At 39.6% G+C, this 57,671-nt stretch carries 55 protein-coding genes and 2 tRNA genes (2 of these 57 cut by a window edge); 12 read left to right on the top strand and 45 right to left on the bottom strand.

Translation table 11 applies throughout. The annotated features are described in order from the left end of the window. Window positions 1-571: the 5' end (the start) of a glycoside hydrolase family 3 protein gene (locus BLP54_RS08290; protein ID WP_090168752.1), read on the bottom strand. Its footprint begins 2,288 nt before the window's first position; 571 of the gene's 2,859 nt are visible here — the first part of the coding sequence; it begins with the start codon at window positions 569-571; its stop codon lies beyond the left edge, outside the window. Window positions 572-754: 183 nt separating this feature from the next. Here BLP54_RS08290 and BLP54_RS08285 point away from each other — a divergent pair, with 183 nt between their 5' ends. Both BLP54_RS08285 and BLP54_RS08280 read left to right on the top strand, forming a co-directional pair. Beyond that, window positions 755-1,462 carry a LytR/AlgR family response regulator transcription factor gene (locus BLP54_RS08285; RefSeq protein WP_176754512.1) on the top strand — a complete coding sequence of 236 codons (708 nt, stop codon included), beginning with the start codon at window positions 755-757 and terminating at the stop codon, window positions 1,460-1,462. Then, window positions 1,459-2,703, top strand: a complete 1,245-nt coding sequence (locus BLP54_RS08280) for an ATP-binding protein (RefSeq protein WP_090168686.1) — start codon at window positions 1,459-1,461, stop codon at window positions 2,701-2,703. Before BLP54_RS08285 ends, BLP54_RS08280 begins: the two co-directional genes overlap by 4 nt. 54 nt (window positions 2,704-2,757) lie before the next feature. Here BLP54_RS08280 and BLP54_RS08275 read toward each other — a convergent pair whose 3' ends face one another. After that, window positions 2,758-3,270: a hypothetical protein gene (locus BLP54_RS08275; RefSeq protein WP_090168683.1), complete on the bottom strand. Its 513-nt coding sequence runs from the start codon at window positions 3,268-3,270 to the stop codon at window positions 2,758-2,760. 236 nt (window positions 3,271-3,506) lie between these two features. Between BLP54_RS08275 and BLP54_RS08270 the strand changes: the two genes are divergently transcribed. Further along, window positions 3,507-4,151, top strand: coding sequence for a DUF4867 family protein (locus BLP54_RS08270; RefSeq protein ID WP_090168681.1), 645 nt, complete (start codon window positions 3,507-3,509; stop codon window positions 4,149-4,151). A 75-nt stretch (window positions 4,152-4,226) separates the two neighbouring features. Here BLP54_RS08270 and BLP54_RS08265 read toward each other — a convergent pair whose 3' ends face one another. The 25 genes from BLP54_RS08265 to BLP54_RS08145 form a co-directional block, all read right to left on the bottom strand. Continuing rightward, window positions 4,227-6,278, bottom strand: a complete 2,052-nt coding sequence (locus tag BLP54_RS08265) for an FtsX-like permease family protein (RefSeq protein ID WP_090168678.1) — start codon at window positions 6,276-6,278, stop codon at window positions 4,227-4,229. Continuing rightward, window positions 6,271-7,038, bottom strand: a complete 768-nt coding sequence (locus BLP54_RS08260; RefSeq protein WP_090168674.1) for an ABC transporter ATP-binding protein — start codon at window positions 7,036-7,038, stop codon at window positions 6,271-6,273. Before BLP54_RS08260 ends, BLP54_RS08265 begins: the two co-directional genes overlap by 8 nt. Window positions 7,039-7,151: 113 nt before the next feature. Next, window positions 7,152-8,063: a sensor histidine kinase gene (locus tag BLP54_RS08255; protein ID WP_242870666.1), complete on the bottom strand. Its 912-nt coding sequence runs from the start codon at window positions 8,061-8,063 to the stop codon at window positions 7,152-7,154. Further along, window positions 8,050-8,724, bottom strand: coding sequence for a response regulator transcription factor (locus tag BLP54_RS08250; protein ID WP_090168673.1), 675 nt, complete (start codon window positions 8,722-8,724; stop codon window positions 8,050-8,052). Before BLP54_RS08250 ends, BLP54_RS08255 begins: the two co-directional genes overlap by 14 nt. Before the next feature lie 18 nt (window positions 8,725-8,742). After that, window positions 8,743-9,435: a MerR family transcriptional regulator gene (locus tag BLP54_RS08245; protein WP_090168669.1), complete on the bottom strand. Its 693-nt coding sequence runs from the start codon at window positions 9,433-9,435 to the stop codon at window positions 8,743-8,745. Then, window positions 9,413-10,933, bottom strand: a complete 1,521-nt coding sequence (locus BLP54_RS08240; RefSeq protein ID WP_090168666.1) for a MutS-related protein — start codon at window positions 10,931-10,933, stop codon at window positions 9,413-9,415. Before BLP54_RS08240 ends, BLP54_RS08245 begins: the two co-directional genes overlap by 23 nt. A gap of 52 nt (window positions 10,934-10,985) precedes the next feature. Next, entirely contained in the window at window positions 10,986-11,234 is a 249-nt protein-coding gene (locus tag BLP54_RS08235; RefSeq protein WP_090168662.1) for a hypothetical protein, read from the bottom strand. Next, on the bottom strand, window positions 11,231-11,989 hold the full coding sequence (locus BLP54_RS08230) for a HipA domain-containing protein (protein WP_090168659.1): 759 nt from the start codon (window positions 11,987-11,989) through the stop codon (window positions 11,231-11,233). Before BLP54_RS08230 ends, BLP54_RS08235 begins: the two co-directional genes overlap by 4 nt. Further along, window positions 11,979-12,551 carry a helix-turn-helix domain-containing protein gene (locus BLP54_RS08225; protein WP_015550163.1) on the bottom strand — a complete coding sequence of 191 codons (573 nt, stop codon included), beginning with the start codon at window positions 12,549-12,551 and terminating at the stop codon, window positions 11,979-11,981. The genes BLP54_RS08230 and BLP54_RS08225 overlap by 11 nt, the downstream gene beginning before the upstream one ends. Before the next feature lie 39 nt (window positions 12,552-12,590). Further along, window positions 12,591-13,886 carry a serpin family protein gene (locus tag BLP54_RS08220; protein WP_090168655.1) on the bottom strand — a complete coding sequence of 432 codons (1,296 nt, stop codon included), beginning with the start codon at window positions 13,884-13,886 and terminating at the stop codon, window positions 12,591-12,593. Between the two features lie 20 nt (window positions 13,887-13,906). Further along, entirely contained in the window at window positions 13,907-14,818 is a 912-nt protein-coding gene (locus BLP54_RS08215; RefSeq protein ID WP_090168653.1) for a hypothetical protein, read from the bottom strand. Then, window positions 14,815-15,378, bottom strand: a complete 564-nt coding sequence (locus BLP54_RS08210; RefSeq protein WP_090168651.1) for an RNA polymerase sigma factor — start codon at window positions 15,376-15,378, stop codon at window positions 14,815-14,817. Before BLP54_RS08210 ends, BLP54_RS08215 begins: the two co-directional genes overlap by 4 nt. A 129-nt stretch (window positions 15,379-15,507) precedes the next feature. Further along, entirely contained in the window at window positions 15,508-15,843 is a 336-nt protein-coding gene (locus BLP54_RS08205) for a PqqD family protein (protein WP_090168648.1), read from the bottom strand. Beyond that, window positions 15,833-17,713: an OPT family oligopeptide transporter gene (locus BLP54_RS08200; protein WP_090168748.1), complete on the bottom strand. Its 1,881-nt coding sequence runs from the start codon at window positions 17,711-17,713 to the stop codon at window positions 15,833-15,835. Before BLP54_RS08200 ends, BLP54_RS08205 begins: the two co-directional genes overlap by 11 nt. 148 nt (window positions 17,714-17,861) lie before the next feature. Then, window positions 17,862-18,449 carry an NADH peroxidase gene (locus BLP54_RS08195; protein WP_090168645.1) on the bottom strand — a complete coding sequence of 196 codons (588 nt, stop codon included), beginning with the start codon at window positions 18,447-18,449 and terminating at the stop codon, window positions 17,862-17,864. Window positions 18,450-18,558: 109 nt separating this feature from the next. Beyond that, window positions 18,559-20,082 carry an ASKHA domain-containing protein gene (locus BLP54_RS08190; protein WP_090168644.1) on the bottom strand — a complete coding sequence of 508 codons (1,524 nt, stop codon included), beginning with the start codon at window positions 20,080-20,082 and terminating at the stop codon, window positions 18,559-18,561. Then, entirely contained in the window at window positions 20,072-20,575 is a 504-nt protein-coding gene (locus BLP54_RS08185) for a metallophosphoesterase family protein (protein WP_090168641.1), read from the bottom strand. The genes BLP54_RS08190 and BLP54_RS08185 overlap by 11 nt, the downstream gene beginning before the upstream one ends. Further along, on the bottom strand, window positions 20,556-21,167 hold the full coding sequence (locus BLP54_RS08180; protein WP_090168639.1) for an XTP/dITP diphosphatase: 612 nt from the start codon (window positions 21,165-21,167) through the stop codon (window positions 20,556-20,558). Before BLP54_RS08180 ends, BLP54_RS08185 begins: the two co-directional genes overlap by 20 nt. Before the next feature lie 7 nt (window positions 21,168-21,174). Next, on the bottom strand, window positions 21,175-22,239 hold the full coding sequence (locus BLP54_RS08175; protein WP_090168636.1) for an N-acetylmuramoyl-L-alanine amidase family protein: 1,065 nt from the start codon (window positions 22,237-22,239) through the stop codon (window positions 21,175-21,177). Window positions 22,240-22,265: 26 nt separating this feature from the next. Continuing rightward, window positions 22,266-24,002 carry a lectin like domain-containing protein gene (locus tag BLP54_RS08170; RefSeq protein WP_090168634.1) on the bottom strand — a complete coding sequence of 579 codons (1,737 nt, stop codon included), beginning with the start codon at window positions 24,000-24,002 and terminating at the stop codon, window positions 22,266-22,268. Window positions 24,003-24,005: 3 nt separating this feature from the next. Continuing rightward, on the bottom strand, window positions 24,006-25,154 hold the full coding sequence (locus tag BLP54_RS08165) for a THUMP domain-containing class I SAM-dependent RNA methyltransferase (RefSeq protein WP_090168632.1): 1,149 nt from the start codon (window positions 25,152-25,154) through the stop codon (window positions 24,006-24,008). A 300-nt stretch (window positions 25,155-25,454) separates the two neighbouring features. Further along, window positions 25,455-25,838 (bottom strand): response regulator, encoded by a 384-nt coding sequence (locus BLP54_RS08160; RefSeq protein WP_090168747.1) that lies wholly within the window; start codon window positions 25,836-25,838, stop codon window positions 25,455-25,457. 148 nt (window positions 25,839-25,986) lie between these two features. Continuing rightward, on the bottom strand, window positions 25,987-26,988 hold the full coding sequence (gene hypE / locus BLP54_RS08155; protein ID WP_090168629.1) for a hydrogenase expression/formation protein HypE: 1,002 nt from the start codon (window positions 26,986-26,988) through the stop codon (window positions 25,987-25,989). Further along, on the bottom strand, window positions 26,976-28,013 hold the full coding sequence (hypD, locus tag BLP54_RS08150) for a hydrogenase formation protein HypD (protein WP_090168625.1): 1,038 nt from the start codon (window positions 28,011-28,013) through the stop codon (window positions 26,976-26,978). The genes hypE and hypD overlap by 13 nt, the downstream gene beginning before the upstream one ends. After that, window positions 28,013-28,222, bottom strand: coding sequence for a HypC/HybG/HupF family hydrogenase formation chaperone (locus tag BLP54_RS08145; RefSeq protein WP_090168623.1), 210 nt, complete (start codon window positions 28,220-28,222; stop codon window positions 28,013-28,015). The genes hypD and BLP54_RS08145 overlap by 1 nt, the downstream gene beginning before the upstream one ends. Before the next feature lie 70 nt (window positions 28,223-28,292). On the opposite strand from BLP54_RS08145, the gene BLP54_RS08140 reads away from it, so the two are divergent. Then, window positions 28,293-28,634 (top strand): hydrogenase maturation nickel metallochaperone HypA/HybF, encoded by a 342-nt coding sequence (locus BLP54_RS08140; RefSeq protein WP_090168620.1) that lies wholly within the window; start codon window positions 28,293-28,295, stop codon window positions 28,632-28,634. Window positions 28,635-28,648: 14 nt separating this feature from the next. Here BLP54_RS08140 and hypF read toward each other — a convergent pair whose 3' ends face one another. The 13 genes from hypF to BLP54_RS08075 form a co-directional block, all read right to left on the bottom strand. Beyond that, window positions 28,649-31,000 carry a carbamoyltransferase HypF gene (gene hypF / locus BLP54_RS08135; RefSeq protein ID WP_090168618.1) on the bottom strand — a complete coding sequence of 784 codons (2,352 nt, stop codon included), beginning with the start codon at window positions 30,998-31,000 and terminating at the stop codon, window positions 28,649-28,651. 9 nt (window positions 31,001-31,009) lie between these two features. Then, window positions 31,010-31,408, bottom strand: a complete 399-nt coding sequence (locus BLP54_RS08130) for a 4Fe-4S binding protein (protein ID WP_090168615.1) — start codon at window positions 31,406-31,408, stop codon at window positions 31,010-31,012. A gap of 10 nt (window positions 31,409-31,418) precedes the next feature. Further along, window positions 31,419-32,498, bottom strand: coding sequence for a hydrogenase large subunit (locus BLP54_RS08125; RefSeq protein WP_090168613.1), 1,080 nt, complete (start codon window positions 32,496-32,498; stop codon window positions 31,419-31,421). Between the two features lies 1 nt (window position 32,499). Beyond that, window positions 32,500-32,862, bottom strand: a complete 363-nt coding sequence (locus tag BLP54_RS08120) for an NADH-quinone oxidoreductase subunit C (protein WP_072915721.1) — start codon at window positions 32,860-32,862, stop codon at window positions 32,500-32,502. Window positions 32,863-32,872: 10 nt separating this feature from the next. Then, window positions 32,873-33,313 (bottom strand): NADH-quinone oxidoreductase subunit B family protein, encoded by a 441-nt coding sequence (locus BLP54_RS08115; protein WP_090168608.1) that lies wholly within the window; start codon window positions 33,311-33,313, stop codon window positions 32,873-32,875. A gap of 3 nt (window positions 33,314-33,316) precedes the next feature. After that, window positions 33,317-34,195 carry an NADH-quinone oxidoreductase subunit H gene (locus BLP54_RS08110; protein WP_090168607.1) on the bottom strand — a complete coding sequence of 293 codons (879 nt, stop codon included), beginning with the start codon at window positions 34,193-34,195 and terminating at the stop codon, window positions 33,317-33,319. Beyond that, complete coding sequence (locus tag BLP54_RS08105) at window positions 34,192-36,135, bottom strand: NADH-quinone oxidoreductase subunit 5 family protein (protein WP_090168602.1); 1,944 nt, start codon at window positions 36,133-36,135, stop codon at window positions 34,192-34,194. The genes BLP54_RS08110 and BLP54_RS08105 overlap by 4 nt, the downstream gene beginning before the upstream one ends. Before the next feature lie 181 nt (window positions 36,136-36,316). After that, window positions 36,317-37,795, bottom strand: coding sequence for a 4Fe-4S dicluster domain-containing protein (locus tag BLP54_RS08100; protein ID WP_090168599.1), 1,479 nt, complete (start codon window positions 37,793-37,795; stop codon window positions 36,317-36,319). A gap of 38 nt (window positions 37,796-37,833) precedes the next feature. Further along, window positions 37,834-39,018, bottom strand: coding sequence for a [FeFe] hydrogenase H-cluster maturation GTPase HydF (gene hydF / locus BLP54_RS08095; protein WP_090168596.1), 1,185 nt, complete (start codon window positions 39,016-39,018; stop codon window positions 37,834-37,836). 57 nt (window positions 39,019-39,075) lie between these two features. Next, window positions 39,076-40,518, bottom strand: a complete 1,443-nt coding sequence (gene hydG, locus BLP54_RS08090; protein WP_090168595.1) for a [FeFe] hydrogenase H-cluster radical SAM maturase HydG — start codon at window positions 40,516-40,518, stop codon at window positions 39,076-39,078. A 4-nt stretch (window positions 40,519-40,522) separates the two neighbouring features. Beyond that, window positions 40,523-41,587 carry a [FeFe] hydrogenase H-cluster radical SAM maturase HydE gene (hydE, locus tag BLP54_RS08085; protein ID WP_090168592.1) on the bottom strand — a complete coding sequence of 355 codons (1,065 nt, stop codon included), beginning with the start codon at window positions 41,585-41,587 and terminating at the stop codon, window positions 40,523-40,525. Window positions 41,588-42,143: 556 nt separating this feature from the next. Then, window positions 42,144-44,186: a hypothetical protein gene (locus tag BLP54_RS08080; protein ID WP_090168591.1), complete on the bottom strand. Its 2,043-nt coding sequence runs from the start codon at window positions 44,184-44,186 to the stop codon at window positions 42,144-42,146. A 184-nt stretch (window positions 44,187-44,370) separates the two neighbouring features. After that, window positions 44,371-45,084 carry a LytR/AlgR family response regulator transcription factor gene (locus tag BLP54_RS08075; protein ID WP_176754511.1) on the bottom strand — a complete coding sequence of 238 codons (714 nt, stop codon included), beginning with the start codon at window positions 45,082-45,084 and terminating at the stop codon, window positions 44,371-44,373. A 169-nt stretch (window positions 45,085-45,253) separates the two neighbouring features. Here BLP54_RS08075 and BLP54_RS08070 point away from each other — a divergent pair, with 169 nt between their 5' ends. After that, window positions 45,254-47,875, top strand: a complete 2,622-nt coding sequence (locus tag BLP54_RS08070; protein ID WP_090168587.1) for an ATP-binding protein — start codon at window positions 45,254-45,256, stop codon at window positions 47,873-47,875. A gap of 31 nt (window positions 47,876-47,906) precedes the next feature. Beyond that, window positions 47,907-47,990 (top strand) — tRNA-Leu (locus BLP54_RS08065). A gap of 51 nt (window positions 47,991-48,041) precedes the next feature. Here BLP54_RS08065 and BLP54_RS08060 read toward each other — a convergent pair. Together BLP54_RS08060 and BLP54_RS16235 are read right to left on the bottom strand one after the other, a co-directional pair. Beyond that, window positions 48,042-49,307 (bottom strand): diaminopimelate decarboxylase, encoded by a 1,266-nt coding sequence (locus tag BLP54_RS08060; protein ID WP_090168583.1) that lies wholly within the window; start codon window positions 49,305-49,307, stop codon window positions 48,042-48,044. Then, entirely contained in the window at window positions 49,304-49,990 is a 687-nt protein-coding gene (locus tag BLP54_RS16235; RefSeq protein WP_090168578.1) for a lytic transglycosylase domain-containing protein, read from the bottom strand. The genes BLP54_RS08060 and BLP54_RS16235 overlap by 4 nt, the downstream gene beginning before the upstream one ends. Before the next feature lie 101 nt (window positions 49,991-50,091). Between BLP54_RS16235 and BLP54_RS08050 the strand changes: the two genes are divergently transcribed. Continuing rightward, window positions 50,092-50,163: transfer RNA gene (locus BLP54_RS08050), tRNA-Thr, on the top strand. A 114-nt stretch (window positions 50,164-50,277) separates the two neighbouring features. Here the strand turns inward: BLP54_RS08050 and BLP54_RS08045 are convergent. Beyond that, window positions 50,278-51,720, bottom strand: a complete 1,443-nt coding sequence (locus BLP54_RS08045; protein ID WP_090168575.1) for a hypothetical protein — start codon at window positions 51,718-51,720, stop codon at window positions 50,278-50,280. A gap of 241 nt (window positions 51,721-51,961) precedes the next feature. Between BLP54_RS08045 and BLP54_RS08040 the strand changes: the two genes are divergently transcribed. From BLP54_RS08040 to BLP54_RS08020, 5 genes are read left to right on the top strand one after another with little or no spacing between them, the layout of a single operon-like run. Then, a complete protein-coding gene (locus BLP54_RS08040) occupies window positions 51,962-52,585 on the top strand; it encodes a ribonuclease H1 domain-containing protein (protein WP_090168574.1) in 624 nt (207 codons plus the stop codon). Between the two features lie 32 nt (window positions 52,586-52,617). After that, window positions 52,618-53,655, top strand: a complete 1,038-nt coding sequence (locus tag BLP54_RS08035) for a M42 family metallopeptidase (RefSeq protein WP_090168571.1) — start codon at window positions 52,618-52,620, stop codon at window positions 53,653-53,655. Between the two features lie 32 nt (window positions 53,656-53,687). Then, a complete protein-coding gene (locus BLP54_RS08030) occupies window positions 53,688-54,764 on the top strand; it encodes an ABC transporter substrate-binding protein (RefSeq protein WP_090168568.1) in 1,077 nt (358 codons plus the stop codon). Beyond that, window positions 54,739-55,503, top strand: coding sequence for an ABC transporter permease (locus tag BLP54_RS08025; RefSeq protein ID WP_090168564.1), 765 nt, complete (start codon window positions 54,739-54,741; stop codon window positions 55,501-55,503). Before BLP54_RS08030 ends, BLP54_RS08025 begins: the two co-directional genes overlap by 26 nt. Window position 55,504: 1 nt before the next feature. Next, window positions 55,505-56,083 carry an ATP-binding cassette domain-containing protein gene (locus BLP54_RS08020; protein ID WP_090168561.1) on the top strand — a complete coding sequence of 193 codons (579 nt, stop codon included), beginning with the start codon at window positions 55,505-55,507 and terminating at the stop codon, window positions 56,081-56,083. 9 nt (window positions 56,084-56,092) lie between these two features. On the opposite strand, the gene BLP54_RS08015 is transcribed toward BLP54_RS08020, so the two are convergent. Continuing rightward, on the bottom strand, window positions 56,093-56,578 hold the full coding sequence (locus BLP54_RS08015) for a hypothetical protein (protein ID WP_090168558.1): 486 nt from the start codon (window positions 56,576-56,578) through the stop codon (window positions 56,093-56,095). 137 nt (window positions 56,579-56,715) lie between these two features. Continuing rightward, window positions 56,716-57,671 carry the 3' portion of a hypothetical protein gene (locus tag BLP54_RS08010; RefSeq protein ID WP_090168555.1) on the bottom strand. It continues 556 nt past the right edge of the window, so only the last 956 of its 1,512 coding nucleotides appear in the window; its start codon lies beyond the right edge, outside the window — the gene reads right to left on this strand; its stop codon occupies window positions 56,716-56,718.

Raw genomic sequence — 57,671 nt, 5'->3', positions numbered from 1 at the left:
CTGGAAGTGTCCAGTCCTGACCGAAAAGTCCAATTTCAGGTCTGTCTGTTCTGTATGCTGTGTAGAACTCTGAAAGCTCATCGTTTGTTTCAAAGCCTGCTTCGTGAAGTCCATCAAGAAGTGATGTTGTCTCGAAATCAGCTGAGAAACCACCGGAACCTGTTCCACCGTAATATGGATTTGTTGAAGACCAACCAAATACATTAATCTTCTTTGTGTCTGTTAAAGGAAGAATTCCTTTGTTCTCAAGAAGAACAATTCCTTCTCCTGCAATCTTTTCTGAAAGCTCTCTTGCCTCATCGATAGTCTTGTCAGAAACCTCTCCATTTCCTGTTGCAAGTGTAATCATGTTTGACATAGGGCCAAAGCAGATTAGGTTTGCGATAACAACGACTGCAAGTAAAAATGCAATCCAAGACTGTCTACGCATCATGAAGCGTGTAGTCTTTTCTTTCTTGCCTGCAACGATTGTAATAACAATTGCTGCCACAAGAATTACTGCAAGTGCAATCAAGTGCGGAGTAATCAGTTTTACAACGTTGATTACATCCGAAATGTTGATACTTAACATATCTTTCTCCTCCATCCTTTTGATGGTTTGCATTGTAGTCTCCACAAAATCCCATTTCAATAAAATGTCCTATCCTGTCATTTAGAATCCCTGTTTTGTCAAAAATCGATTTTTCCATATGATATAATTGGTTTTAGAAAGTCACTAATGATTACTAGTAACAGCCATTTTTCAGGAGGCGTGATGCTGAATATTGCACTTGTAGAAAATGATAATACTGACGCTGAGCTATTTACCGATATCGCCAGTGCATATTTCATTGATGCAAAAGAGGAATTTCATATAGATATTTTCACAGCTGGTGAAGATTTCCTTGCTGCTTATAAAAGCCAGTACCAGATCGTATTTATGGATATTGAGCTGGATGGTATTAATGGAATGAACACTGCCAGAAAGCTTAGAGAAATTGATAACAATGTTATTTTGATTTTCCTGACTAATCTGGCTCACTATGCCATAGCAGGCTATGAGGTAAATGCTACCGACTATATCTTAAAGCCACTCCAGGAAAATGCTTTCAAACTTAAGATGCCAAAGGTTATGGCTCAGATTCATCAGCAGGATAAAAAGACCATCACTGTTCTTTCAAAGGGACAGATTCACACCTTTTCCACTGATGAGCTGTACTATGTGGAGGTGCTTTCCCACAGGCTCTACTACCACACTCTGGATGGAGTTTACGACGTAAGAGGCACCATGGCAGAAGCAGAATATAGCCTTTTCAAATATGATTTCAGACGCTGCAACAATAGCTACTTGGTCAATCTTAGATTTGTAACCGGTATTCAGGGAAATGATGTGAAGGTGGGACCACATGAGCTTTCCATCAGCAGACCCCGCAAGAAAGAATTTATCAATGAATTAACCAACTACTTAGGAGGACAACTATGATAGCTTTTCATCTGTCACCTTTCATAGTTTTAATACAACTTTTCGCCACCACTGGCATACTTCTGTTTTATCAGGAACGCAGAAGCTACTTTTGGCCAAGACTTCTTGGCACTTTGACATGTGTCATAGGACTTAATTTCCTGTGGGGATTTTTCCCTCCAGAGCTTGATACAGTAGCCTATGCTCTTCAGTTTTTCTTTATAGTTATCGGAATTACTGCCTGCTTCAAGCTTAGCTTTTTATCGGCCCTTTTCTGGGGCGCAGCAGGACTTACCATACAGCATTTAGGATATTCTGTAATGACTCTTGTAGGTGGTGTGGTTCCAAAGCTATCTTATTCACCTATAATTATGATTATCGTATTTACGATAGTATTTATTAGTGAATACTTTTTACTTACAAGAAAGTTAGGCAGAGACTTTGAATTAAAAGAGAACTATGTTTATCTGACAATCATTTCTCTTGTTGCAATGTTCACTACCACATTTTTAAATTCCTACAGAATGAACTTTGCAGAAGATAATGCACTTATAACCATTACTTCAATCTACTCTATCATTTGTTCTGTTCTTACTCTGGCACTTCAACTTGGTCTTTTTGAAAAGACAAAGATGGAGCAGGAAGTTCTTGTACTGGAGCAGATTATTGCAAACGACAGACAGCATTATGACGACTCTATGCAGAACATGGAAATGCTTAACATGTACTGCCACGACCTTAAGTATTTCCTTAGAAGAAATGCAGATGAAGTAGGCTCCTTCCAGCAGCAGGCTGAAAAATTTCTTTCTACCTTTGATGCTGAAATTGCCACCTATAACCACGCTTTAGATACAATCCTTACAGAAAAATCCTTATACTGTGCAAACAATGATATCCAGTTTACCTGCATGGCAGATGGTCAGCTTTTGGAGCACATGGACACCGTTGATATTTATTCCCTCTTTGGAAATCTTTTATCAAATGCCATCGAGGCAGTATCGTCTTTAGAAAACAAAGAGCGCCGCATGATTTCCTTAACCCTGCGACGCCGTAACGACTTTGTTCATATTTTGATTGAAAATTATTATGACAGCAAGCTGGAGTTCCACAACGGACTGCCAGCTTCAACAAAAGAAGAAGCGCACCTCCACGGCTACGGCCTAAAGAGTGTACGCTATCTTGTAGAAAAATATCACGGTAATATCACCATCTCTGCTGATGATGACATCTTCCGTGTAAATATTTTGATGCCGATAGCTTAGGAAGATTTCCTAAGCTCAGAGTGTTATATCACATTTGAAACTGAATTAAAAACCTTATTTATCAGGAACTATTGGAATGTAATTCCAATTATCATTTAACTCTGCTGGTAGTGTTTTGATTATGTCATCAAACCCAGCATATTCTTCTCCATCTTTATCATGACTAACTGGTGTACCTCTCAAATACACATTTTCTGCTTCAGGATAACTAGAAGATATGTATTCCTGTATAGAATCCTCCAACGTTGCAACATCTTCTATTTTATCTGGGTCATAAAAGTACATTACTGTTACAGATTTTTCTGCACCTTTTTCCCCTTCTAAATTCACATCCAATTTGCAGCCAAGCATGCCATAAATTTTCATAATTTCTTTGGTGTACATATTCTTTAGATATTCGTCGAAGATTTCCTTCTTTTCCTCTTCTGTAAGACCTTGGGAAGATTGAATTTCTTCTTCGCTAAAGACACCCTTAGGAATATCTTCTGTAGAAATATTTTGGGTTCCACAGGCCACACTGCATATGAAAACCATTACTATAAAGACCATCAGTATTCTGGATTTCATAAGTTCCTCCTTATGATAAATCAAAATCACCACATTCAAGTCTTACTACGACTAATACTATTTTAACACATTTCCTACACATTACTGTACAAATTGTGGCGTATTTTATTGTGTATACTTACTTAAAGCAATTTTTTAACTTGTTTTAGTTAAATATTGGGAAGAAGAAGGCGTCCCCAGAAAGGTATAATTTTATCATTGAAAATCGTATTACGATTAAAGAGGAGGTTAATGTAATGAAAATTTTAAAGGTAACAGATCCTGAATTTATCAACTACGGTAGAATCATTGAGGGATATGAAGCTGAAAAGAAGGAAATCGTGGTGGCTCTTAAGAACAGCACTCCTATTCCAGAGGGTACAGAATATGTAGCTGAGGAGAAGGCTCTTCAGAGCTTAGCTGCTGCAGATAAGATTACAAATTCTTTATTTGGTGGTTCACCTATGCAGTTCGGATGGTGCAATGGTCACAACACAAAGCTTAACTGCCTTGAGTATCACCGTTCAAGTGAAATCAACTTAGGTTCTACAGATTTCATCCTTCTTCTTGCTAAGAGAGAAGAAATCGTTGACTACAAGCTTGATTCAAGCAAGGTTAAGGCTTTCCTTTGCCCAGCAGGTACAATGATTGAAGTATACGCTACAGCACTTCACTATGCACCATGCCAGGCTAGCAAGGATTCTGGCTTCCAGGTACTTGTTGGTCTTCCAAAGGGTACAAACGTAGGCTGTCCTGATTTCGAGAGTGTTAACACAGAGGACAAGCTTCTTACAGCAACCAACAAGTGGTTACTCGCTCACGCTGAGTCATCAGAAGCTAAAGATGGTGCCTGGATTGGTATCACAGGCGAGAACATCGATATCGCAGCTGATTTAAAATAATTTCACTGTAAACTTTAAAAGGAAGATTTAGCCCTCGACTAAATCTTCCTTTTTCTTTACCAATGAATCTCATCCTTAGTACTCTGGCTCTACAGCATTTGCATTATAGAAATTAATCTTGCTATCACGTACCTCTGCCTCTGCACCGTAAACTATATTGTAATATTGCTTTGAAGTCATCTTATAAACCAATGTGTAAACCGCTACAAATATCAGGCACACCGCAAGTGTTGCCAAGAAAAATGTAAGAGTATCAACCATTACCAGCATGTTCATGAAAAGTCTTAAAATCTTGCTTGCCACAAGCATGTGGATGATTGCTGTTCCAACAGGAAGGAAGAAAATGATTCTAACCTGATTTCTAATTGTCTGCTTGACCTCTTTTTCTGTTAAACCTGCATTACTTAAAATCTTAAATCTCTTTTGATCCTCAAATCCCTCTGACATCTGCTTGTAATAGATAATCATTACTGTCTCAATAAGGAACAGGATTGCCAGGAAGATTCCTACAAAGAATGCTCCTCCAAGTATTCCATAGAAAAAGCTGCGCTCCTGCTGCTTATATTTTACTGAAATAGCATCTCCATATTCAGCATTAAGATTCTGCTTAAATGCATTGAACTGTGCATCATCTATCTTTTTACTGTCAAATCCTACGTAAAGAGTCTTACTGCTATCTGCAAATAAACCGCTATTATCTATCAATTGGGACATGACAGTTTCGTCTGGTACGATGATTACCTCCTTACCAAACAATGTCATTGTTGAGTCAAAAATGACATCTATAGCATCAGTATCAATTGCTGCTTTTTCCACATAATCCTTACCAAAAATGGAAACTACATCGCCACTTTCATCTTTTGATTTATCACTATATCTTAATATTTCCTGTGAATTTAATATTTCATCTGTACCTGCATAATGATTGTAATCCTCAAGAGTCATAATATATACAACGCTCATATGATTAAAATCATAGGAAGTTAAAGGTAAAAGCTTATTTTCTTCAGCTACACAAGTAGTTACTATGAATTCACGATAATTAATTTCTTCTGGCTGAATTCCATTTTCATCTGCTGCATTCTTGATTGCAGCTAAATATTTTTCCTCAGCTACATCTTCATTCTTCTCCCCGCGGATCATAACATCCTGTTTGATCATTGCATTAATGTTCTGCTCTCCAAGAGCCATAAGTGATCCTGAGCAAACCATCAAAAGGATAACTCCTGTTGAGAGAATACAGATAGATGCAAGACCTACTGCATTGTGCTTCATACGAAATAGCAAATTTGAAATGCTAATAAAATTCTTTGTCTGATAATAATATTTCTTATTCTGCTTTAAAAGCTTTAATACAAAGATGCTTCCAGCAACAAATAGTGCATAAGTTGCTACCATAACAAGTGGAATACTCTTCATAAGTCTTTCCATAGCATCTAATGTACTTGATGTGGAAAGAGCTAAATAATAACCAAGTGCCAGACATACCGCCCCAATAACTAGTAAAGCTACCTTTACCTTTGGCTCCTTTTCGCCTGTGTTCTCACTCTTCAGCAATTCAATAGGCTTACCTACTCTTATGGTGAAAAGATTGTAAATCAAGCATGCTGCGAATACAGCCATGAAAAATACAAATGTCTCTACGAATGCTGTTACAGGAAACTCAAGGCCCTTCACTGGCTGCTGATGTGTCAGTCTATATAAGAACATCACCATCAGCTTGTTTAAAAATGCACCACCTACAATTCCAATGCCAATGCTGGCAACTGCTTCTATAAGTGATTCAATTAAAAGTACAACTGTAACATGCTTCTTGCTAAGTCCTAAGATTCCGTATAAACCAATCTCTTTTCTACGAGACTTCATAACAAACTGATTGCCATAGAACATAAAGATTGATGAAAAGAATGCTACTGCAAAGCTTCCAATCATAAGGAAGATTACGATGTAATTGGCACCATAAAATGCGGGCTTACTGTCATTAATAATATATCTACTATGAATCATGGCTCTAAGAATTTCAAAGAGCATGACTGTAATAGCACTAACTCCGATATATGGAAAAACAGTCTTTTTATTATTCTGAATTCCGCTAATGGCGAGTTTCGACAAAAGATGATTATTCATTGTCTTCCCCTCCCCTCATGATTACTGTTACGGTATCGCAAATCTTATCAAGCATTTCGTTTCTCTTAAGGTCTCCTCTGTAAATCTGGTGGAAAACCTCACCATCTCTAATGAACATTACCCTATCTGCATAGCTTGCAGCTACGTTACTGTGAGTTACCATAAGGATAGTCTGTCCACTCTTGTGAATATCTCTAAGCTGATGCATAAGATTTGTTGCTGCCTTTGAATCAAGTGCTCCTGTTGGCTCATCTGCAAGTAAGATATGAGGATTTGTGATAAGAGCTCTTGCAACTGCTGTTCTCTGCTTCTGTCCACCTGAAACCTCATATGGATATTTCTTAAGAAGTGACTCAATTCCAAGCTCCTTTGCAAGTGGAAGAACCTTCTCATCCATAGTCTTGTAATCCTCTCCTGCAAGAACTAAAGGAAGTTTAATATTATCTTCGATAGTAAAATTATCAAGTAAGTTAAAATCCTGGAAAATGAATCCGAGATTATTGCGGCGGAAAATAGCACGCTCGCCATCTTTAAGATCTGAATAGTCTTTACCATTAATCAATACCTTTCCTGCTGTTGGTGTATCGAGGCTGGCAAGAATATTTAAAAGTGTTGTCTTACCGCTTCCTGACTCTCCCATGATTGCTACGAACTCTCCAGGTTCAACACTGAAATGCACATCCTTAAGTGCTGTTACCCCTTCACCACCAAGTCTTGTTTTGTATACTTTCTTAACATGATTTGCTTCTAAAACTGACATTATTTTCTCCTCCGTAAATACGTTATTGATTATTTGTCTCATCTGATGGTATAAGAATAACAAAAAAGGAAATGTGTTACCTTTTGATTGGCTTACATTTCCTCTCTCTAATCTTACATTTTTGTAAGGTCCGAATTTTTAAGTCCATCCTGGGAAATAGTAATTATTACGTCCGTACCCTTATCTTCCTCTGATTCTATTCTGATTTTATGACCAAGCTTGTCGCATACTCCCTTACACAAATACAAACCTAAACCGCTGGCCTTTTTATCTATTCTTCCATTGTAGCCTGTATATCCCTTTTCAAATACACGTGGTAAATCTTCCCCTCTGATTCCCATACCAGTGTCGCGAATGACTATCTCTCTGGCATCACTTAACTCTCTGGCAATAATCTTTACTCCACCCTTTTTAGTATATTTAAGTGCGTTGGATAAAATCTGCTCTAGTACAAAGCAGAACCATTTCTCATCTGTGAGAATGGAACCATCCAGATTTTCCAGCTCTACAGATAAATGCTGATGAATAAAAATTGTGGAATACTTTTTCACCACCTGCTTTACCATGCTTTCAAGCTGACAGTTTTCCAAGAGCAAATCTCCCGACATTTCTTCAAAGCGAAGATAATTAAGAGCAACCTCTACATAGGATTCAATTCTGAATAGCTCCTGACGACAATCTGCTGCATCAATCTCCTCACTCTGAAGCAGCAGTCTCAAAGCTGCTATTGGGGTCTTGATTTGATGAGCCCAAAGAGCAAAGAAATCTTCCTTTTCTCTGAGTTCTTCCCACTTCTCATCCGTATCTTCGGCTGTTGGTTGCCATGAATTCTGTATGGTTCTTATAATTTTCCTATGATTAAGAACACAGATAACTACTCCTAATAAAAATACAAAACCAATCTCATAGAAGAGAAATTCGCCATCTATGTTGTAGAGAACACCTATTATCCACAATAATATAATTAATATCGTATTTGCGATAATAAGAGTCTTGTTATTCTTCCAAAAACTATTCTCCAACAATATATCCAAGTCCTCTCTTAGTAGTAATAAAATCAGGAACTCCTGCGGCCTCTATCTTCTTTCTGATTCTGGTGACATTAACAGTCAGCGTGTTGTCATCTACAAATTCATCTGCTCCCCAAAGGCGCTCCATGATACTCTCTCGGGATACCACCTTTCCTGGGCGCTCCATAAGAGCTTTAAGGATTAGATATTCATTCTTTGTTAAATCCAGCTTGTCTCCATCAATAGTGGCTGTAGTGTCATCAAGATTCAGGGAAATATTTCCCACCTCCAGCTTATGAACACTGATGCTCTCCCCATAGCTTCTTCTAAGGATTGCCTGAAGCTTTGCTGTCAGCACCTGCAAATCAAATGGCTTAGCTATAAAATCATCTGCTCCCATATTCATGGCCATAACAATATTCATATTGTCATCAGCAGATGATAAAAATACTACTGGCACCTGAGATATCTTTCTTATCTCGCCGCACCAGTAAAAGCCGTTATAGCATGGCAGGTGAAGATCCATAAGTACAAGATCAGGCCCGCACTCATTAAAGGTCTCAATAACCTTCTGAAAATCCTCCACCACTGTACATTTCATCTGCCACAGAGATAAGTGCTTTGCAACCTCCTTAGCAATTATTTCATCATCCTCTACAATCAATACATTTTTCATATTTACACCCAACTCATTTTAATCTTGTTTCGTCTTTACGATTTTTACAGACTTTACAGCCTTAGCTATCTGGAAGAAAACTATCAGCAGCCAAACAAATAAAATAGCATATTTTGTTATTCCCGTGGAATCCTTTGGTTTAGCAATCAGACCCACAAAGGCACAGAATAATGGAAGGAAAATCAGATACATGACCCACGCAGTCTTTCCCGCCTTGTTTAATACAGGATTTGTATAAATCATATATCCCCATGGCAAAGTAGCCACCACATAATCATAGTTAAATGCAGTAGCAAGATTGTCGAGGAACTCTTCTGCAGGCGCAAACTGTACACCCTGTTTTTCCTCATCAGCTACATAATCGAAGAGACTAACCATCTCCTCCATGGATTTATTTCCATCACTTATTGCTTTCTGGCAAAGGCTTTTAGACGCATAAATTTTTGCTTCTTCCTCATCAAGTGCTTCCAATTGTTTTGTCAAAGCCTGTTCAACAGAAATGTCTCCATTTTGAATATCAGTAATTGTCTCGATGGACATGCCCATCTTTCTTAAAACAATTATCTGCTTTACCTCATCTAAATCTGCTTCAGTATAATCTCTATATTTACTTTCTTTATCTCTAACTGGATCAATAAGCCCCTTCTTTTCGTAAAAACGAATATTGCTTATTGAGATTCCAAGTCTTTCAGACGCTTCTCCTATTTTCATCTACGTAACTCCTTGCTGTCTGTACTATTTCCGTAGGATACTTTAAATATTCTAACAGCGCTATGGCATTTTTGCTACTAGAAATACCCAAATGTATCTTATAGTCGAAAAATATCTCATCAGACTCGATTTTACTGTCAAAATGATAATTGTCATATCCCTCTATTTCTGTCAGCTCCACATCATGAGTTGCAAGAAGGAGGTATACCTTCTTATCTGACAAGAATTCCAAAATAGCTTTTGATGCTGCGATTCTTTCCTTTGTGTTTGTACCCTTTAATATTTCATCTATAACAATAAGAAGTGGTTCCTCACAATCCTTGACTTCATCTATGATTCTCTTTATGTAATTTGCCTCGCGGTAATAATAACTCTCCCCAGACTGTACATCATCCCTGAGAGCCATACAGGTCATAATCTTCATTTTTGGCATAGCAAACTCCGTGGCGATACAGGTTCTGATAGCCTGTCCAAGAATAGCGTTAATTGCTACTGCCTTCATAAATGTAGATTTTCCTGCTGCATTTGGGCCTGTAATTATTACCTTGTTTTCCAGAGAAAAATCATTTCCAACAGGTGAGTCCAAAAGTGGATGTGCCATGTTTTTCATTTCAGGGTAATCAGATGTTTTCGGCTTGCACCAGTACTTACATCCTTCTCTGTACTCTGCCACTGATAAGGCAATATCGAGCCTGCCAATCAATTCCATTAATGTGGATATCTCATCCTTCTTCATAGCCAGTTTCTTAATAACTATGTTGTAAATTGCTATGTCGTAAAGCAATACACCATATAGATAATCCGTCAGAAGAGAACTTACATCTCCCGCTATGCTTGCGCGACGTCTTGAAATAACACCTACTAAAATTCTGTTTACACCTCCAAGAGCTTTTAAAGTCTCGCGTTCCTTATCAGTAACGTATTTACGAATTTCCTGATTCTTATTTAACTGGATTGCCACAGTGTAAATATCTTTGAAGGATGTAAGAGTATTTAAATAGATTTCGTATTTCTGTTTCACCATAAAATAAAAGGCAAAATTCACTGCTACATTTACACCTAAAGCTGCAAGGAAATGGCTGCTTCCTGTAATAAGTGCTAATAATCCAAATAATAAAAGCGTTGCCTGCAAAAGATAAATCACATATCCATGTTCAATAAGCATCAGCTCACTGTCCTGTAATATTTCATAAAGATAATAGCTCTCGTGACATTTTCCTATTCTATGGATTTTATCAGTAAGACTCTTTTTGAATTTTTTGTTCTGAGAGATTTCCACTGCCACATCATCTGCAAATTCATTCTGTCCACAATGTAGACTATGATATAAAAGCTGTTCACCAATAAAACTTTTTGTATGATTCACTTCAAGGAACACTTCATCCATTTCAAGATCGTTCCAGGTAATCTCATCTACCATGCCAGAATTCATTCTGTCATGCATTCTCCTAATATCTTTTAATCTGCTTTCTGCTTCGTAATATTTTCTTTCTGACATAAAAAAATCCTCCTATTTGAGGAGGATTTTAAAGTATGAACCTGGTTTAGAGTCAAGTATTTTCATTATTTTCTGTGTCAATTCCGTAAGCTTTTCTCATCCAAGGTGCGACAACGTACAGTATGATCAATATTACAAACATTTGTAAACAAGAAATCACTGTATCATTCAATGAAAACTCATGCTTTAAGATAAAATCCATTACCACAGTAAATAAACTTATACCAACTGAGACTGTAGCTGCTTTGATTATTATCTGTTTGAAGATTTTTTTATTTAGTTTAAATTTCTCAAGCTTCATAATTTAATAACTCCTATCAGTGAATAAAGCCTATCATAAACAGTATCTTCCCCGGAAATTTTTTCCTTTAAAAAGGACTCTATCCTATCATAATCAAATTCAAAAGAACGATATTTTCTCAAATAGCTATCATTCAAATCGAAGCTTCCGCTGAAAGCTTTTGCAAAGGCTTTCTTCTTATTCTCTGTCATTGCTTTCTCTTGCGAATACCGTTTATTTCCTACAAAAAGACTCTTACCATTATCAAATATGGGTGCTGGTCTAAATCTTTCCCCATCATAGATTAACCCCAAATTATTAAAATGCCTGTCCTCATTTAGGATTAACGCATCCATGGCAAAGGTATTTGCTAAATACTCTCTCAAATCAACTTTGGCGTTTTTATCCATAAACTCAAGGACATAATCTATAGCCTCATCATAATCCATCCTTGCTGTTACTGTTGCTAAATCGCCACCCTGAATATTGGAATAAAGTCTATACAGAGTAATGAAACTCTCATTAGGCTGCAAAAAATTTTCACTCATACATCCAAATTCATCGTTAATTTTGATTTGACTATATTTAACATAGTCTTTATCTGGCAAATTTGTTAGCGTCAATATGTCAGATGCAAGTTCCTCAACCTGACCTTCTCCACCATACCGATCGATTTTATACCAATTATTATCTTTGAAATATTTAATCTGAGTTCCATCACTTGTACCAGATTCCATAACAAGATATTCTGGACCAATTTCTATCTTAGGAAGCATTCTTTTTCCTCAACAAATCCGCATAGCAGATTGTCTCTCCTTCGAATTTAAACCAAGTTTTGTCTTGAACCATTTTTCCATGAGTTATCATGCAGATTTTATAGGGGTTAAACTCATCAAGACCAATCATTTTTAAAACCTCTTTAATATCTGGCCTGTGCTCATCCCAACAACGACGTCTTAATATCTCTCCAAATTCAAACCTGCTAATCTCATCCTTATAAAAAATCTGTTTTATTGGATTTACATCAAAGCGCTGAATCTTTACAGTAGTTTCACCAACGCGAATCGATGCAATAACCTCATCTTCCCACATAAGCAAGAAATCCTTTATAGGCTGCCCATTATCTTTTTGAGTAAACTGAATAAAAAGCTCGTCCATGCTTATTCCCAAAACTCTGGCAATCCTATATAAGCTTTCAGTCTTGGCATCTGTAATACTCTTTTTACCAGTAAACAAATTATAGATAGTAGAATACGCAACCCCAGAGCGCTCACTCAATGTATGTAAATTTAAATGGCAATTATTAAGTTTATCATTTAATAATATATCTTTATTCATAGGATTATTTTATCGCAGCTGCGATAAAATTTCAATATTTTACTCTACCATCTGTCCATAGAACAAAATCTCATTCTCAGAATTTTCAAGTTCCGTATATACAATAAACTTAAATGGCTCGTCAGCGTGGAACTCTTTTATCTCTGGTTCCTCCTGTTCCATAGCTGATTCCATCATCATGATAGCTGTTACCGCGGCTGCCTCGAGACCTTCTTCATCAGTCTTAATCTTTGTCTTCTGAATGATTTCATCAATCATAACATCATCATCTGTCATCTCTGAAAAATCCGCACCTGCTCCAAAGGCAGATGTAGCTCCTCGGCTATTGAGATAGCCAATCAGAGTATCACTTCCAAATTCACTATCAATATCCATCTTTGGAAGCTTTACATCTACTGTACAACGCTGGGCATTTTTCATAGCGTTGTCTAAATCAGATATATTTCCAAGAACAAATGCAGTTTTTACACCATACTTCAAAGGAAGAATTACAAGCTTTCCACCGTCTTCCTCATAGTAGTAGAACTCATTAGTCTGGTTCATGAAATCTTTCTTAACTTTGCTTCCATCAAAAGTCTTAAATTCGTCTTCTTTAGTCGAATACTCTTCAAATTCGTCCATCCATGGTGCTCTCAAATAAAGAGCATTAGCAAGAATTAATTTGTAATCATCTAATTTGTCAGCAAGCTTTTCTATCTGGCCGTTTGTGGATTCATTCACCCAAGAATTTACGGAATCTGTAAGTTTTTCACCTGGCAATGAAGCGGCAGTAGCATCATAGTTTTTTGCCACCTTATCAATATATTCTTTCTTAAATTCTCCACCACGGCTTTCATTAGCCCAGATAGAATTTACAATTTTAAAGGCTCCATCTGGAGTTCCTTCTCCATCTATATAATAATCATCATTTTTCTTGGCTTCCTCTACTTCCTTCTGATCCCCGGCGAGCCACTCATTGAAATCTACAGTTGAATTATAAACAAGTGAATACCAGTTATTCATCTGCTCCTCATTTTCAAAACCTGCGGCCTTAAGCAACTCTTCTTTTGTGTCGCCATTAGCTCCCGCAATTGCAAGGCAAAGGGCTGCCTTATATGAGGTTGGTGAAATCATGTAATTCTGATTTGCATAATCCTTTGTTTCAAGGAACTTAATTAATTCCGAATCAAAATCTCCCATCCCACCAATTACTTCTACATTCGTATTTACGTTTTTATGCTCTGTTGGGTCTTTTACAGGAGTTGTATTTCCTCCTGCACCAGAGTTGCCACAGCCTACAAACATTCCTGTCATAATCAATCCAATTAACAAAGCACTTATTAATCTCTTTTTCATTGCGGTTTCCTCCGTTATTTCTACTTTAATTCGAAGGTCATAATGATAGTTCCGTCTTTATAAATTCCAGTCTTATCACTATCCCAAAATACATCGTCCAATTCATCATAAGTATGATACTCAGCTGAAAGAGCAATATCTGCTTCCTCTGTGGTACCATCCTTGTATGTAACTGTGCAGTTTACCTTAACACCATCTAATATCTGATTAATTGCTGCCAGCTTATCCTGTATTGTATCTGGCTCAAAAATATCATGGTAAATTTTCTCATCAGAATCCACATCACCTCTGACAACTATCTGGAAGTATTTATCTAACTGATCTTCATAGGCTACAGTATATTGCTTTCCAAACTCGCTGGTGCCACTCTTCTTATCCACCTTTCCATCAACTCCATAGTTGTAGTTATAAACAGTCATTTCATACTTATCTACTGAATAAGTAATATTTGCGATGTTATCGCCTTCTACTATCAGCTTTGGAAGATAAAACTGGAATCCTATTCCATTATTATCTGTTCCACTAAAACCATAGGTTGTATATGAATCTCCAAGCTTTAATGGTATGGTCTTTCCAGATTCCAATAGAGTCTTATCATTCTCAGATGCACAGGCTGTTATAGTAAAGCTTCTTGCTGGCGCAGCACTTTCCAAAAGTGCATCTGAATCTTCACCCTTTTCCTCTGAGCTTGATTCTGCTGTATATGTTTCAGCTGCAGTCTCTGGCATAGCACTTTCTATTGCTATATCATCGGATGTATTATTCATTATTTTTATAACACTTCCAGCAACAACTACCAGGCAAATGCTTGCGGCAATAACTGCAGCTTTCCTGAAATATATAATCTTTTTTGCTGGCTTGTATTTGTAATACTTCAGGAGAACTTCGTCATCAATTCCATCCATGCTTTTATATAGTTCTTCTTTATTCATGATGCTAAATATCCCTCCTTCAAAAGTCTTTTTTGTAGCTTTGCTCTGATACGATTTAAAGTAACTGACACATTATTATTTGTCATCCCAAGTCGCTTTCCAATAGCACTTATGTCTTCAGTATAAAAATATCTGCCTACAAAAATGAGGGCTTCTTTCTCTGGAAGATTTTTTACGAAATCGTTGATGATATAAGACAGTTCATTTGCTAAAATTGACTGCTCCACGTTGTGATTCGCTGGAATACATTCCTGTAATTCATCCAAGACCTCTTCTATATTTCCGCCGCCACGCTTTTTGGCATGAAATTTCTCATATCTGTCAAAGGCAAGATTTCTAGTTATCTTACCAATGAATATGCGGAAAATTTCTGGTCTTGTTGGTGGAATAACATTCCAAACTCTTAGATATGTATCATCCAGACATTCTTCCACATCCAACTCATTCTTCAAAATCTTATCAGCGATTGATGCACAGTAATCGCCATATTTTTCGTCGGTCTCCCCTATTGCACGCTCATCTCTTTTGAAATAGAGCTCAATGATTTCTTCGTCTTTCATAGATTCCCCCTTTGTTGAATTTGTAAGCCTTACATCTATATAGACGGAAAAACATCTGGTATATTACAAAGATTATAAAAAAATTTTCAAAAAAAATCGACCACCCAATTTCTGGATGATCGATAATAATTAAACTCTTTTCACAAACCCTACCTGCTCAAGGTGCTTCATGTAAACGCTGAGGCGCTCGTAGAGGGGCTCGGCTTCATCACCATACTTGTCATGAACAAGCAATCCGATATCAAACACACTACGCGACCCATCAATACAGGTCCAGATAAATGAACCCATGCCCTCGAGGGTAATCTTGCTGACTGCAGGTTTCTTAAAGAACTTCTGAGCCACACGGTTTGTGAATCCTTTATTTTCCATTTCAACAATGACCTCTCCGGACTCAGTTTGAGTCCAGATGAGGTCAGAATATATCGCATATACGAAATCTAAATAGTTTTCTTTATTTGCCATTCTTCTTTCCCATAGCTGACTTGTAAACAGCTGCAGCTACTAAAATAATAAGTACAAGTGCTGGAGCATTTCCTGTTGGAATTACTGAGCTGAGATTCATCTTATCAGCAAGACCAGCTACTGTAAGGATAGCGAGGAGTACACCTACGATACCTTCACCAGCGATAAGTCCTGAGCAGAAGAGGATACCCTTTCCTGACTCGTCTTCCTTGTTACCATACTTAGCATCAGCAAACTTTCTGATAAGACCACCAACCATGATTGTAGCTGAAAGCTCAAGTGGAAGGTAAAGTCCGATAGAAACTGGAAGTGCTGCAATACCAAGAATCTCGATTGTGATTGAGATGAATGCACCGATGAAAATAAGTGTCCAAGGAAGATTTCCATCCATAACACCTTCGATAACCATCTTCATCATTGTAGCCTGTGGAGCTGCAAGCTTGTCTGAACCAAATCCATAAGCTGAATCAAGAAGAACCATAACGCCACCAATTGCAAGAGCTGCTGCAACAGTACCGATGATTTCACCAATCTGCTGCTTAACTGGTGTAGCGCCAAGGATGTAACCTGTCTTTAAATCCTGTGAAGTATCACCAGCCATACAAGCTGCGATACAAATAACTGAACCGATTGCGATAGCACCTGTCATTCCGTGTACGCCTGTATCACCCATAGCCTTAAGGCAGATTGTTGCGATAAGGATAGTAGCGATTGTCATACCTGAAACAGGGTTGTTTGAGCTACCTACAAGACCAACCATACGTGAAGAAACGGCACTAAAGAAGAAACCGAATACAACGATGATGATTGCGCCAAGAAGTGTAACAGGTACTGCTGGTACAAGCCAAATTGCAAGAATAAGAACTACGATAGAGCCAAGTACAAAACGAATGTCCATATCACGTGCTGTACGCTCTGTAGATGTAGAGCCAGCAGTCTTGATGCTCTTGATTGAATCCACAAATGTTCTAACGATAAGTGGAAGTGTCTTAATAAGTGAAATGATACCAGCTGAAGCTACGGCACCTGCACCAATGTACTTGATGTAGTTTGACCAGATAGCTGATGCACCATGTGCTGCATAAAGCTCTGCAACAGAAGCGCTAGCTGGGTACATAACGATATCGCCACCAAAAGCAACAATAGCTGGAATAAGTACGAACCATCCAAGCACACCACCTGCAAACATATATGCAGAAATACGTGGGCCACAGATGTAACCAACAGAAACGAGTGCTGGATATACCTGAGCAGAAAACTCTGTCTTAAGAGACTGAAGCTTAATTGTGAATACGCCCTGGATTGCGCAAAGACCATCAACGATGAACTTTACAGCTGCACCAATACCCATACCAACAAATACTGACTTAGCAGATGAACCACCTTCCTCACCAGCAAGAAGAACCTCTGCACAAGCTGTTCCCTCTGGATATGGAAGCACGCCGTGCTCCTGAACGATAAGTGCACTACGAAGTGGAACCATGAAGAATACTCCAAGTAAACCACCGAAAAGTGCGATTACTGTAATAGTAATGAGTGAAGGCTTGTCCATAACACCTTCCTTAGCCCAGATAAAAAGTGCTGGCATTGTAAAGATAGCACCTGCTGCAAGGCTTTCACCTGCAGAACCAATTGTCTGAACCATATTGCTTTCAAGGATAGAATCCTTTTTCATAATAACGCGAATAACAGCCATAGAAATAACTGCGGCTGGAATAGATGCAGATACAGTCATACCTACTCTGAGACCAAGATATGCGTTAGCAGCGCCAAAGATTACAGCAAGAAGAAGACCCATAATAATAGATGTAGGAGTCATCTCTGGAGTAACCTTATCCGCTGGAATGTAAGGTTTGAATTGTTCTTTCATAATATACATTACTCTCCTTATAAATATACAACTTGGTCTATTATATATTCACTTTAAAGTGGATGCAAATCGAAGCGATAAAGAGATAAAGAGATAAAGCAAAATACACCCCACCGTTTTCGGCGGGGTGTATTTTTATACTAAATAATTATTTAAAATATCGATTGAGGAAGCCTTCCAACGCCTTTCCGTGGCGGGCTTCGTCGCGAGCCATCTCATGAACTGTGTCGTGGATGGCATCAAGGTTATTCTTCTTAGCGCAGGTTGCCAAATCAACCTTACCCTGTGTAGCTCCAAACTCACAATCAACTCGCCATGCCAGATTCTTCTTTGTAGAATCAGTCATGTTTGTCTCTAAGTCAGAGCCAAGGAGCTCTGCAAACTTGCAAGCATGCTCAGCCTCTTCCCAGGCTGCCTTTTCCCAATAGAGACCAATCTCTGGGTAGCCCTCTCTGTGTGCCACGCGAGCCATACAAAGATACATTCCAACTTCTGAGCACTCACCTTCAAAATTAGCCTTGAGCTGCTCGAAGATGTACTTTTTATCTTCGTCAGTAATATCAGGATTGTTCTTTACTGTAGCGCCATAAACGCCAAATACATGCTCAGCCGCAAGGGTAATCTCACCCTCAACCTTTTTGAACTTATCACCACTCACATGACATACTGGACACTCATCAGGTGGATTGTCACCTTCATGAATGTAACCACAAACAGGACATACATACTTTGCCATAACTAGACTCCTTTCTATATTCACCTAATTTACAGGTGTATAAGGTCATCTTAACATACATACGTCGTCCCCTGTGTAAATACACTAATTGTTCTCAATTAATTCACAGTTATGATAAATTCAAGTTTTCAAGGAAAAGCTTCTCGAATTTTGGGTCCGTTGCAAGTATTACAATTTGCGAATTTTCCTTTATTTCTTTCAAGGCATCTTCATCTGGATTCATGATAAATGCGATATCACCATGAAGTGACCCATTTCCTATTGATTCAAATTTTGGAATCAGTTCCTTTGGGAAAAGTCCTATTCCAGCTGCCGCCCATATACTTACTGATGCTCCAAGTCCACCAGCTATATAAAGATGATCAATCTGCTCCAGACTGAGCTTGGCAGCATTAAGTAGCATCTCTATACCAGAACGGATTGCAGCTTTTGCAAGAATAACCTGCTGAATATCCTCTCCTGATATGAAGATTTCATCTGTGATTGGAAATCCTGTTTCTGAATACTCATCCAGCAACAATCCGCCCTCGTCAATAATATTGTTACGACGAAGTTCGTGGATTAAATCAATAACTCCACTTCCGCAAAGACCTATTGGCTTTTCTCCTCCGATGGTTGTATATTTCACTTCCCGACCATGAATTGAAAGATGATTGATGGCACCACGTACAGATGCCACTCCACACTTCAGACTGGCACCCTCTAAGGCTGGACCTGCAGAGGCTGATGAGCACCAATATTTTTCCCCATCAAATAACACTAGCTCAGCATTGGTTCCCATATCTACCATGATGAAGGTGTCGTCTTCCTCTTTTCTCGCCTTTGCCTGCTCCTTAATGTAGAAAAGACCTGATACTATATCTCCTCCAACAAAGGCACTTATAGCTGGCATAAAAAAGATATCTCGACGTTCTTCCCTGAATTTAATTGCATCCAAGGTGTAAGGATGGAACGGATATTGTGCCATACCGTCAACTGGGTACTTCAGAAGTAAATGGGTCATTACCGTATTTCCGGACATAACAACCTTATGAGTAAGAAAATCTTCGCCAATGATTTTCACACCCATTTTCATTAAATCTCCAATAACCAACTGCTGAAGCTCATCACCATGACCATCAATAGCTGCCTTGATTCGGCTCATAACATCCATACCATATTTGGTCTGACCATTGGTCCAGGTATGCTGACGCAAAACTTTTCCATTATTAAGATCTATTGCCGTAGCGGCAAGGGTTGTGGTACCAACATCCACAGCGATAGCTATGTTGGTTTTATCAAGAGGAAGCTCCTCTGTAGTTTGAGGAACTCCTATAGAATTTATTTCAGATACAAGTCGCTTTGGCACCTGTATTTTACAGTCACGTGTGATAACGCACTTGCAACCAAGTCTCCAGCCATTTCGCATTTCCCAAAATTCAAGGGCACGCTCATCATCGGCGGTCATTTCAGGTGCACCATACACAAACCTTATTGCACAGCTAAGGCACTTACCAAAGCCTCCACAAGGTCTGTAATATTTGAACCCCAAACGGTCCATCGCCTCAACAAAGGTAATGGACTCATCTGGCTTAGTCATCAATATATATTCCTTTTCAGGAACAACATCTTCAATTACAACTTTAATTTCCATGTGTTCTATCGTATTCCTCTAGAGAATGCAATTCCATAGTAAGTTCACCACTATTATCTACTAAAATTGTCATATAAGTGTGTTCACGTGATTCCTGTCTTGGAAAAGCTATACTTCCAGGGTTTGCGATAATCAAATTCTGATAATGATCGATAGTTGGAACATGGGTGTGACCATACAGTACAATGTCGCAGCCCTTAGCCTTTGCAGCCTCTGCAATCTCTTGGTAACCGTAGCTTACTCCATAGTAATGACCATGGGTAATAAGGATGTGATGATTACCTACTTCAAGCACCAGCTCATTTGGCAGGCTACCACCCCAGTCACAGTTGCCACAGACACATTCTGCGGGTGCTTCTGACATCATCCAGAGATTATCCTCAACTCCCTGTCCATCTCCAAGATGGTAGATTCTGTCTGGATTTTCTATATGAATGGCATCTCGTAAATTCTCTGATCTGCCATGTGTATCACTAACAACTAATATTTTCATGCTTAATAATTTCTTCCTTTATCATTCTAAGTGCCTGACCTCTATGGCTGATGGCATTTTTCTCCTCTGGGGATATGCTTGCTGTACTGACATCCTTATCCCAAAGATAGAAAATTGGGTCATAGCCAAAACCATTTTCACCCATTGGCTCCCAACCTATATAGCCCTCGATGGTGCCACGCACTACTGCCTCTTTTCCATCAGGAAAAACAGCCGATACTGCACAAACGAATCTTGCGCTTCTATCCTGCTTTTCAACTCCTTCAAGTCGCTCAATAAGATTTGCATTTTTAATATCATAAGAAGTATCCTCACCCATATATCTGGCTGAGTAGATGCCTGGCTCTTTATTTAAAGCATCAATCTCAAGTCCGCTGTCATCTGCAAGAACGATTGCATCCTTAGCATGAGCTGCTATGGCACGGGACTTAATCAGAGAATTCTCCTCGAAGGTCTTTCCATCCTCAACGATATCAATATCGATTCCAGCTTCCTTCATGGTGAGGATTTCATATTTTTCTTCACCTAAAATCTCTTTAATTTCACGGAGTTTGTTTTTGTTTCCTGTTGCAAAAATAATTCTAGTTTTCATTGTTACCTCAATTATATAAATATTCTACGACGGCGTCATAAAGGGCACCGGCCGTTTTTTTCTGATACTCGTTATCCTGAAGCTTTTCAAGTTCCTTTGCGTTGGTCATAAAGCCTACTTCTACCAGCGCAACTGGAGCCTGAGCCATTCTTACAATATACACATCATCTCCCACGACTGTGCCTTTCGATTTGGAGCCTAAAGCCTCCAAAAGATTATCTAGGCACATGGACGCAAAGCGCTTTGAATTACCACTTTCATCGGCGCCCTTGTACATAACCTCAGTTCCGTTGATGGAAGACATTCTACCAGAAGCGGTAGAATTATTGTGTATTGATAGGAATAGATCCGCTTCAGAATCATTCGCCAAACCAACTCTTTCCTCAAAGGAGGGATTACTATCATCAGTCCTAGTGTAATAAACACCGATATTCTTTCCACTATGATCAAACATTCTCTTTAGTTGGAGAGCAAACTGTAAATCTAAATCCTTTTCTTTAACCCCCATCTTTGTGGCTCCTGGAACATTTCCACCATGTCCCGCATCCACAACCACAACATAATCATACACTTCATGTGGGTCTAAAAAATCAAAATATATGTACTCTCCTTCGGAGGTCATCTGCACTTCTTTTATATCATCGAGAGTAATCTCTATGACACCAATCAGATTCTCGCTATCATAGGTGACATCCACAATGTTATCTGCATTTCCACGCATTGGATATTGTGAAAAGTAATCCTTTCCAATTCCATTTATCGTAATTGCGATATTTCTATTTACATAATCATTAATAATTGAAACTCCGGCACTGGTGACACTTTGAGGCAATGTTAATCTAATCTGATGTCCTTTTAAAACATCACGAACAACCTCCTCAGAATCCTCCTGCAATTCTTCATCCGAAGCACGTAGCATACTCATAACTGATACTCGTCCGCCAGATACTTTACTGTCCTGTACCTTCAGCGCAATAAAATGCATGTTAGGTACATAGATAAGCAGACAGCATATAGCAATAACCACTGCCAGAATGATGGCCGTAAAGACCCCTAAAACCTTATTTTCCATTACATTATCTCTCCGCTTTTCAAGGATTATTTATCTTCGTCCTCGAATACTTCAACCACATCATTTGCATATGCTTTTATGCAAAGGTTTGCGTTTGCAACATCCTCTACGTTCTCCCAATCCAGACCGTTGTTGCTAATAAAGCCCTTTCCGTCTGTGATATCAACTGCCGCTGTCATTGAATCACTGATATATTCCACTGCAAGTGGACGCTTTGTGTCTGGTGTGTTGATGTAAAGAATAATAGCGAAGCTTTCTCCCTTGTCTACTGTTTTCGCCTGATTAAATTTTACAGTATAATAACCCGCCTGGTCTACAGTTCCTGAAGCAACAATTTCCTTTGAGGAAAGGGTGCTGGTGTTTTTGTAATCTGGAACAAAGTAAACCTGATAGCTGGTGTTTTTAGCCAAAGCATAGAAACCAGCTGCCTCTATCTGCTGATTAGCCTCTGCAGTAAAGGTATTGCAACCATAAGCCCATTCTTTACTGTAACCAATCTGACCAACCCATCCGCATAAATCGCTCTGATAGATATAATTATATGTATTATTGGTATCTACCTTCACATAGGAAACGGCCTGATTACCAATATTTGAATCATAGTAAGAAATGTAAAATACACCATCATCTCCAAAACCACTACCCCAACTGTTTTGGCAGATGAATGCACCGCTGTGTGGCACCTCAGTGCTGAAATTTTCTGCAGGATAGGTATCGTCCCATCCAATAATTACAACATCATGATTTGGCTTTGCATTTCCTGTATAGCAATATGAGTTTGTACTGCGGTTGTAGCAGCTTGATCCATTTAAATTCGCAGTATTAACACTTGCATAAATCGATGTGGAAACACCACCATATTTGTAAACAGCCCACTTTATATCATCCAGATTTTCTGAGTCGTAAAAATGTGCTTCCTGCAAGTGTACTGATGGAGCACTTTTCTCTCCGGTGAGCTCCTGAATAAGACCACCCTGCTCTTCCTCTTCAACAGGTCCCTGCCATGACAAAAGATAAGCCAGTGCCATGGTATATTCACCGCCGGCAGACTCGTCCAATTGAAAGCTGTTGTTATTAATCATTGAATCAACAGAAAACTTATACTGGGATGCTGGCAAAAGAGATGACTCCAGTGCCTCAAGTGAAGCACATGCCCAACAGGTAGCGGTAGAGCCCTGATTTCTTATAAAGCTGACTCTGTCCACGTTTCGAAGATCATAAGTCAACGGAAGCTTTGGCACACTGCTAATTGTGATATTGGCGGTGTAGGAAGCTCTGTCATAGGTGTAGTCGTAACCAAAGATATCGCACAAATCTTTAAGTCCCACGTACATTCTACCCATGTGAATAGATGGCTTGATTGCCAGCTTCATATCATCTCCGTTGGCAGTGGCAGTTTTGTTATCCGCCAGGAACTCATAGATATTGTTAGAAATCTGGACAACTGCACAGCCCTCGTCTTCCATAAATGCCGAGCCCTTTAACACACTGCGGATAAATTCCAGCGAGCCTACTGGATTAAGACTGTCATCCAAAATAGCTTCCTGCTCGTAGCTGGTGTATAGCTCGTCATTAATGTAAAGCTTCAGTTTGCCTGAGTCGTTTAGATTTTTAGACATTAAAGGATACAGCACGTCTTCATTTAAAGCTGCTCCTCTAAATGAATCGACGGCTGCATACCTGTCATTCCAATTATTCATTTTTCCAATAACGGTGATTGCTATAATCAGTACAAACACCGTGAATCTCTTGGAAAGTTTCATTTTCTAGTCCTTTTTCTTAGGCTTTGGTCCAAGGAATTGATAAAAGTATGTCTTTATCATTCCATTGTATATCTTGCGATTTTTATCTGCTTTTCTTCCGATTGACTTTGGCGCATCTTCATAACTTGTTATCACATACATAGACCAGCTATCAAGAGCGGCGTAAGCTTTTCCAAGCTTTCCGTAAATCTCAGGAAGATCCTTCTTATCTTCAAGACGCTCTCCATATGGAGGGTTTGTCAGAATAAATCCATATTTCTTTGGATGGCTAAGTGCCCCAACATCTCGCACCTGGAAGTGAATCATGTGGTCAACACCTGCCTGCTTTGCATTGAGACGGGCAATTTTAACCATATCAGGGTCAATATCAAATCCCTGAAGGTCACATTCTACCGATGTATCCACTTCTTCTCTTGCCTCATCCAAAAGCTCATTCCAAAGCTTTGGAGAAATGAGATTTGTCCAGTCCATAGAGGTGAAATCTCTGTTAAGACCTGGCGCAATATTTGCAGCAATCATGGCTGCTTCAATCAAAAAGGTACCTGAACCACAGAATGGATCTACTAAAATTCTGTCGGCACGCCATGGTGTCAGCTGAATAAGTGCTGCCGCCATAGTCTCTGAAAGAGGTGCCTTACTTGTATATGTACGGTAGCCTCTCTTATGAAGAGGTGTACCTGTGGAATCAAGTGTAACTACTACATCATCCTTTAATAGGAAAATACGAACAGGATAATCTGCTCCATCTTCCTTAAACCACTGAACGTCATAATATGTCTTCATGCGCTCAACCATAGCTTTTTTAGCTATAGACTGAATATCTGTAAGGGAAAAAAGCTTACTCTTTACAGATGTAGCCTTTGTAACCCAGAATTTACCATTCTCAGGAATATACTCTTCCCATGGGAGAGCTTTGATTCCCTGGAAAAGTTCCTCAAAGGTGGTAGCGTGAAAACGGCCCACTTCTACAAGGACTCTTTCCGCTGTGCGCAGATGGATATTTGCGCGACAAACAGCCTCGGCATCACCTGTAAAAGTTACCCTTCCATCTGTAACCTCAGTAATGTCGTAGCCTAAATCATAAATTTCTCTTTTCAATGGTGCCTCAAGTCCAAAATGACATGGGCAGCTAATGGTAAATGTTTTTGGCAATTCTAAATCTCCTATTACTTAACTAACTAAAAATATCTTAGACTAGATGATATCTTTTTTCAACTTTTCCTTGCATTAGTCGATTAACTATATTATAATCACAACCATGGTAAGGAGTTTCCTTACCATACCCTTATTAATTATTTATACTCCCCTCAAAAAGACCGAAAAACTCGGTCTTTTTCTTTGGAAACGCCTATTATTACTCAAGTGTCTTTTACACAACACATTTCCCTAGTTTCCGTTGTATGCAATTAAAAAGGGCTACAGCACCGTAACCCTTTAAATACATATTATCAATTACATAAAGTGTGATAAAGCTTCTGCAAATCTGGCCTCGTCAAAAGGCTTGATAACAAAATCCTTAGCACCAGCTTCAATAGCCTCTATAACGTAACATTTCTGTCCCATGGCACTAACCACTAGGATTTTCGCCTCTGGATCATACTCCTTAATCTGTTTGATAGCATCAATACCATTAGAACTACGACCCACCGTATGTCCATCAACAGTCATCGTGATGTCCATTGTTACGATGTCAGGCTTGAACTCTTTATATTTTTCTACTGCACCATCGCTACAGTCAGCTTCAGCTACAACAGTACAGCCATTTCTTTCGCATTCGTTTCTGACCACCGCTCGCATAAATCGGGAGTCATCAACTATCAAAACTGTTTTGCCCAAAGCAAGCATCCTCCTTATTTTGATTGTTAATTAGGATGTGTGGTTATATTATAGCATAATAACCGCCTAACTATTTATGAACTTTATGTTAACTATTGGTGTACATGGGGATTATTACGCCCTTTGCAACAAGTTTTAGCTTCGATTTTTAGCAGATACGTGGCAATCCCTCTCCCTGAAGTATATCAAGGAAACGTCTTCCACCTATCTCTGTTTTCATTATAAGAGCCCCCGCTTCTGATTCGTCATCAGGCGCATTGACAGAGCCTATCATACAAGCATTTTCTCCATATTTACTACTTTTAATAAGCTGCACTGCCTGTGGACCGTACTCCTTTGGGACAATAGCCACAAGCTTTCCTTCATTTCCCATATATAATGGATCAAGGCCAAGAAGGCCGCAGAAGGATTTAACCTGAGGGTCCACTGGAAGCTTTTCCTGCAAAATATCAAATCTTAATCCACTGGCTAATGCTAATTCCTTTAAAACTGTGGCAAGCCCGCCTCTTGTCACATCTCTTAAGACATGAACTGGAATTTGGTTTTCTATTAATTTTCCAACCATCTCCTGAAGAGGCGCATTATCGCTTTGGATAGTATTTTTGATACCCATACGCTGGCTTAGAACTGTGGCATGATGGTCGCCTACGTTTCCAGAAACGATGATTACGTCATCTGGGCTTGCATTCTTAGCTTTTATGTCTACGTCCTTTGGAACAAAACCTACTCCGGCAGTGTTAATGTAGATCCCACCATTTCCCTCAATAACCTTTGTATCACCGGCTACAATTTTTACACCTGCTTCATTTGCAGTCTCAGCCATTGATTTTACAATTCGACGAAGGAGCTCCACATCTGCCCCCTCTTCAAGAATGAAACCGCAAGTAATATATTTAGGAACAGCTCCTCTCATGCAAAGGTCATTCACTGTACCACAAATACACAGACGTCCAATATCTCCTCCTGGAAATTCCAATGGTGTGACCACAAAGCTATCTGTAGTCATGGCAATGGTGCCATCTCCTGGAACAACTGCTGCATCCTCCATCTCTGAAAGTACATCACTGTTAAACTGTGCTTCAAATATTTCTCTTATTAATTCCCCTGTAGCACGGCCACCTGAGCCATGCTCCATAATTATCTTCTCCATGCGTTAAAACAACTTCCTTCCTCTGACACCATGCATGCCCCCTGTGGCGACATTGGTGTGCAGACTTTTCCAAATAGTGGGCAGTCGGCAGGCTTTGCCTTGCCCATAAGAATTTCTCCACACTTGCAGGCTTTATTCTTTTTGTTATCCACATCAAGCCCCTTACTTCCCGCATCAAACTGTTTATATTCTTCCTTGAGCAGTAAGCCTGATTTCGGAATGATACCCATCCCGCGCCATGCAACATCCGCTGGCTCAAAATATTTTTCCAACTGGTTTTCAATAATAGGATTTTTATCCTGCGCAACAACTGATGTGTAGAAATTCTTTACTGTGTTTTCTTTATTTAACACCATCTGCGTCAGACCATAAATGGCAATTACAAGCTCCTTTGCTGCGAAGCCTGACACCGCAAAGGGTATCTGATATTTTTCTGCAAGCTCATTAAAATAATCTGCTCCTGTCACTGCGCACACATGTCCTGGAGCAATAAATCCATCAATCTCTGCTCCATTATCACAAAGATATGAGATGGCTCCCGGCATAGTTTTCAGTGCAGTAAGTAGCTGGATATTATCCCGTCCCTGAGCTATAGCATTGTCTAAAAGCAAAGTATAAACAGGGGCAGTGGTTTCAAAGCCAACTGCAGCAAATACGTATTTACGATATGGATTATCTTTTGCAAGAGCCAAAACATCCATTGGTGAATACACCATTTCAACGCTGCCACCTCGGCCCTTAGCTTCGTTCAAGCTTTCCTTTGAGCCTGGTACTCTTAGCAGGTCTCCGAAGGTGACCACAGTAGTATCTGGCTGCAGGCTATGCTCAATTAATTTATCAATGTATGCTGTAGGCGTGACGCACACGGGGCAGCCTGGTCCTGACAGCAATTCTATCTGTGGTGATAATATATCTCTTATTCCATGAGTGGCGATGGCGTGAGTGTGACTGCCGCAGACTTCCATGAGTCGGATTTTTTTGCCATCGTAGTCTCTCAAAAAATCTATAAGCTGTGGTAATTCCATTAGGCTTCCAAGCCTCCCATCAGCTCAATTATTTCTTCTGCTTCGTCCTTCTTCAAGGTCTGAATCACGCACCCCGCATGAACCAAAGCGTAATCCCCCTCTTTTACATTTACAAGTCCAGCGTAGGCCTCCACTTCATTTCCATTGAAATCAACAGTGACCTTCCCATCCTTTAATTTCTTTACTAAACCTGGTATTGCAACACACATTACATTATTCTCCTAACCCTATAACATATGGTATAATTGTACTACTTTTTGAAGTTTTTGGGAGGATAAAATGCACGAATTAGCAGTGACAGAATATGTATTTAATCTTGTAAAAAAACAGGCTGACGCAGCGGGCGCCAGCCATGTAGATAAAATCCATTTATTAATGGGAGATCAATGCGATTATGTACCTGAAATCATTGAAGAATATCTTCAGGTTATGAGCGAAGGCACCTCTTTGGAAGGTGTTAAAGTGGATGCCACAGTAAAAGAATCTATGATTCTATGCAAGGATTGTGGCAATCAAATCACCCGCCACGAATTCAAGGATAACTGTCCTAAATGTGGCAGTGATAACCTCAAGCTTAATCGCTGCACTGATTTCATTGTAAAAAACATTGAGGTAAGCTAAACGCCAGCACCTCATTATTTCAAGTGGAAGGCTGCCTGGCCCAGACAGATTCCACCATCTCCTGGTGGTAGTTGCTCTGAGATATATACCTTAAAGCCTTCTGATTCCAGCAAATCTATTGATCGTTCCAAAAGAATTCTGTTGAGGAAAGTTCCTCCCGACAGAACTATCTGCTTTTCTTTCCCAAGTCTTTCTGAATATATTTTCGCTATCTCAAGAATATAGTCTGCTACAGCGTAAATAAAGCCTCTGGCAATCGATTCCTTAGACACATCATGAAAAATTGCATTTGCAATCTCAATAAATATTTCCTCTGTAGAACCATTTTCTCCAAAGCAAAGTGGATACACCTGGTCAGTTCTGGCAGCCATATTTTCTAATTCTATAGGCGCCTGTCCCTCGTAAGTATTGTAGTGACAAATGTCCAGCATAGCTGATACCGCATCAAAAAGGCGTCCCATAGATGTAGATGTAACCACATTAATGTCACTGTCGATAGCCGCTCTGATGAGCTTCGCATTTTCATTTTCTATCAACTCATCCAATCCATTCTCATGAAGTATTCCCACCAAAATGGTGTCGCAGTTCTTTGCTCCCTCGTCTCCTCCGATTAATCTGGCTGGGCGCAAATCCGCAACTCTATCAAGGGCATTCTTTCCATCCCAAAGGAAAACTTCGCTACCCCAGACTGTTCCATCCTCACCGTATCCCGTTCCATCAAAGGCAAACCCCAGCACTGGACCTTTTAAATTGTGCTCTGCTATTACTGATAAAACGTGAGCCTTGTGATGTTGAACCTTGTGAATTGGAAGATTCTTTTTCTGAGCATATTCATGTCCAACCTGCCCACTAAAATATCCTGGGTGCAAATCAGTCACCACTGTCTTAGGCTTGAAGCCAAAGATTTTTTCCATTGCCGCCATTTCATTTCTATAAAACTTCTGGCAGCTTACGGATTCCAAATCTCCCAGATACTGGCTCACATATGCCATACCATTTTTTACATAACAGAAGCTGGATTTAAGATCTCCACCTGCTGCAAAGATTTCACCATCAATATCCACAGGAATTGGATTTGGCACATGTCCTCGTCCACGGCGGACAAACTGCTGTCTACCTTTTATTACCTTCATAACAGAATCATCCATTGGTCGAAGAATTTTCCTGTCATGGCTCAAAATAGCAATAGGTGTGTCCTCCAAATCACCGGACTCCACTCTCTCCTTCAGCCACTGGAGCATTTTTTTATTATCTATCTCCAGCACATCTCCGCTAGCATTTCCACTGGTCATAATCAACGGACCACATTCCTTCACCAGCATCATCTGTACCGGGTTGCATGGAAGCATTGCACCTATATCAGGACTGGTCAGATACACATTTCCTGCAATGTGCTTGCTTCCTGAATTAATATGCTTTTTTCTTCTTACTAATACTATTGGTCTCGCAGGAGATTCCAGCAATCTTGCCTCTTGCTGATTCACCTTGCAATACTCTTTTATCTGCTTAATATCTTCAAACATTACAGCAAAGGCTTTTGCCTCTCGATGCTTTAAAGTTCTGAGAGCTGCCACTGCCTTTTCATCGAATGGACTGCAGGCTAAATGATACCCACCAATATCCTTTATTGCCAGAATTCCACCACGACTTATCAACGATATAGATGCTGTAATTGCGCCATCTATATCGTTTTCGTTATAGTTTTCCACATACTTATCAACAATGTTTTTCGACGTAATATTGTCAGCATTTTTACACTTTAAACTAGCAAATTTCAGACGAGGTCCACACTCCTTACAGGCAATAGTCTGGGCATGTCTTCTCCTGTCATTTTTGGCTATGTATTCAGTCTGACACTCAGGACACATCTCAAAATCTTTCATGGTAATTGTGTCCCTGTCATATGGAAGCTTTTCTATAATAGAATATCTTGGTCCACAGACCGTGCAGCTGATAAAAGGATGTCCATATCTGCGATTCTTCTTATCAAAAAGTTCCGCTTTGCACTTATCGCAGGTGGCAATATCAGCAGGAATCAGCGGAAGATTCTTTTCGGCATCTTTATCTGACTCTATAATTCTAAATCCCAGCTCTATTTTCTGGCTCTCTATCTCCTGCCTCTCTATCTTATGGCTCTCTATCTCCTCTTCTTCTATTGATGTGATGAAGCCTCCTGTTGGAACATCAGAAGAAAGCTTCTGGCGAAACTGATCTAATTTCTCTGTCTCGCCACAAGCTACTACCGTAACTATGCCCCCTGTATTTCTCACATAGCCATCTATATTTAATTCCTCTGCAAGCTTTGCAACAAAGGGCCGGTACCCTATACCCTGCACCAGCCCTTTAATAATGTATTTCTTTATCATATTTTATCCTTATTCTGCCTTAGCCTCAGCTGGAGCTGCAGGCTTTGCTGCAGGTTTTGGTGGTTCATAAGGAACCTCTACAGTGTATGAGAATTTCTCTGGACCTGGCTCCTGATAGCCTGGTGTAATACTCAAGCACTTCTTAGGGCACTTCTCTACGCAGTAACCACACTGAACACAGTCGAAGCGATTGATGCTCCAGGTTTTACCAGCACGATCAACAGTGATGGCTCCTGGAGGGCAGCTACGCATGCACATTCCACAAAGGATGCAACCGTCCTTATTAATATCTACATGTCCTCTTGTGCGCTCTGGATATTCCTTTGGTACAAAAGGGTATTGAGTTGTGGCAGGCTCAGAGAAAAGATTCTTCAAGACCTGCTTGTAAAATGGTAAAAACTGTCCCATAATCTTCCTCCTAACGTTCTGTACAACTAATACATGGATCAATGGTTAACACGAGGAGTGGCACGTCACCATACTGGCATCCCTGAAGAGTCTGTGTGAGAGCTGGGATGTTTGCGAAGGTAGGTGTGCGGACTCTGAAGCGGTCAAGGAACTTTGTTCCATTGGCACGAACATGATAGAAGGCCTCTCCTCTAGGCTGCTCAACACGGATGAATGACTCTCCGTTTGGCATGCCTGTAACCTTTGTATTGATTTCTGTATCTGGAATCTTTTCTACACACTGTCTGATGATATCGATTGACTGGAAAATTTCTCCGATACGAACTTCACAACGAGCATAAGAATCGCACTTGTTGCTGGTGATTACCTCAAAATCCAAATCATTGTAGGCAGCGTAGCCGTTCTTTCTCATATCGACGTTGATGCCAGAAGCTCTCATCATTGGTCCAACTGCGCCTCGACGAATAGCATCCTCTCCAGTAATGATTCCTATATCTACAAGACGACTTTTTACGGTGTAGTCTGTAAGGAAGATATCTGTCATCTCGCGAATTTCTTTTTCCATGTCATTAAGCTGTCGTACAAAATCCTGAAGCATATCCGCTGGCATATCCTTTAATACACCACCGATTGTATTTACAGAGAAAATCACTCGTCCACCTGTTGATGCCTCAAACATATCAAGAATCTTCTCGCGAAGTCTCCATGAATGCATGAAAAGTGATTCGAATCCAAAACCATCAGCAAGTAATCCAAGCCATAACAAATGGCTGTGAAGACGGCTCATCTCTGCCCAAATTGTACGAAGATAATCAGCACGACGAGGGACCTCAACGTTCATAATATCCTCTACTGCCATGCAATAGCCCATGCCATGCATGAAGGAGCAGATACCGCAGATACGCTCTGCAACGTAAACCATCTCATTGAAATCCTTCTTTGATGTGAGGCTCTCAAGTCCCCTGTGAATAAATCCAATAGATGGTATTGCTGCTAAAACTTTTTCATCCTCAAGTACCAAATCAAGGTGAATTGGCTCTGGCAAAACTGGATGCTGAGGGCCGTAAGGTACTACACTTCTATTTCCCATCTTACTCACCCTCCTTCTCTAAAAATGGTGTCTCTACGTCTATACGATATAACTTGTCATGGAAGTCCTGTTTGATATTTTCAACGTGAAGCCCCCAAAGCTCGTGCATTTCGTTCTCGTAGAAAATTGCTGATTTGTATACACGTGAAATAGATGGAACCTCTTCCTCACGCTCAGCTATTAATCTGTAATTTGAAATATCCTGTCCATTGGCAAAGGAATATGTAACCTCAAAATGATTCTCTGCCTTTGGATATGAGCAGCAAATCTGGCAAAGTCTCCAAAGAGCATTTTTCTTCTCCATGATGACTGTCAGAAGCTCTGCCTTATCTATTAAATATAAATCCTTCTTTAACTCTTGCATGTCTGCCTCCTTATGCCCTACCTGATGCTGCAAGAGCTTCAGCTTTCTCTTTGAAAAGAGCAACACCCTTTACTACACCATCTATAATTGACTCTGGTCGAGCCGCGCAGCCTGGCACATAAATATCTACTGGAATAACTGTGTCCGCACCACCTTTAATATTGTAGCATTCCTTAAAAATACCACCTGTGCAGGCGCAGGTACCAACTGCTATAACTACCTTTGGCTGAGGCATCTGCTCATAAATCTGTTTTACTACAGATTCGTTCTGAGAATTGATACCTCCAGTAATAAGGAAAATATCTGCATGCATTGGATTACCTGTATTGATAACACCAAAACGTTCTACATCATAAACAGGTGTTGTGCACGCCAAAACCTCTATATCACATCCATTACAGCTACTTCCATCATAGTGAAGCAGCCATGGTGATTTATGTATCTTAGCCATGATTTACCCCCTAATTATCTCCAGCAAGAAAAGATTCATGCCTGCTGCAACAATTGTCACACCCCATGCAAGCTTTAACATTAGCTGCCACTTAACTCTTGCTGATGTATTATCGATGAGAATCTCAAGGAACCAAACTGCAAGTATTGCAATCACAGCTCCAATAAATGTAAGAGGGTTGCTGCTGATGAAGAACAATCCCACAATTCCTAAAAGGATAGCATTCTCATACCACTCTGCGATCGTTACCATTGCATATTCCTTACCAACCATTTCAGAAGTAACACCCTTGATTACTTCCTGATGTGCATGATGGCTTGTAGAAATATCAAATGGTGACTTTCTGAATTTGATTGTAAGAATAAATACGAAGCCTACAAAAAATCCTGGTAAAAATCTTATGTTTGCAACTGAGCTACCTGCCACAATATCTGATACTGTGAAGGTGCTGGTTGCAAGGTAAAAGCCTACTGCCACAAGAAGCTCCATTGGCTCACATGCCATAATCTGCACAAGCTCACGGGATGTTCCCTGAGATGAGAATGGCGAATGTGTAGCTGTAGATGCAAGAATCAAAAACATTGCTGATGTTGAAAGTGCAAATACTACAAGCAGCAAATCAAAGCCTGCAAAGAATAAAATTCCTGAAAGTATAATGAAGCAAAGGTAAGAGCGTATTAAAAATAACTGCATCTTGTTTGCTGTTAAAAACTCTTTTTCAAAAAGCTTCTTCAAATCATAAAATGGCTGAAAAACTGATGGACCTCTTCTGCCCTGCATTCTTGCAGAGATTTTTCTATCAAAACCATCCAATAATCCGATAACAAATGGTGCAACCACTACGTAGAGGATTGCCAAAAGAATTCTAGTCTGAACCATCATTGTAAAGCACCTCCCACTACGATAATCAGGTAAACAATCAAAATGAATGAAGAAATCATAATCGCTGGTGTAAACAGCTTCTTCTCACCAAATGCTTCTTCCATATAGAAGTTTGAGATTTCCATTTCCTTAGGATCACCTGTTGATGAAACAAAATTAAAATTATCTCCAACGTTTGCTCCACCCATGTATGTAATGACCTGCTTGCCCTTCTGTCCTTTAGTCATGAGATAGTTGACAAAAGGAATAACAAATACGCCGCAAAGAAGCACAATCATGATTACCATGTTCTCGTAAGAGATTACCTGCTTTACGGTGCCAAACATATCATTAGAAAGTGGCTTGAGCACATGCTCTGATAGCCATGGGAATCCAAGTATGAGAGCAATCATCATAAAGGCATGGAAGAACATTGAGATGTACTCATTCTTCTTTGTTAAATCTCTTGATTTCTCACGCTTTGCTGCGCCAAGAATCTTTGACATCCACTTTGTCCAATAGAACATTGTTGTAGCTGAACCGAAGCAGATGAAAAGTACCATAAGTGTTGATACATATACTGAGCTTGTATCAATGAAAGCCTTAAGCGCTGCCCACTTTGAAATAAGCATTCCAAATGGTGCAAGGAACATTCCTGCAATACCTACCATAAGGATGAAAGCCAGCTTAGGGAAGATACTCATCAAGCCCTGCATCTGCTCAACATCACGGCTTCCAATTGTAGTTTCAATTGCACCTACGCACTGGAAAAGCATAGATTTTGAAACAGCATGGAAGATTACAAGGAATACTGCTGCCCAAATTGTTTCCTCGTAGCCACAACCTGTACATGCAACGATAAGTCCAAGGTTTGAAATAGTAGAATATGCCAAAACCTTTTTGCCATCTGATACCGTAATTGCGAAGCATGATGCAGCAACAAAAGTGAAGCCACCAATAAGGGCTACCATGTTACCAACATAATTATCTGCCATTGCTGGTGAAAGTCTGATAAGCATGTACACACCAGCCTTAACCATTGTCGCACTATGAAGAAGTGCTGATGAAGGTGTTGGTGCTACCATGGCTCCAAGTAACCATCCTGAAAATGGGAACTGAGCTGACTTTGTAAGCGCTGCAAAAGCAAGCATTGCTATTGGAAGCAGACAAATAATATCTGATGCTCCGCTCTTCTCTGCGGCAGCAATCAAATCATATAGATTTGCTGTGTGGAAATATACAATTCCTACAGAAATAGCCACTGCAAGGCCGCAGCCACCAAGTAAGTTCATCCATAAAGCCTTGAATGAATTATTAATTGCTTCATCTGTGCGGGTATATCCTATTAAAAGGAAAGATGTAACAGATGTAATTTCCCAGAAGAAATATAATCCTAGAAGATTTGCAGATGTAACCAGACCAAACATTGCTCCAAAGAATACAAAAATCATTGAAAGAAAGAAGCTTCTTCTATCCTGCACTTCCTTGTGATGATGAATGTGAAAGCCATGCATGTAACCAACTGCATATATTCCAATGAGTGAACCTACAACACCAATGATTAGAACCATTATGAAGGTAAGCCAGTCAAATCGCATTGTGGATGTGTAACCCAGCTTAGGTCCAAACTTTTCTAAAACAGTTGGTACCACAGTAGATATAATCGTTAGAATTGCGATTATTAATCTATTATGTTTGTAAGAAAGATATGTGATAAAACACATTAAGAAAATATCGCCCCACATGAAGACTTCACCAAAAATCCTCTGAAATGGAAGACGAAAATCCAGTGTTTGGCCTCCTGCCAAAAACCACTGAACCGCAGTGAAGACTGATAACACCATTACGATGGCACAGCCTAGATAGACGGTAAATGCTCTGCGTTTTGAATTGTGAATCACCGCAGGCAAAATCGCCCAGAGAAATGGAAAGCAAATCAATGCTGTCACTAATGTTTCCATTATTTCCCCCTCCTTATTAAATTACATTATATATGCTGAATCTATTCCCCAATTGCATTCAGCTATTCTAGTATAGCATATATTCCACAAAATGTTTGCTAATTATTGCTGTTTTTTCGTCATATGGAATAAAAATTGGAAAAAAAAATCAGGTGCTTTCGCACCCGATTTTTATCAATTTTTATTCCATATGACCATCACGGTACATACTAAACTTATCCATTGGGTAATTCTCAAGGTTTGCAAGAATCTTACGTCCATCAGCCTTTCCGATAAGAGTTGTTCTTGCCTTAACGATTTCTCTCTCAGCTCTGTGCTTAGATGGGCCACCAACGCAACCACCTTCACAAATCATACCCTCGATGAAATCAACATCAAGCTTACCGCTCTTGAGAAGCATAAGTGCCTTCTTACACTCAGCACCACCTGCACACTGCATAAGCTTAATATCATCTGTATTCTGTCCACGCTCCTGCATGCACTCGATAACAGCCTTAGCAACACCGCCTGAAGAAGCGAAGTGCTTACCAAATGTAGATGACTCCTGGTAATCTTCCTCTACTGGCTCGAACTCAACGCCCTTAGAACGCATTAACGCACGAAGCTCACCAAATGTGATAACGTAATCTGCATTTCCTGGTACTGTCTCATCCTGTGCCTCAGACTTCTTAGCGATACATGGTCCAACGAATACTGTAACAGTATCCTCACCCATTGTAGCCTTAACGAAACGTGAGATAGCGCACATTGGAGATACTGTAGAAGACATGTTATCTCTAAACTGATCTGGGAAGTGCTTTCTGAGCATGTTGATGAAAGCTGGACAGCAAGATGTTGTCATCTTACGGCCTTCTTCCTTAGCCTCATACCACTCAGCTGACTCGTAAGCAGCTGTCATATCTCCACCGAGACCTACCTCGATCATGTCTGTGAAACCAACCTTCTTGCAAGCAGCTTTAACTGCAGCCATAGAGATATCCTCACCGAACTGTCCCTCTGTAGCAGGTGCGCACATAGCGATAACCTTCTTGCCCTCAAGGATAGCCTTGATGATATGTACAAGATATGTCTTAGAACCGATAGCACCGAATGGGCAGCTGTGGATACAGTGACCACATGAGATACACTTCTCATCGTCGATTACGCAGTGACCGTACTCGTCGTAAGAAATAGCACCAACTGGGCAAGCCTTCTTACATGGTCTCTCAAGGTGAACGATAGCCTGGTAAGGACACTCCTTAGCACACATACCGCACTCCTTACACTTTGTAGGATCGATGTGCATTCTTCTCTCACCTGGAGTGATAGCACCGAACTTACAAGAGTTAAGACATGCCTTTCCAAGACAGAAACGGCAGTTGTCTGTTACTGAATAAGAAGCGATTGAACAGTCATCACAAGCTGGCTGGATAACCTGAACAACGTTCTTTGAATCTGGATTAGTAGGAAGATTCTCTGCGCAAGAAAGAATAACTCTCTGTCTTACGATTTCTCTCTCCTTGTAAACACAACAACGATATGTTGGTCTTGGACCAGGGATGATTTCGTAGCAAACAGCCTCTTTGTGCTCTGCATCAAGCTCACCATTCCAAGCAAGCTTACAAACCTCTTCCATAATGTTGTGCTTCAAACGTACAATACTCTGATCTGAAGTTACCATATTTTTCTCCTTTTACCTTTTTATTTGCCAGTGAATTGTTAATTAATTACTCGTAGACTTCTGTCTAAAATACCATTGAACTCCGCTATGGCCATTCCGTAATTAACAACCGGAACCCCCTGGGATTTGCAATGTTTAACGCGATTCTGCATTTCAGCCCCATTTATCATGCAACCACCGCAATGAATCACTAATTTATATTTTGATAAATCCTCCGGAAAATCATTTCCAGAAGAAAATTCAAAATCAATTTCTTTGCCAGTGTATTTTCTAACCCATCCTGGCATCTTTACGGTGCCGATGTCGTTACACTGTCTGTGATGAGTGCAGGCCTCTGAAATGAGAACCTTGTCACCATCCACTAATTTCTTGAGAGCTGCTACACCCTCAAGCTGAGTATTCAGACTACCCTTGTAGCGAGCCATAAGAATACTAAATGAAGTAAGTGCCGTATCCTCAGGAACAATCTTTGAAACCTCTTCAAAGGCCTGAGAATCAGTAATTACTAGCGAAATATTTTTATCTTCTTCAAGTGCCTCGGCCAATTCCTCTGGCTGGCAGCAAAGAATCTTGCAATTGTTATCAAGAAGGTCTCTTAGAACCATCTGCTGTGGAAGAATGACTCTTCCTTTTGGTGCCGACTCATCAATTGGGATAACCAAAACAACAGTGCTTTTTGGCTCTACCAAATCGGCAACAAGTGCAGGCTCCTTTACATTAGGAAGAAGCTTTATGAGCGCTTCCTTAACCTGTGACATGTCATCTGATGTGGCATCCACAAAAATAAGGTTTTCTTCCTCCAAACCAGCGTAGCCATGAGCCTCAGCCTCGTCTATGTGATTCTCTATAATTATGTAAGGAACATTTCGTTCCTTCACATTTTTAAGGAAATCTGCTTCCTCTTCTGAAAGCTCTTTTTCTCTGGCATCGAGCACCATAACCACAATATCAATCTCGTCTAAGATACGATATGTACGATGCTTTCTAAGCTCACCAAGCTCGCCTTCATCATCAAAACCTGCAGTATCGATAATAACCACTGGACCAATTGGAAGAATCTCCATGGCCTTTTTTACAGGATCAGTGGTGGTACCCTTGTGAGCAGAAACCAGCGAAATTTCCTGATTTGTAAGTTTATTTACAATACTGGATTTACCAGCATTTCTGATTCCAAAAAAACCAATGTGGACACGCTGCCCACTGGCTGTACTATTAAGGGACATACTCGCCTCCTATAAGAATACAATATAATTTTGTTTATTTTATTAAAAAACTAAGAACTAAAATCTGAAATCTCTACGATTAGAGTTCTTGATAGCCTCGATATTTTCCTCAGCTGTCTTTCTAACATTTTCCTTTGGAATCTTCTTAAGCTCTTTCTCAATCATCTTGTAGCCAACCTTCTTTGTCTCCTCAGAAGCGTAATCTACAAGGTATTCTGTAAGAGTCATGAGTGCGTTTGGATGACAGCAGTTAATAATCTGGCCTGTCTTACAAAGCGACATAAATCTGTCGCCTGTACGTCCTGCACGGTAGCAAGCTGTACAGAATGATGGGATGTGACCTGTCTCCATGAGCCACTTAACTACCTCATCGAGAGTACGCTGATCAGAAACATCAAACTGCTCTGTATCGTGTGGACGCTCTTTCTCTGTGTAACCACCTACTGATGTACGGCTGGCACCAGATACCTGTGAAATACCAACCTGAAGCATCTTACGTCTAACTTCCTCAGACTCACGAGTAGAAATAATCATACCTGTGTATGGGACTGCAATTCTGATGCAGGCTGCAATCTTTGTAAACATCTCATCTGGAATAGAGTTGTCAAATACATCTGGATCAATATCATCAGCATGCTTAACACGTGGAACTGAAATTGTGTGTGGACCAACGCCGTGAACTGCCTCAAGATGCTCAGCATGCATGAGGAGTCCAGTGAACTCGTACTTATAGCTCTCAAGTCCGAAGAGAACACCAAGTCCTACATCGTCGATTCCACCTTCCATAGCACGATCCATAGCCTCTGTATGGTAAGCATAATCATGCTTTGGACCTGTTGGATGAAGCTCCTCATAGCTCTTTTTGTTGTAGGTCTCCTGGAAGAGAATGTATGTACCGATTCCTGCTTCCTTGAGCTTGCGATAATTCTCAACTGTTGTAGCAGCGATATTAACATTTACACGTCTGATATCGCCATTCTTGTGGTGAATGCTGTAAATTGTATCGATACACTCTAAGATGTACTCGATTGGATTGTTAACTGGATCCTCACCAGCTTCGATGGCAAGTCTCTTGTGACCCATATCCTGAAGTGCGATAACCTCAGCCTTTACTTCTTCCTGTGTAAGCTTTTTACGAGCAATGTGCTTATTCTTAAGATGATATGGACAGTAAACACATCCATTTACACAATAATTTGAAAGATAAAGTGGAGCAAAAAGAACGATACGGTTGCCATAGAAAGCATCCTTAATCTCCTGTGCTACCTTATACATTTTCTCAATATATGTTGGATCATCGCAGGCAAGAAGAACTGCTGCCTCACGATGTGAAAGACCTGAGCATACACAGCCTTCTGCTGTCTTTACTGGTCTTGCTTTCTCAAGGAGCTGATCAATCAACTCATAATTATTTTTGTTTGCTTCGGCATATTCTATTGTGTCGAGGATTTCCTGATGGTCGATAAACTCATCAGCTTTCATTGATTTTACATTGTACATTTCTTTACCTCTTTTCTATAAAACCCGCCCTGTTACCAGCGTCTGTAACGACCTCGTAACCAACGGACGAGACACGCCCCTTAAGGCATGCGATGCACTCAGCGGCTTCTTCGCCAGTGCAGATTTTGTTGTCATATAAAGTGTACATCTTTCGTACATATGTAGGCGAAAGATTCGGCATAAGTACGTTGGCACCAGCCTGAATACCCTTTTCTCTTCCCTTTGGATCAATTGTTCCAAGGGCTGTGGTAGCTGGCAGCAACATCTGTGGATAGATGATTCTAAGTAAAGATAATAAGAATAGAGTCATCTCCAAGGTGCCACTATCTTCCTTTGCAAATGGTGTATCCTTATGACTAATGTATGGACCAATGCCACACATATCTGGCTTAAACTCTTCGATAAATTTCAAATCCTTTGCCAAATCACTGGCAGTCTGACCTGGTGACTGAACCATAAATCCAGCCCCCACCTGATATCCAATATCCTTCAAATCACGAAGACAGTTCATCCTGTGTTCCCAGCTCATCTCCTCTGGATGAAGCTTAGCGTACAACTCTGGACTAGCTGTTTCATGTCTAAGCAAGTAACGTCCTGCACCTGCCTCAAAGTAGGCCTCATAGCTTGAGCGTTCTCTTTCACCAATTGAAAGAGTGATTACCATATCAGGATGAGCCTGCTTGATGCCTTTAATAATCTCGCATATATCTTCATCGCTGTAGGTATAATCCTCTCCGCCCTGAAGAACCACTGTCCTGAAGCCAAGCTTGTAGCCTTCATCAGCGCAGGCAATAATATCGTCTTTTCTAAGGCGATATCTCTCGCATTCCCTATTGCCTCTGCGAATACCACAATAATAGCAATCATTCTTGCAATAATTTGTAAATTCCACAAGACCTCTTACGAATATCTTTTTTCCATAAAACTGCTCCTGATATTTAAGAGCATACTCTGCTGCACGCTTCATTAAATCAGGATTAATATTTTCTATGAGAAGCTGATATTCCTCCAGCTCAAGGGAATGATTTCTATTAAGTTTGTCTAACGTATCTATTAACTTTGAATCCATATCTTATTGATAAAAATTTATCGTTTATTTTTTCACAAAGTATACTATATCACAATTATTTGGTGGAATCTGTTTTCTTTTAGGAACAATGTTGATGATTTATGTATGTTTTTTCGCACAAAAAAAGGAACCCTCACGGATTCCCTCTTTCTCGTGTCGTCGTGGATGAATTAGCTCTTCTTTGTTTCCAGCCTTTTGAGCATTCGTCTAGTCCTGTGATTCTCAACCATAGTCCTAAACATTTTCATCTTAAGGATAAACACCTTCATACATCAATACCTCACACCTAACTTTTCATTCTCAGCGACCATTTAATCGATTTGAGTAGCTACGGCCTCCCTACCGCGCACCACTCTGGCTGTGAATTCTGTTCAATACCTCGACACCACTATTTCCCTATACCTGCGTTCCCAAATAATAGTCACCACTAAAATCGCGTCTATTCTGTGTCATAAATGTGATATTTATGTGAACGTCATCTAACACTATGTACTTTACCATTCTAAAGGACTTTGAACAATAGATTGGCAAAATCGTCAATTTTTTGGCAACAACACTACTGATTTAGCTTATCAATAATCTTTGCTGCTGCTCTTCTCTTAACTTCAACTATACTTACAACTGCTCCTGCAAGGGTAACTATTGCAAGTCCTGCAAACCATTTACCATGCTGCAATATACCAGCCAGTGTAATAGCAAGAGGAGTGTCCTCCTCACCAATTGTAACAATCTCTCCCGGTACAACCGGAACATCCTTTGGATGGAAAATCTTTGATTTTGAATTGGTCTTTGCTGATTCAGAGCTTTCTTCCTTGCCATTATCAGTAGACTTTGAAAAAGCAATATCAGATTCTTTATTGCCTACTTCTGCCAGGTTCTCACCACCTGGTAGTGCTTCAAGCTCTTCTATCTGTTTATCAACCTTTTCTTCCAGACTCTCTGCTTTTTTTGTTATTCCGCCATATGTGGAATAGCTCTCCGCAGCTGAGCTGTGATTATCCCTATTATTCTCAGTGCCAGAAGCTGACTTCTGAACAGGTACTGGAGTTTCTATCTTTGAAAATCTTTCATTAAATAAAGATTTTGCATCTAAAAGCGAATCCTTTGCACTCTGAAGATTATCCTTTGCTTCTGCATATTCAAGCTGTGCACTTTCAAGCTGTGCCTCAAGCTTAGCCATCTCTGCCAACGAACCTATATCTGTGGCTCCCTTAAGCTCATCCAGCTGCTGTTTAATGGATGTCACTTTATCCTGTGCTGCCTTAAAATCTGTTTTGGCAGTTTCAACTGATGTTAAAAGATTATTGTAGGCTGTAACCTTTGCTCTAACCCATGAAATATAAGAAACATAATCTGTAACCAGCTCAGTCCATTCCTGACTTCCTACTTTTATGGTGTTTGTGCCTATTTCTCCTCTGGTTTCGGTTGTCCCTCTAACAGAGTTGGCAGATTTACTAACTGATTTAACACTGTTTGATTTTTTCAAACCATCTTTTGCATTGGTCTGGAACTGAGATTTTGCATATACAGGTGCTTCATAAAGAACAAGACGACCATCAGTCCCAATGAAGTATCCGTATGATGAACTTCTTACACCAGTAACAGCATTGCCATCCTTATCAACAATTATGTATTCCACATCAAAATTGCCATAGCTAACGGTTACCTGGAAGTTCTCTATTCTTTCACCATCCATAAGATTCTCAGCCTTAGGCAAATAATAATACTGTAAAATTGCCTGTGCATAGGAATCCATATATCCGCCGCGTTCTTCATCTGAGGCAGCGGCAACATCTGCTTCTGCAGCAACAAGAGCATCGGCTCCTGCTGCAGCCAACTCCTCCTGAGCGGCTAAAAGCTGTTCCTGAATCTCCTCCAAATGCTCCTGGGCACAAACCAAAGCCTGATCTGCAGCATCAAGTCTTTCTGTTGCATCAGCCTTATTTGTATTATATGCCTCTAAAGCTGTATCAAAGTCACTCTTGGCCAAGTTATAAGCGTCAAGAGCTTCCTTATATTTGTTCTCAGCATCATCAAAAGCTGTCTGTGCTTCTTCCACAGATTTGTCCGTATCTGCAATGATTATGGCAGCAGCCTTCTCGCTGGTATTCTCATCTTTAACTGCACTAACCGCTGTCTCAGCCTGAGAGCTGGCAGCTGCTGTTGTTTCTCCAACAGACTTTATAACTTCATCTACCTGTGAAACAGCTGATTCAGCCTGAGTATGAGCCTCGCCAATGGCCTCACCAGCCTTAACTATATTATCAACAGACGCACCAACAGAACCTACTGCTTCCTTTGCAGTAGCTTCATCAATTAACACACCTGAAACCTGTTCGTCGAACTTGCCCTCTGCTTCAGGCGCAGAGGCTGCCTCGCTAAGCTGGCTTGTAGTGTCTGTATTTAATTGTTCAGATAAGTTTGAAACCTCTTCAGCTATAGCCTTCTCTTCAGAATCACTAATAACCTGTTGTTCTGTAGTGGTCTCTGCATCGTTTACTGACTCTGCTTCCTGCGCAAATGCAACCATACTGGCAGGACTGGCTAGAGAAATTGCAGACAAGCCTATGGATATAGCTTGAACTGAACGATTTTTCATAAACAATCAAGTCCTTCTTCTAATTTTTATACTCTCCCACGAAAAACGTTATAAAATATAATATTTCTCATTTACACCTTATCTAAATATAAAATGAGACGCAAGTCCTTTGGCAAAATCGCACCGATTTTGGCAAAAACCTTACGTCCCATATTTTCAACATCTTAATCGTTTACTAGATTGTTTAGTTATTACTAAATTGATAATCTCTAATCTGCTGAGTGATATCAGCTATTTTCTTAGCAGACATAGGGAAAATAGTCCTGTCATCCAGATAAACATCCCCACCATCAATCCTATCTATGAAATCCATGTTGATGATGATTCCTCGATTAATCATAATAAAGCGCTTATCTGCACCTGTCATGGCAAGGAACTCGCCCGACGTCAGTCGCACTCTTGAGGACTCTCCATCATCCTTGTGAATCTCTAAATAATGACCGTCTGTTGTAACTGAAACAATATTCTTTAGATAGATTCTCTCATCAACTGAACCCACTGTTATTTTGATGAAGATGGCATCAATTGGTGTATGGTCAACAATCTCAGAAATAAGATTGTCAATTCGCTCCAGGGTAAATGGCTTTGTCACATAATCAAATGCATGAAGTGAAAATGCATCCGGATAGTGTCCTTCCGAAGCCGTCATAAAGATAAGGAAGGTTTTCTCAGTAAGCTCACGAAGCTTTTTGGCTGTTTCAATACCATCCATATCTGGCATATAAATATCCATAAAAACGATATCAAATCGTCGTTCGGTCAATGCATCTACAAAGGACTGACCCGTTTCAAACTCCTCTACCTCAAGTGTAAGAGCTCTTTTTGCAGCCACCTTTTCTACCATCATTTTAAGCTGCATTCTGAAAATGCTTTCATCATCAATAACTGCTACTCTCATTTGGCCTCCCCATGTTACTGCGATTTTGAACATTTAACACACACTACTTTGAGCTTATAATACCATATATTTGTGCACTTGATAATGAAAATTGTTTGTATTTTATATATAATGAAGTTAAATATTCGAAATATAATTTTCTACACATATTTTTAAAAAGGTAAACGCCATGTCATTTATTCAAGAAAATATGCTTTATGTTAATATTCTTATTCTGATAGTGGGTACCACCTCTGTGCATCTTGGTGTCAGCTTTCTTAGAAGAGAACGTAACACAAAAGGCTTCTTCAAATACTCCGTTTTCCTGCTTGCCTTAGGTAGTGGTCTGTGTTCTATTGGTTATTCCCTTATGTCTTTGAGTCCAAACCTGACTGCTGCATATGTTTTTAGAGTTATAGGCTTGTTGGGAATTGACATCTACATCATCGCAGAAATCATCCTTATTACCAGTTGCCTGAATATAAGCAGGACTGCCGAAATTTTTATCATTTGGGTAACCTCACTGGCAGCACTTTTGGATTTGGTTATATATGGAAATCCTGGCTCTAACAAATTTTACAGATTGGACAACTATACCATTTACGTAAGAGATGATCCCTATCGACATCTCTTTCATTACTCATATCAGCTGCTAATAGCCATCTGTCTTTTAACCGTAGGCTTAGTTTGGGCCTTCAACGTTAAGTATAAGAGAGATAAACAGCTGGTATTATTTGCCTTCCTTTCGAATTTTATTTTTGCAGCATCCTCTATACCAGATTTGTTTTTGACCATGCACGAGGTACCTTTCCTTCACGCTTCCTATTGTATGGGTGTTTCAATAGCCTTTGCGGTTTTCTTTACCTCCGCCAACGACTATATGGTTTTCTACATCACTATCAATAGTATCAGTAAAGATATTTTTTCAACCCTCGGTACTGGTCTGCTGGTTTTTGACACCAATTATCATCTTAATCTATCAAATGATTATGCAAATAAACTGCTGGGACTGGATAAGGAACCACAGAGAATACGTCTTCGAGAAATTTTTGATTTGCGAAGTGGTGAGCCGATGAGGATGTTTGATAAATCTCAAGAAGGAATCGCCATCGACTATCGACTGACGGCCAATGTAACGGGCAAGGTTACCCTTGTAAATTTCTCCTGCAAAATGGATAGAAACAATCAGCCTATGTGTTACATTTTGGTTGCCACTGATCTTACTGAAGAAAACAGACTTATTGAAGAGGCTCAGTCAGCCAACGAAGCAAAGAGTACCTTCCTTAGTAATATTTCCCACGAAATCCGTACACCTATCAACGTTATTTCAGGTATGGATGAACTGATATTAAGGGAGTGTAACGATGATACTATTTTAAAGTATGCTGAAAACATAAATGTTGCTTCTCGAAATCTTACATCGCTAATAAATGATGTGTTGGATTTCTCAAAAATCGAGTCAGGAAAAATCGAGATTGTTTCAACTGATTTTGATATCGGTATGGTATTGAATGATTCCTACAATCTTTTCCTTAGTCTTGCACAGCAGAAGAAGCAGATTTTTACTCTGGAGTGTGACCCTTCTACTCCAACAATTTTGTATGGTGATGAAATCAGATTAAAACAGATTCTGTCTAACCTTATTTCAAATGCTGTTAAGTACACTCCTGATGGAGGAACAATCAATGTTTATGTTAACTCTGAGGAAATAGATGAGCAGAGTACACTTCTTTCTATAAAAGTTAAAGATAATGGTATCGGAATTAAATCAGAGGATCTTCCTAATTTATTTGAGAACTTCCAACGCTTCGAATTAAGCAGGAATCGTTCTGTCCAGGGTACCGGACTTGGCCTATCAATTACTAAGAGTCTTGTGACACTTTTACATGGTACTATCAACGTAGAAAGTGTCTACGGCAGAGGTTCAACCTTCACGGTAAGAATACCATTTACCGTATCTGACCATGCGCCTCTTGGCAAAACCAGAGAACATTTCCTTGCTGGTTCAAGTACAAAACATAAAGTTAGCTTCACCGCAAAAGATGCCTCCATTTTAGCAGTTGATGATGTTCAGATGAACCTGGATGTTTTCTTGGGTCTTCTTAAAGAAACTGGCATACAGATTGACTGCGCAGTAAATGGTTTTATTGCCTTGGAAAAGTTACATAGAAAACGCTATGATATCATTTTCCTTGATCATATGATGCCAGAGTTGGATGGTATCCAGGTGCTGAAACTGTTGCGTGCAGACAGAGATTGCCTTAATCAGGCCACACCTGTAATTATGCTCACAGCCAATGCGATGATGGGCGCTGACAGAAAATATTTAGAAGATGGCTTTGATGATTATCTTTCAAAGCCAATCAATCCTTCTGCGTTGGAGAAAATGGTACTTAAACATCTTCCAGACAGCCTGATAGTTGAAAGAACGGAAACTGACTTTGGTGACGACAATGAAGCTACATCCGATTTCACTTCATCTCTTGATTTCCTCGATACAGAATCAGGACTTCAATTTGCTGCAGGTGATTTAGATTTCTATCATCAGATTCTTTCAACCTATATGAATGATGATAAACGTGAGCAGCTTAACAAACTATATCAGGAAAAGGATTGGGTAAATTATCGAATCGTGGCTCACTCTATCAAGGGTACCTCCTTGACCATTGGTGCCCCTGAAGTTTCTGAGGCTGCAAAGGGATTGGAATTTGCCGTCAAAGAGCAGCGCTACGAGTATATCGACGAGCACCATGATGAGGTGATGAAGATGTATGGGGAATTGCTGGAAAAACTGAAAAAAGCGTTGCATTAGTATTTCTAATTTAGTATACTAGTCTGCGGACGCCGGCATGTCGGAATTGGCAGACGAGGCAGACTCAAAATCTGTTGATGGCAACATCGTGTGGGTTCAAGTCCCACTGCCGGCATATGCAATATAAAAAAAAGACTTAGCAAATTTGCTAAGTCTTTTTTTCATTTTAAAGTAAATTATCAACTACTCCAAGCCCATCAAAGGTAGCCAAATAATCCTTGATAGTCTCTGGTCTACGGATGAGTTTAAAGCCTCCATCTTCCTTCAAAAGTACCTCTGCGCTCTTGAGCTTTCCATTATAATTGTAGCCCATCGAATAACCGTGAGCACCAGTGTCGTGGATGAAAAGAATATCTCCCTTATCAATCTTTGGAAGCTGTCTGTCCACTGCAAATTTATCGCAGTTTTCGCATAGCGAGCCTGTTACATCATATACATGATCTTCTGGAGCATTTTCCTTTCCAAGGACTGTAACATGATGATATGAACCATAAACTGCTGGACGCATCAAATCTACTGCGCAGGCATCAACACCGATGTACTCCTTGTAGATGTGCTTCTCGTGGATTGCTGTAGTAACAAGTCCGCCGTAAGGTCCCATCATGAAACGACCCATCTCTGTAAGAATAGCCACATCACCAAGTCCTGCTGGAACAAGAATTTCATCAAAGGCTTTGTGAACTCCCTCTCCGATGACAAGGATATCGTTTGGTGTCTGGTCTGGTCTGTAGGCAATTCCAACACCACCTGAAAGATTTACGAAGGAAATAGAAATTCCTGTCTTTTCTTTAAGCTCAACAATAAGCTCAAATAATGTCTTTGCAAGTGCTGGATAATATTCGTTAGTTACAGTGTTTGAAACAAGGAAGGCATGGATTCCGAATTCCTCTACGCCTTTATCACGAAGAATCTGATATGCCTCAAAAATCTGCTCTTTTGTCATACCATACTTGCTGTCACCAGGGTTATCCATGATACCATTTGAAAGCTCATAAACTCCACCTGGATTAAAACGGCAGCACATCTTCTTTGGAAAATGTCCCACTACCTTTTCATAAAAATCAATATGTGTGAAATCGTCAAGATTAACGATTACTCCAAGCTCGTCAGCATACTTAAATTCGCTGGCTGGAGTATCATTAGAAGAAAACATTATATCGTCGCCCTTGAATCCAAGCTCGTTGGAAAGAGCGAGTTCAACATAGGAAGCGCAGTCTACACCGCAGCCTTCCTCCTGTAAGATTTTTAAAATAAATGGATTTGGATTTGCCTTAACTGCAAAATATTCCTTAAAGCCCTTATTCCAGCTGAAAGCCTGATTTACCTTTCGGGCGTTTTCACGGATTCCCTTCTCATCGTAAATATTAAATGGTGTAGGAATCTCCTTTGTAATCTCCTGAATCTTTTCTTTTGTGACAAATGGGGTTTTCATAAATAGTTAATCTCCGCTAAAGTTTGCTTAAGTACTGCGTATTCTTCTGTATCTGGTAGTTCGCGTAAAAGCTTTTTTAAATCTTCCTCCAATTGATTTCGTGTGGCTGTACGTGAAATGTAGTTAGTGTAAGGCACATCTGCACCTCGCTTCATTATCGCCTTGATATTCTTCACGTAGCTTTGTGTCTCCCCGTAAGGCGGAACTCCTCCGTATTGCTTTACAACACTACTTCCAGCATTGTAGGCAGCGAGGGCCTTCTCCACATTACCTTCAAATTCCTCAAGCTTCTGAGCTATATACTTGGCTCCCGCCATAATATTCTCATAAGCATCAAAAGGATGCTGCAAGCCTAATTCTTTTGCTGTCTCTGGCATAATCTGCATTATACCCATTGCGCCACTGCGACTGACAGCGTCTGCATCAAATCCCGACTCCTGCTGTGCCATAGCTGTGAGCAAATCATAGCTAACACCATACTTCCTGCTTGCCTCAATAAAAATGTCCTTATAAGATGTAGCGCTGGAAATCTTGTCTGCAACAGTAGTTGTGTTCAATGCCTTTGCAAAAGCCTTGCTAATGTTCGAAGCACTGGTTCGTCCCTGAGATGAACTCTGATTAATAGCCTGCATAAACTCTTCATAGACTACCTGCGCTCCTGGAGACACTAACGAAATCTTCATACTCTTTTCCCCTTAAACCCCTGAATAATACAACAAAAATAGTGTAACAGTATTGACTTCACCACCTACTTTTGATATCCTTTTTCTTGCTGAATAAGCAAGCTGGTGTGGCTCAGAGGTAGAGCACTTCCTTGGTAAGGAAGGGGTCACGGGTTCAATTCCCGTCACCAGCTCTTTTTAATCCCAAGGCGATGGTGCCTTGGGATTTTTATTTGCTCTACACTTTACCATAATAAAGTGGTGATGTAAACCCTTATATCGATTGTATACAATCTTTTTCTCAAATTCTAATTTATTCCAAATTCCTTGTTCTTCCTTTTAGTAAATACCATCTTTTCAACATCAATCTTTTGATCCGTTACTCCATGAAAATACAAGGACTCTGAAAAACTTCCACTAGCATAATCAGCTATAGGCCAGTTGTCATCAGTATTAAACTCTGGCAGGACAAGCTCTATTTCTGTCTCTCCTTGACTTTCAGCCTCCTTAAATTGATTTATTACATCGTCAACGAAGGCCTCGCAATTCTCATATGGAAGTTTTTCATAATTAATCTCTTCATAGGTATTACTGTAATAAACCGTTCCTATTACAGAAACCGCTGCCATCAAGGATAATATCGTATTTCCGTATTTGATCTTTTCAGACATCTTCCCCACAAACATCATAAGCATAAACAATGCCCAAAATGCTACAGGTAAAATTGCGTCTGTTCGCTCCACGTAGGTGTAATTAACAACTGCGCTGAGAAGGATAATGTAAATAGTGGTCAGGCATAATGCCAATGCTATTTTCGCATCCTCAACAAGATATTCTCTTTTCAGGAAAAATATTCTCAATATAATAACAGCCGCACCAATTACTACAAATATAATATTGAAGTGACCGAACCAAAAAACCATTCTCTTCCCACTAGAGAGAATATTATGAGGAATACCTGTAGCGAAGCAAGCTGCGCGCCCACCTGTTTTTTCTATTATAAATGAACAAAACCATACAAGAATAACGATTAACGGTGGTCTATTCTTTGTCCAGTAGCTCTTCACATTAAAGCTCTTACCTTTAACTTCTTTATATAAGGCGTGTAATAATTCTACGCCTAAATAAGCTCCTAATACCACGCTGGAATACAAGCTTGAAAAGATAGCAAAATAAATCCACAAAGCAAGGTGAATCTTATTCTTTTTAGCAAGTGTTTTCCAGGCTCCCAAACCACCTATTCTCATTAAATGCATAACCAGCGACGCATTTAGCAGGGTTGATAAAATGTAGTGATACACGCAGGTCATATCATATGCATAGAACAGGAATACATTATTTTTCCTACCGTGGGCCACTGCGCAAAAATGCATACCTATAAAAACCACGCTAATCAATAAACTCTTAACAGTTGAAAGCTTATATTTTTTCTGTATTAACAAATTAAACTCTGTGAAATAGACTGTTATGATAAAACAAATAAATAAACCATTGGCTATTGATAAAGACAAGCAATATTTCCCAGTAAGCGGATACACTGTATACGCTCCTATATAGGAAACCAATGGCATAAAGAATTCTGGAAAAACCTTTATAGGATTCCATTTACCGATGATTGGCACTGGTATTCGTGGCATATAAATAAAATTCCAATCATCTGTGTCAAAAATGGCAATTGGATGAAGCACAATAAAGAACTCTACCAATAGAGCAAATAAAACTAGTGAAAATATAAGGTGAGTTTTTTTCATTATTTCTTATCTCCATGTCTTAATTTGTACAAAATCTTTCGTATTGTACCATATAAGGACTGTATAAGAAATATATTTAATTAGCTTATATATGTATTTTTATTGATTTTACTCAGCTTTTAATTCACCATACATGAACCAACACTATGATATTCTATAATAACAGTAGTCTGTGATTAATATTTGAAAAATCAGGACATTATCTTTACTATATTAGGTAGAAAAATCATAGGAGAATAATATGGCAAAGAAAAACTATTATGCTGTAAAGGTTGGAAAAGTACCTGGCATTTATAAGACCTGGCCTGAGTGCCAATCTAATACTTCTGGTTTTCCTGGTGCTGTTTTCAAAGGCTTTGAGACACTTGAAGAGGCTGAAGCTTTTATGACAGGAACTGCTTCTACTGTTGCAAAAAGCGAAGCAGATGGCGTAACCAGCCTTCCAGATATATACGCATTTACGGATGGCTCATTTAATGTAGCTACCGGAGTATATGGCTATGGCGGCTTTCTTCATTACAGTGATGTTGAAGAAGATATTGAGATCCGCGGTAATGGCAACGATCCTGAGGAGGCAGTTTCACGAAATGTTGCTGGCGAGGTTCACGGTGCTGTTGCAGCAATGCGCAAGGCTGTGGAGCTTGGACTTTCTGAAATGACTCTCTTCTACGACTATGAAGGTATTGAGAAATGGCCCCTCAGATACTGGAAAACTAATAAAAAGATTTCAATGTTCTATGTTGAAGAATATGACCAGCTTAAGGATAGCTTAAAGGTAAATTTTGTTCACGTTAAAGCTCATACAGGTATCCCCGGAAATGAAGCCGCTGACAGAATGGCAAAAGCCGAGGTTGGTATAGAATAATAATTTAGACATAAATGGAGGATATATTAGAAATGCAGACTAAAAAATACGTTGATTACATGGTTCAGCAGACAGTAGATATTTTAGGCATTGACAGCCCTACAGGCTTCACTGCTACTGCTGCAAAGCATCTTATGAAGGAATATGAGAAGCTTGGCTACAAGCCAGTTATGACAAACAAGGGCGGTATCCTTGTGGATTTAGGCGGTAAGAATGAGGATGATGCCATTCTCATCGAAGCTCATATGGATACTTTAGGTGGTATGGTTTGCCAGATTAAGAGCAATGGTAATCTTGTGCTCACCCCTCTTGGAGGATTTTCTCCTAACAATGGCGAGGCTGAAAATTGCCGCATCTACACACGTGAGGGAAAGGTTTATGAAGGAACCTTCCAGCTTAACGACGCTTCGGTTCATGTAAATGATGATTACTCTACAAAGACACGTGAGTTCAAGGGCATGGAAGTTGTTATCGATGAGGAAGTTTCAAGCGCAGATGACACCAAGAAGCTTGGTATTATGATTGGTGACATCGTAGCTTTCGAGCCACGCACACGTGTTACTGAGTCAGGCTACATCAAGAGCCGTTTCCTTGATGACAAGCTTTCAGTAGGCATTCTTCTTGGACAGGCAAAGTATATTGCTGACAATAAAATTACTCCTGAGCGTAAGGTTTACCACCACATCACAGTATATGAAGAGGTAGGTCACGGTGCCTGCGGTACTGTTCCAGAAGGAGTTACTGAGATTCTTTCTGTAGATATGGGATGTATCGGCGAAGGTCTGGACTGCAAGGAGACTCAGGTTAGCATCTGCGCAAAGGATTCTGCCGGCCCTTACAATTATGATGTAGTTTCAAACCTTGTTAAGGTTGCAAAGGATAATAAGATTGATTTTGCTATCGATGTATACCCACATTATGGTTCTGACGCTGATGCAGCTCTTAAGGCAGGCTATGATGTAAAGCATGGTCTTATCGGTGCCGGTGTTTACGCTAGTCACGGTTACGAGCGCTCACATAAAAAGGGCGTTGAAAATACATTTAAGCTTATTGTAAATTACGTTAAATAATTCGTATTTACGTAAGTAGAAAGAAGGAAAAAATGAATAAAAAGATTCTGTCACTATTAATGGCAACAGCTTTAATGGCTACTTGTCTTGTAGGATGCGGAAGCAAAGCTTCTGATGAGACTTCTACTGCTACAGAAACTGAGGTTACAGAGGAGACCACAGAGACTGCTGATGAAGCTATTCCTGAAACACCAGCTGAGGCGGTAGATATCAAGGTCGCAGCTTTAAAGGGACCTACTGCTATGGGTATGGTAAAGCTTATGGATGATTCTGACAAAGGCGATACAGCTACTAATCACTATACCTTTACTATTTCAGCTGCACCTGATGAAATCACTCCACAGATTATTCAGGGCAATGTAGATATCGCTGCTGTTCCTGCAAACCTTGCTTCTGTTTTATACAACAAGACTGAAGGACAGGTACAGGTCCTTGCCATCAATACACTTGGAGTTTTGTACATTGTAGAAAATGGTGAGACAGTCAAAAGCGTAGATGATCTGAAAGGTAAAACAATCTACGCAAGTGGTAAGGGGGCTACTCCAGAATACGCTCTTAATTACATGCTTTCCTCTTACGGAATCAACCCACAAAAGGATGTTACTATCGAATACAAGGCTGAGCATGCTGAATGTGTAAGCGCACTTTTAAATGATGACAATGGTGTTGCAATGCTTCCACAGCCATTTGCTACCACCGCACTTATGCAAAACGAAAACATGCGTCTTGCTATTGACATGACAACAGAGTGGGAAAATATTGCCAATGCAAATGATTCAAATACTACACTGGTAACTGGTGTTGTTGTTGCAAGAAAAGCTTTTGTTGATGAGCATCCTGAAGCTGTAAAGCTTTTCATGGAGCAGTACGAAGCTTCTACTAAATATACAAATGATAATATCGAAGATGCTTCTGCATTAATTGAAAACTATGATATTATAAAGGCAGCAGTAGCACAGAAGGCTATTCCATACTGCAACATCACCTTTATCTCAGGCGATGATATGAAGGAAAAGCTTGGTGGCTACTTAGATGAACTTTTCAATCAGAACCCTGAAGCTGTAGGTGGACAGGTACCAGCAGATGAATTCTACTACATCGAAAAATAAAAAAACTATAAGACTTTGGGCTGTCATATTTTGGCTTATAATTTGGCAGCTACTGTCTATGTATTTAGATTCTGATATTCTCTTAGCATCTCCCATAAAGGTTGTAAAAAGCCTTTGTGGGCTGCTATGGGTTATTTCTTTTTGGCAATCCATATTATTTACGTTTATACGAATTTTCATAGGACTAATTATCGCCAATATCCTTGGTGCTGTTTTTGCTGCCCTTTCATATACGTCTATACGATTCAGGGAATTTATCTCTGTTCCGGTGGCAGTTATCAAATCCACTCCTGTAGCATCCTTTATTATTCTGGTGCTCATCTGGATTCCCTCAAAAAATCTTTCAGTTTTTATCTCCTTTTTGATGGCCTTTCCTGTAATCTACACCAATATTTTACAGGGACTGTTATCCATGGATGGAAAAATGTTGGAGATGGCGCAGGTATTTAAGATTCCTTTTAGAAGAAGACTTCGTTTTATTTATATTCCAGAAGTCATTCCTTTCTATCAGGCTGCAGCTACACTATCAAATGCCATGAGCTTTAAGGCTGGTATTGCTGCTGAGATTATCGGCTTGCCGCAGGGTTCTATCGGAGAAAGACTATATGAAGCTAAGATTTATCTGAACACTCCAGAGCTCTTTGCATGGACAATAGTAATCATTGTTCTAAGCATCGTTTTCAATCGTGCTTTTTCTGCATTTATCAATTACGTAATGAACAAATTAGAAGGTAAATAAAATGGATATTGTAATAGAAAATCTTTCAAAAGCATATGATAATCAGCTGGTTTTAGATAATCTTTCTGTGACTTTTCCTGAGAAATCCTTCACATGCTTAATGGGAAAATCAGGCGCAGGAAAGACCACTCTTCTATCTATACTTATGGAATTGGAGTCCGCTGATTCAGGTGTCATCACTGGTTTGGAAGATAAAAAAATCAGTGTTGTTTTCCAAGAGAATCGTCTCTGTAATAATCTTACTGCCCTTCTTAATATTAAGATGGTTATAGAGGATTCCTCTAGAATTTCAGACTCGGATATTATGAATTGGCTTGAGAAAATAGGACTTGGCGAAGATGCAAAAAAGCCAGTCCAAGAGTACAGTGGCGGTATGAAACGCCGTGTCGCAATTCTGCGAGCACTCCTGGCTGACTTTGATTTGCTTATTATGGATGAACCTCTGAAGGGTCTGGATGAAGCCACCAAACAGCAGGTCATCGATTTAATAAAAGAACTTACCAAAGAAAAAACTGTTATCATGACAACTCATGATATTTCGGAAGCAAAAGCTTTTGATGCCACCATAGTTTTTCTTTAAAAAAATAGGTTATCTAACACCATAATTAATATTTTTTCCACATGTGAACAGTACATCGTCTCCACATAAAACGGTTACATCAATTCTTCCACTAGCATATATTACATAATCACAGAACATTTTCTGCCATTTCTGTAATTCATCACAATTACAGATTAGCTTACAGATATCTATATTACAAATCATATTGCAGATATCAATCTCGCACACTCCACTTCTCAATAATGTTTTGAGATCTACATTATAACGAACGGTCAGTCCATGGTATTTAGTTTCCCATTGAAATTTTGGGCTATACCAGATTGGAGGCGCCACTTCTGCCTGCTGATTTGGTGTTACAACTTCATTCTGGATTGCACCAGCTTCAGCAACCACCTGAGTGCTTGCATCTCGTAATCCAGCAGCCTCTACTTTCGCTGACTGTAGGGTAACTCCAATAAATAGAATTCCTCCAAGAACCATACCTTTAAGCAACTGTCGTCCTAGACATTTCATATAAATGTCCTCCTTTCTTTTACACATTATTGAAATGTTGATATTAAAACGACTATTCCCCCGCGAAGTTGAATATAACATTAAATTGTGAATTAAGTGTATTTATTTTGTGTCTTCACATTACCATTTATTTCTTTTTATCCATGATAAAAATATTTTACACTGTAGTCTAAATCTCGTTTATCAGACCATAATATTCCATTCTCATCAGATACGGTTATTTCCACATCTCCTATTGCCTCTAAGATGTAATCGCATACGAGCTTTTGTATTCTTTCACAGTCACAAATTAACTCGCAAATATTCATGCTACAAATATCCAGTTTACAAATCTCTCTCCTTAACTTAGTTGCAAGATTAACCTTTAAATGAACCTGCTTTCCTTGGAATGTTGTATTTAATTCAAAATTAGGGTTAAAATCTACACCAAAAATGTAGTCCATTCCATCTCTCATGCTGTAATAAATATTCTGCGCTTCTTTTTTCATTTGTTCAGCTTCATCAACTATGTAATAGGCATCATATTGTGCACGTTCAAATTCTTCGTAGTTATGTGAATTATATACTTTTTTGTAATATTTCTTAGCCCATTCCAATTTTGCTTCAGCTTTATCCTTTTTATCTACATATGGCTTAACATCATTTTCATAAGCGGCTTTTAATTCTGCTACAAGGTCATCATATATACCTGCTGGATGTTTACTATATTCTTCAGCAGACCAGGCTATTTCCCAAAGCTCTTCAATCTTTTGGTCGATTTCCTGAAGCTTATCTGGCTGATCTAAATAATCCTCCCTTTGTCTTTGAAGTTCTTCGATTTGCTCTAAGTATTCCTCATATGAGTATTCAAATGGATAGTATCCTTTATTGGCATCAGAATAAAAGATATAGTTTGCATAGGTAAACTCACCACCCTCGTCTTCCCAAACTCGCTTGTACTCTGCATAAGCCTTATCATAACTTTTCTGGGCCGCTGCCAATCTTTTTTCTGCTTCAACTAAATCTGCTGGTTTCTCATTAATATATTCATATTTTTTCAAAATACTATCATATTTTTCTAAAGCGTCATCAAGTATATCTTTAGCTTCAGCTA

It is taken from the genome of Pseudobutyrivibrio sp. 49 (assembly GCF_900100545.1).
Classification (GTDB): Bacteria; Bacillota; Clostridia; order Lachnospirales; family Lachnospiraceae; genus Pseudobutyrivibrio.
This window is presented reverse-complemented; position numbering and strand designations above follow the sequence as displayed.

Coding starts and splice junctions, on each gene's coding strand:
- BLP54_RS08265 (WP_090168678.1), bottom strand. CDS start 6,278: ATGAATAATCATCTTTTGTCGAAACTCGCCATTAGCGGAATTCAGAAT.
- BLP54_RS08180 (WP_090168639.1), bottom strand. CDS start 21,167: ATGAAAACTAGAATTATTTTTGCAACAGGAAACAAAAACAAACTCCGT.
- BLP54_RS08235 (WP_090168662.1), bottom strand. CDS start 11,234: ATGAAGCTTGAGAAATTTAAACTAAATAAAAAAATCTTCAAACAGATA.
- BLP54_RS08260 (WP_090168674.1), bottom strand. CDS start 7,038: ATGTCAGTTTTAGAAGCAAATCATGTTAAGAAAGTATACAAAACAAGA.
- BLP54_RS08245 (WP_090168669.1), bottom strand. CDS start 9,435: ATGAAAATAGGAGAAGCGTCTGAAAGACTTGGAATCTCAATAAGCAAT.
- BLP54_RS08110 (WP_090168607.1), bottom strand. CDS start 34,195: ATGATGGTTCAGACTAGAATTCTTTTGGCAATCCTCTACGTAGTGGTT.
- BLP54_RS08230 (WP_090168659.1), bottom strand. CDS start 11,989: ATGCTTCCTAAGATAGAAATTGGTCCAGAATATCTTGTTATGGAATCT.
- BLP54_RS08100 (WP_090168599.1), bottom strand. CDS start 37,795: ATGGTAACTTCAGATCAGAGTATTGTACGTTTGAAGCACAACATTATG.
- BLP54_RS08240 (WP_090168666.1), bottom strand. CDS start 10,933: ATGTCAGAAAGAAAATATTACGAAGCAGAAAGCAGATTAAAAGATATT.
- BLP54_RS08225 (WP_015550163.1), bottom strand. CDS start 12,551: ATGAATAAAGATATATTATTAAATGATAAACTTAATAATTGCCATTTA.
- hydG (WP_090168595.1), bottom strand. CDS start 40,518: ATGTACAATGTAAAATCAATGAAAGCTGATGAGTTTATCGACCATCAG.
- BLP54_RS08130 (WP_090168615.1), bottom strand. CDS start 31,408: ATGGGACAGTTTTTACCATTTTACAAGCAGGTCTTGAAGAATCTTTTC.
- BLP54_RS08025 (WP_090168564.1), top strand. CDS start 54,739: ATGAATTCTACTACATCGAAAAATAAAAAAACTATAAGACTTTGGGCT.
- hypD (WP_090168625.1), bottom strand. CDS start 28,013: ATGGAATTACCACAGCTTATAGATTTTTTGAGAGACTACGATGGCAAA.
- BLP54_RS08060 (WP_090168583.1), bottom strand. CDS start 49,307: ATGAAAACCCCATTTGTCACAAAAGAAAAGATTCAGGAGATTACAAAG.
- BLP54_RS08020 (WP_090168561.1), top strand. CDS start 55,505: ATGGATATTGTAATAGAAAATCTTTCAAAAGCATATGATAATCAGCTG.
- BLP54_RS08185 (WP_090168641.1), bottom strand. CDS start 20,575: ATGAAAATATTAGTTGTTAGTGATACACATGGCAGATCAGAGAATTTA.
- BLP54_RS08145 (WP_090168623.1), bottom strand. CDS start 28,222: ATGTGTGTTGCAATACCAGGTTTAGTAAAGAAATTAAAGGATGGGAAG.
- BLP54_RS08120 (WP_072915721.1), bottom strand. CDS start 32,862: ATGCAAGAGTTAAAGAAGGATTTATATTTAATAGATAAGGCAGAGCTT.
- BLP54_RS08140 (WP_090168620.1), top strand. CDS start 28,293: ATGCACGAATTAGCAGTGACAGAATATGTATTTAATCTTGTAAAAAAA.
- BLP54_RS08215 (WP_090168653.1), bottom strand. CDS start 14,818: ATGAATAAAGAAGAACTATATAAAAGCATGGATGGAATTGATGACGAA.
- BLP54_RS08275 (WP_090168683.1), bottom strand. CDS start 3,270: ATGAAATCCAGAATACTGATGGTCTTTATAGTAATGGTTTTCATATGC.
- BLP54_RS08175 (WP_090168636.1), bottom strand. CDS start 22,239: ATGGAAAATAAGGTTTTAGGGGTCTTTACGGCCATCATTCTGGCAGTG.
- BLP54_RS08070 (WP_090168587.1), top strand. CDS start 45,254: ATGTCATTTATTCAAGAAAATATGCTTTATGTTAATATTCTTATTCTG.
- BLP54_RS08040 (WP_090168574.1), top strand. CDS start 51,962: ATGGCAAAGAAAAACTATTATGCTGTAAAGGTTGGAAAAGTACCTGGC.
- BLP54_RS08220 (WP_090168655.1), bottom strand. CDS start 13,886: ATGAAAAAGAGATTAATAAGTGCTTTGTTAATTGGATTGATTATGACA.
- BLP54_RS08105 (WP_090168602.1), bottom strand. CDS start 36,135: ATGGAAACATTAGTGACAGCATTGATTTGCTTTCCATTTCTCTGGGCG.
- BLP54_RS16235 (WP_090168578.1), bottom strand. CDS start 49,990: ATGAAGATTTCGTTAGTGTCTCCAGGAGCGCAGGTAGTCTATGAAGAG.
- BLP54_RS08080 (WP_090168591.1), bottom strand. CDS start 44,186: ATGAAAAATCGTTCAGTTCAAGCTATATCCATAGGCTTGTCTGCAATT.
- BLP54_RS08210 (WP_090168651.1), bottom strand. CDS start 15,378: ATGAAAGACGAAGAAATCATTGAGCTCTATTTCAAAAGAGATGAGCGT.
- hypF (WP_090168618.1), bottom strand. CDS start 31,000: ATGATAAAGAAATACATTATTAAAGGGCTGGTGCAGGGTATAGGGTAC.
- BLP54_RS08035 (WP_090168571.1), top strand. CDS start 52,618: ATGCAGACTAAAAAATACGTTGATTACATGGTTCAGCAGACAGTAGAT.
- BLP54_RS08285 (WP_176754512.1), top strand. CDS start 755: ATGCTGAATATTGCACTTGTAGAAAATGATAATACTGACGCTGAGCTA.
- BLP54_RS08125 (WP_090168613.1), bottom strand. CDS start 32,498: ATGGGAAATAGAAGTGTAGTACCTTACGGCCCTCAGCATCCAGTTTTG.
- BLP54_RS08195 (WP_090168645.1), bottom strand. CDS start 18,449: ATGGCAAAGTATGTATGTCCTGTTTGTGGTTACATTCATGAAGGTGAC.
- BLP54_RS08270 (WP_090168681.1), top strand. CDS start 3,507: ATGAAAATTTTAAAGGTAACAGATCCTGAATTTATCAACTACGGTAGA.
- BLP54_RS08250 (WP_090168673.1), bottom strand. CDS start 8,724: ATGAAAAATGTATTGATTGTAGAGGATGATGAAATAATTGCTAAGGAG.
- BLP54_RS08115 (WP_090168608.1), bottom strand. CDS start 33,313: ATGGCTAAGATACATAAATCACCATGGCTGCTTCACTATGATGGAAGT.
- hydE (WP_090168592.1), bottom strand. CDS start 41,587: ATGGATTCAAAGTTAATAGATACGTTAGACAAACTTAATAGAAATCAT.
- BLP54_RS08015 (WP_090168558.1), bottom strand. CDS start 56,578: ATGAAATGTCTAGGACGACAGTTGCTTAAAGGTATGGTTCTTGGAGGA.
- BLP54_RS08030 (WP_090168568.1), top strand. CDS start 53,688: ATGAATAAAAAGATTCTGTCACTATTAATGGCAACAGCTTTAATGGCT.
- BLP54_RS08280 (WP_090168686.1), top strand. CDS start 1,459: ATGATAGCTTTTCATCTGTCACCTTTCATAGTTTTAATACAACTTTTC.
- hydF (WP_090168596.1), bottom strand. CDS start 39,018: ATGTCCCTTAATAGTACAGCCAGTGGGCAGCGTGTCCACATTGGTTTT.
- BLP54_RS08190 (WP_090168644.1), bottom strand. CDS start 20,082: ATGGAAATTAAAGTTGTAATTGAAGATGTTGTTCCTGAAAAGGAATAT.
- BLP54_RS08170 (WP_090168634.1), bottom strand. CDS start 24,002: ATGAAACTTTCCAAGAGATTCACGGTGTTTGTACTGATTATAGCAATC.
- BLP54_RS08205 (WP_090168648.1), bottom strand. CDS start 15,843: ATGGCAAATAAAGAAAACTATTTAGATTTCGTATATGCGATATATTCT.
- BLP54_RS08045 (WP_090168575.1), bottom strand. CDS start 51,720: ATGAAAAAAACTCACCTTATATTTTCACTAGTTTTATTTGCTCTATTG.
- BLP54_RS08075 (WP_176754511.1), bottom strand. CDS start 45,084: ATGAGAGTAGCAGTTATTGATGATGAAAGCATTTTCAGAATGCAGCTT.
- BLP54_RS08200 (WP_090168748.1), bottom strand. CDS start 17,713: ATGAAAGAACAATTCAAACCTTACATTCCAGCGGATAAGGTTACTCCA.
- hypE (WP_090168629.1), bottom strand. CDS start 26,988: ATGGAGAAGATAATTATGGAGCATGGCTCAGGTGGCCGTGCTACAGGG.